Origin of the sequence: Bacillus sp. RCC_6_1, from assembly GCF_041360755.1 — a bacterium.
In the GTDB taxonomy this organism is placed as follows: domain Bacteria; phylum Bacillota; class Bacilli; order Bacillales; family Bacillaceae_G; genus Bacillus_A; species Bacillus_A cereus.
Genome location: NZ_JBFUPV010000025.1, coordinates 1 through 41,774, shown reverse-complemented (window position 1 = coordinate 41,774; position 41,774 = coordinate 1). Strand labels below are relative to the sequence as shown.

The window sequence follows — 41,774 nt, the reverse complement described above, 5'->3', positions numbered from 1 at the left end:
AATCGTTCGTTCTATAAACCTAAGTTTGAAACCTATCGTGACAAGTGACTTTAGCGTATTGTTAAAGTTACTTGCCCACAATTTGCCCACGAGATTTTAAAAACTCGTCATATTGGTTTACGGCAGTTTCCTCTATAGATTTTGTTATGTGAAGATACACATTTGCAGTCATGTCTATAGAGGAATGCCCTAAACGTTCTGAAACATATTTAAGGTTTGCCCCACTTTGTAATAAGTGAACGGCATGTGTATGTCTAAATCCGTGTAAGGTAATGTATTTTAAATTTCCTTTCTTACAAGCTTGCTGTAAGAATTTCAGGGTTGCTGGGTGTAGCATACAAGAATTATCTTCATGTGTAAATACAAAATTATACTCTTTATAATATTTACCGTTCTTCAAAGTGTTTTTATTTTGCTCTATTTTCATTTTTCTTAAATGAGATATGGTAGAAGAATCTAAAGAGATAGTTCGTTTACTGCTTCTATTTTTAGGTGGACCGAATAAGATTTTTTCATTTCTCTTGGTAGTGATTAATGTTTTGTTGATGAATAATTTTTGTTCTTCAAAATCAATATCTTCCCATTGAAGGGCTAAGCATTCACCAATGCGGAGACCTGTGCGAGATAGAAACATGAATAAAGAATAGTATTTAAAGCCTCCTTTCTCATTAAGGATGTAAGTTAAGAATTGATGTAGTTCATCTATATCGTAGCATTTTATATCATCATTTTTTGAGGAAACACGAGTTGTTCTTAATTTAATTTTTGTAGTTGGGTTTTTTTCTAAAATCCCAAGTTCGTTAACAGCTGTATCTAACGCATGGTGCATTGTGACATTAATTGTTTCTACCGTTTTTTTACTGTACTTTTCTAATAGGTTATTTATAAATTTTTGATATTTAATTCTTGTTAAATCTTTTAACTTTAATTCTCCAAACACAGGTAAGATGTGAAGTCTAATGTTTTTTTCGTAGACCATGTAAGTTCTTGGAGCTACATTTCCTTTTTTGAAGACGTTTAACCATTCGTAAAGATATTCATTAAAAGTTATTTTACCGTCCTGTATATTGCTCCCATTTACTAATTTTTCTTCTATTTTAGCAGCAGCTAATTGAGCTTCTTTTTTTGTTTTAAATCCACCTTTGGAGGTTTCTTTGTATTTCCCCATTTCCTTATACCTGATCCGATATTCCCATTTATCATTACGTTTTCTAAAACTAGCCATTTTAATCACTCCATTCTATATATAATGAGAATGTTTGTTCTGTTTTCATGTAAAAATATATAATAGATTTTAAATAAATCTATCCATTTGTTTGGGGATTCCATAATGCTGTAATAATTCTTGCTTTGTTTGTATGTAGTAATCATGATGACTTCCATCGATAAGAAATCTCGTTGCAAAATAGTTTGCTTCAGCTTCTATACGAATTTCAGAACAAAGAGACACCTTGGATAATTTAGGTGTATTTTCATCTGGATGAAATAAAGCATGACCTAATTCATGAAAACAAGTGAAGATTTGATTTTGATATGAAAGTCGTTCGTTAATATGTATAAAAGGGATACGGGACACTTTGTGGTAGTATCCGTAAATATCCCCCAAGGCTTCTGTGATAACGACTATACCTTTTGCTTCAGCGATAAGGAAAGGATCTCTGGTGTTATATCGTCTAAGTAGTTCGTCTATTTTTAAATTGATTTGTTGTTTTGAAACCAACTAGATCCACTCCAATCACTCTTCGTTTCTGTATTTTTTTGGTGTAAATTTCTTTTTAGCCATTTGTTTTCCTAATCTAAGAGAGTTTTCTAATGAGACAATTAATAATTGTTTAGTTTCCTCTGACATAGGTTCAGAGTCTTTAGAAAAAGCAAGAGCATCAGCTTTACTCATATCTTCTATTAACTCTTCTAACTTTTTTTGTATATCTTTTTCATCTTTCTCTGTAAGTTCCCAGTACTCTTTGTTAGTTCTACCTAATAGGTAATCAACACTTACATCAAAATAATCTGCTACCAGCTGCAGCTTATCAACAGCAGGTTTTTGTGTTTTCCACTTATATAGAGAATTTTCCCCCATGTTTAGTTGTTTTGCTAAATCAGATAACGATATTCCTTTCTTATCCGCAAGACTTTTAATTATGTTGAATGTAGACATTTGAGCCACCCTTAATAAAGCTAAGAACATTTTTTATCTGAATGGATAGAAAAGTTGTTGACTTTTATCCGTTCGGATATTAAACTATGTTCATAAGCTAATTATTTAGCCGCAAAACCATTACAAATTAAACCTATATAGCACGTCCCTCAACGTTTAAAAGGTAATTTAATTTGGTTTATTTAGCTATGCTTCAATTTTATCTAATTGGATAGAAATAGTCAATAGAAAGCTAAAAAATTAGCTAAATGTATAGAAGGAGGTGTGGATATGGATAAAAGGTTTGGTAAGAAAGTGAAAATGTGGCTATTTGTTAATGGTATGAAGCAAGGAGAATTAGCAAAAATGCTTAACGTTTCTGGTCCATATCTCTCTGATATTTTACACGGTAAAAGAGAAGGTAAAAAAGTGAAAGAAAAAATAAATCGAATATTGGAAAGTGAGGAGATCTAGTAATGACGGCAACAGTGCAAGTCATTATCGATGATAACTACTTGCAAAAAGAAGTTTCTCGTCAAGTTAATGAACGTTTAGGAGATATGGGAATTGGTACTTGGTGGGATATGAAAAGACTTCAATATGAAACAAGTAGAAGTTATGACTGGTTAATGGAATATGTTGTTTGTGATCCTAGAGTACAAATCTTTGCTAAACAAAAAAATAATCGTTGGTTATTTAAAGCGAAGGAAATGAAAGAATTTCTTAATAAGTATTTTGATGAACTATAAGGAGGTTAGTATTAATGAAAAATGGTAAAAAGCCAACAAAAAAAGAAAAAATGCATATTAAATTATACAATCTAAATCCCGATAATTGGTTGATTTTTAAAAAAGTAAATCATGAATTGCATTTGGTACATCGTAATACGAATAAAATTAAGATTATTCCGAGTTTGTAGAGGAGGAAAGTAACATGAATCAATTAACAGCAGCAAACGAACAAGCATTAGTATTTGAAAACAACGGAAAAGTAGTAACAGATAGTTTAATGATTGCTGAAATGTTTGAAAAAACACATGACAATGTATTGAAAGATATTAGAAAACAAATTGAATATGCGGGACCTGAATTTTCACTCGTAAATTTTCACGAGTCAAATTATGAAAATGAGCGTGGGCGAAAATACCTTAAGTACAACTTAACAGAAGAAGCTTTCACGCTAGTTGCAATGAGTTACAACACAAAAGAAGCTGTTCAAATGAAAATTAAGTTTATTGAAGAGTTTAAACGAATGAAACAACACATACAAAACCAGCAACAACTTCCTAAAGATCCGATGAGTATTCTGAAACTCACATTTGATGTTTTAGAAGGTCAAAAACAAGAAATTCAAGATATTAAATCAGATGTGAAGGATTTACAAGAAAACGCCCCTTTATATGCTATCGAATGTGATGAAGTATCAAAGGTTGTAAGAAAGTTAGGTGTTCTTCTATTAGGTGGTAAGGAATCTAATGCTTATAGGGATGTTAGCCTTAGAAAAAAAGTGTATAGCGATATTTATAGTCAATTACATAGAGAGTTCGGAATTAGTAGTTATAAAGCTATTAAACGTCATCATTTAGATAGAGCGATTCAAATCATTAATGAAGAATATTCACTTCCAATCATTTTAGAAGAAGAAATTACAGCTACAAATGCACAAATAAATATGGCGGAAGTTCAGTAGGAGGAGCAATCATGCAACAAAAGATTTTAGTGATTACTAGTAATTTCGCAGGTTTTCCAGGTATCAGTGAATTTCACACAAAAGAAGCTGCAAAAGAAGAAGTTAAAAAGTTGATTCAAAAAGGTGTAAGTCCAAAATCAATTCGTGTAACGCAAGAAATACCTATGAACATCGATATTCAAGTGGATGTTGAATTTTAATAAGAAAGGTTTAGGTGAGAAAAGTAATGGAAGTCATGATTGATTTAAATACATTTGCTGATGGAGCACTTGCTGAAAGATTTCATCAAGAGTTTGAGCGCGTAATGGAAAATATGGCAGATTTAAATACTGATCCTAAAAAAGCAAGAAAGATTGTTTTAACACTTTCGTTTGCTGGTGATAAAAAGCGTGATGTATGGAATTGTCAGGTTCAAGCCACTTCGAAACTAGCACCAACAGAAGCGGTAGAGTCTAAGATTCTATTAGATATGGACCAAAACGGAAATTTAGTTGGACAAGAATTAGCTTCTGGAATTCAAGGACAGTTTTATATGGATCTACAGGGTGATGTGAAAACAGATGTTGGACAATCTGTAGAAGAAGTAGAAGAGAAAGAACAAAATCAGGCTGCTGATAAGCAAACAGTAGTAATCGATTATTTGAAAACTAAATCTAATTAAGAAAAGGGGAAATAAAAATGACTATGACAAGAGAAGCAATTGAAAAGGTATTAGAGATTGGAACAATTGAAACACATAAAATCGGGGAACAGACATATTCCACGCAACGATTACATCTTGTGCAAGAGCCAACACCTGCGGAAGTTGTAGTACGTAGTTTATCTGGTTTAGTAAGTTATGTGAAATCAGAATTTGATACTGCAGAGCCTTTAATGATTCATATTGAAAATCCAACAACGGTAAGTTGCTTTACTGCAGTTAATGGAGATAAGGCTAGAAGTACATATATCCAAGCGAAAGCATCTATTCCACGTTTTAACTTTGATAGTTTTTATGACAGAGAAGAACTTAATATCGCATTACAGTCAGGATTTGTAGAAAATGATCATCGTGGCATTATTTTAAAGGTGATAGGAAATGTTGTAGATGAAATGGTAAAAGGAATTGAAGATGATGGTGTATCGCAAGCTGTAACTGTAAAAACAGGAACTGCTACAAGAGGGCAGGCGAAAGTTCCTAACCCAGTTGAGTTAATGCCATATAGAACATTTGTAGAAGTAGAACAACCAGAAAGTAGGTTTGTATTCAGAATGCGTGAAGGTGCTCGTTGTGGTTTGTTTGAAGCCGATGGTGGAGCTTGGAAGCTAGAAGCGATGAATAACATTAAAGAGTACTTAAATGAAGCATTGTCACAAGAAATAGAGTCTAAAAAGGTGTTTGTTTTAGCCTAATGGACATTATAACAGTAGAAAGTACAACGAATGTCTGTATCTTTGGATTAGGGATAGCGGTACTTGCGTATGGAGTTTATAAAGGCGGTACTTTCATTGAACGAAAGTTTGATGAAAGTGATCGTTTAGAAAAGGAGCGTTTAAACAATGGGAACCGAAAGCAGGGTGCTTCCAGAACATTTGATGATGGCATCAGAATTAGAAAAAGAGCGTAAGGAATGTATACAAAACCGACAACTTTTATATAAACAAATGGAGCAAGCCAATAGAAACGGCGACAAAATTGCTTATGTTGAACTTCACGATTTATATCAAAAGCAAAATAGCAGAGATTTAGAAATATCAAAGGAGTTATCAGCTATGTACTTCAAGAAAATAAAAAATGATTCTTCTAAAGAAAGAAAACAGGTTTTAGAAGTAGCAGATCGTTTGGAAGAAGTGGGAGGAAGAAAAGAAGTTGTCGATAATATTCGACGGAATTCATAAAAAAGAACCCGCTGCAACGGGTCCTCTAAGAAAAACATTTCATGTTAATTATAACACCGATTAAAGAATTTGTGAGGTAGGTATTATGGGGATTATAAGAGTAGAAAAAAACAGAAATTATTCTGTCATAAATAATACCGGTTTAAGGGATGAAAGGCTGTCGTGGAAAGCTAAAGGAATTTTAGCTTATATACTCACACTTCCTGATGATTGGGTGTTTTATAGGGAAGAATTAGCTACACACGCAAAAGATGGGATAGATAGTTTAAAAAGCGGTATGAAAGAATTGAAAGAATATGGATATGTGAAACGTAATCCTATCAGAAATGATAAAAATAAAATTGTTAGTTGGGAAACTGTAATACATGAAGTTCCACAACAAGAGGAGCCACTGGCGGATTTTCCACCAGTGGAGAATCCACCGGTGGAAATCCCTCCGGTGGGAAATCCTCCGGTGGAAAATCCACTGCTACTAAATACTAATATACTAAGTACTAATAAATTAAATACTAATATACAAAATACTAATTATTATCATGATGATAATAAAGAATCGAAATCACATGTATTAGTCGATGAAGAATTTAAAGTCAGTTATAACTTTTTAAAAGGTGAAGGAATTCCGTTAAGTGAAATTGCCATTACGGAATTAGGAGAGTTTTGTGATTCGTTTGGTAGCGAATTAATTAAACATGCTGCTCACAAAGCTATTGATGAAAACAAGCCAAAATGGAATTACATTAAGGCCATTTTGAAAAGCTGGGAAAAGCAAAAAGTAAAAACATTAGATGATGTTGCTGCATTAGATAGACGCTTTGAAATGAGTAAGAACAAGCGATTGAATGGTTCGGGACCAGGTCGTTCAAATAGAAAAGAAATTGTTCCAGATTGGTTACGTGAAGATTTCGAGCCAACTAAAAAAGAAATCGAAAAGCAAAACTCGCAATCTATTGATGAAGAGCGTGAGAGATTGCAAGAAGTGCTAAACAAATATAAATCATAGGAGCGATTTACATGCTAAATCCATTTGAAGATGTAATTGGAGAAGAATGTTACGAATGCGAAAATCCTTTTCCTGAGTCTGATATGAGTAAAATATATATTTCTGGTTTGGAGAGGATTTTATGCAAGCAGTGTAGAGAGCAGCTTGAACAGAAAGTAAAAGTGTTAGATTTTCGTGTCATTTATGACGTGCTAAAGGAATTAATAAAAGGATTCGGCCGCGAGAAAGTCCGTCAATTTGATTTAGTAACTGCAAAAAGATACGTGATTGATAATGAAGTAGCTCTAACGATTGAAAAACGAGGTGGCAAGTTCAATCAAGAACCTTTAGGTGAATTTGTTTACTTATCTATCGAAGAGTTAATTATAGTCATCGAATTTTTAATGAGAAAAATGAATCCTAATCTATGGATGAATGCTGTGATAGGGAATGTTTTAGATCAACAAATGATTATTACACTTTCACCGATAGAGGGTGAATCAAATGACTGAACAAATCACAATAGATCATGATTTTATTTATGAGCCACTAATAGACACATACATGGTGGATATTGTTACAGAATCAGGATTCAAATTAGAATTTTGTGAAGCTGAAACGAAAGAAGAAGCTGCATTAAAAATCCGTGAAAAATATCGTAAGAATTATAGTTTTAAGATTCGTAGTATTGAAGTTTCGAATAGGTCGTTAAAAGAAATTCAAGAACTTAACTAACAATTGAATAGGAGAAGATACTCATGCGGAATCCATATGATTATTATATAACTCCAGAAGAATATGACATCGCAGAGAGGAACGGGATTTGTAGAAGAACTTTAGAATATAGAATTCGTGATGCGATGTGGAAAAGAGAGGTAGCCATTACTAAAAAGCCTCAAAAAATAGCAGAATGGCACAAGATAAAAGAAATCGCTTTACAAAATAATATTTCTAGAAACACATTTGAGGATCGAAGAAAAAGAGGATGGAATTTAGTAGATGCAATGACTAAGCCTCCAATGAGTCGAGAGGAATCCTTAAAACGCGCAAATCAATTTAATAAAAATAATCGTGTACTGACAGATGAACAAATACAGCAAGCTAGAATGAATGGTTTAAAACGAAGTACGGCATATTACCGTTTTAAGAAATTGAAATGGGATATTGAAAAAGCGATAACTTATCCAATTTTATCAGCATCAGAACGTGGGCGTAAAGGAAAAAAAGCATCACCGTGGTCTAAGATGGTAATTCCATCAAGAGAAGAAAGAATGAAGCGCAGGAAGTTAACTTATATAGCAAATTAGTTTGAATTCATAAATCTTGAATTAAGGAGAGATAGGGAATGAATTTACAAATTGATGAAAAGAATGTAGCTGCTGGTCAATGGGTTGTATGCGAATTGAAGGATAACAAAGTTATTACACAAGTGAAACGAGTGATTAAAGATACATTTAACAATAAAGTGGAATTATGGGGATCGTGGGGATGTGAAGGAGCAATACATGGTGATTGGGGCTACAATCATGCAAATAAATGTAGATATGCAACAGTAGAAGAAATCAACAAAGAAAGTGTAAGACGTGTATTTGCTCAAAAGGGACGTAAGCCGAATGAGTATCGCTCTGGTGATGTTGTAACTGATGATGTGTATGCATCTCGCGTTTTACACGTAATAGATGATAGAGCAACTGTACAAATCATGAATTCACATCAAACGTATGAGGTTGCAGTAGAAAATTTAGAGATTCTATTCTTTGCTGAGGATATGGCTGGTTAAATCATGGAGTCTATAGTTTCAATATTCTGTGTATTGGTAATTATGATTGTTTTTAGATCAGCAGATAAGGTTAACAAAAGAAATCGTTGAGATAAATAAATTTCAAGAGTAGGAGAGAAATCACATGAAAAATCGATTTATTGATTTAACGGAACTGTTCCAAATGCAAAGGGTTTTAGATAAGGATATTATAGCGAAGCATAAAGAAAACTATGCTCGCTATGACATGCTGTATAACAAGGTTTACGCGCTGAAAAATGAAGTGAATGAAGCCTGGAATGCAACAAATTCTTTTAAAATGTGGTCCACAAAATTTGAGCAACCTAAAGATACATTTTTAGAAGAAATGGTTGATATTTTGCATTTTTGGTTATCGGTTGCTATGGACTTTAAAATCAAAAATCTGCTTCGAACAATTTATATTACAGAAACTAAAATAAACGGTTTTAATAAAGCGTTCTTCCATATGGACAAGAACGTAAATCATCTTATTGGAAAAGTCGAATACAAGGACTCTATTGGCGCGAAAAGACCTTTAATAATGATGATGGATTTATTCTACAAAATTATTGAATTTGCAGGTTTTACATGGGATGACGTTGTGAAAGTTTATAAAGAAAAAAATCAAGAAAACTTTAATCGTCTTGTCAGTGGATATTAATTAAACAAGGAGTAACGCTATGTATTCTCTATTTGTTGGTTTTATAGCAGTAATGATTTTTATATCAGCGGCGTGGGTCGTTGCAGGTAAATTAGGAGTTTTTGAGTGTATTGGAAACGTAGTATTAAAAATTAAAAACATGTTCAAGGAGGAAAAATAAAATGAATACAAAGAAAATCGTAGGTGCAGCAGTAGTAGGTTTCAGTCTTTTAACAGGTGGAATTTTAACAGCAATGAGCGTGAAGGTGATTGATCAGGGACATGCAGGTGTTGTTTATAACAGAAGTACAGGAATTGAAAAGGAGACTTTAGGACAAGGATGGCACTTAGTTTCGCCATTTAAACGTGTAACAGCTTATCCTATTTCAACAGAAACGGTTAAAGTGGATAAATTTAGCGTACAAACCAAAGATGGTAAGCCGTTAACAGTGAGTCTATCTTATGATTACATGAATGATGCAGAGAAACTTCCTAAGATTTATAACAAGTTCAAGGGACAAGCTCCAGATGTGATTGAGAACGGTTGGTTACAGACTCGACTTAAGAAAGCTACATTAAACGTTTTCTCTAACTATTCAGTTCTAGAGGTATTCCAACATCAAGGGGAAATTAATGGAGCAATAGAAAAGGAATTTAGAAAAATGGTAGATACTACTGGATTCTTAGTAGATTCTGTTACGTTAGAAGCACCTAAACCAGACGCGAATACAGCGAAAGCAATTCAAGGAGTGGTAGATGCTCAACAAAACCTTGAAAAAGCAGAGATTGAGAAAAAGCAAGCTACAATTAATGCAGAGAAAGCTATTGAGGAAGCAAGAGGGAAAGCTGAAGCGAATGAGATTATTAAGAAGTCTTTAACTCCAGAAATTGTAGAAATTAAAAAAATTGAAAAATGGGATGGTAAGTTACCACAAGTAAGTGGAGAAGCTAATCCGATGATTCAAGTTAAATAAATTATATTCCCAGGACTTTCTGGAATGAGGGAGTCCTGGAATGTTATCAAATTTGAATTTTATTAAAAAGGGAGATATTGAGATGAATAGTGAATTAAGAGCGCAAATTCTTAAAAGGCTGAGAGAAATTGCCGATAATACGGAGGATGTAGTGACAAAGGAAGAGTTGGATAATGTGATCGCTACGATTATAGAAGAATCTTAAGTGAAATATCGCTTTAATAAAAGCGATATTTCACAAAAAAAGAGGGCGAAAATATGAGTGGATATGTAATCTATCTATCAAGTAATAATTCAAAAGGTGAAGTGCATGAATCCTATGGTTATTGGAGAGGTAAAACATATCGAATGTATGGAGAAACATTTCCGCTAACTGATTCAGAGGTTACGTCTGATACGAAAGTGTATAAGTCCAAGAAAAGAGCAGAGAATTCAGCAAAAAAAGTATCTGATAAGTGTGGCTATGTTGTATCTTGGTTTGTTGAAGAAAACTAAACAAAAGCGTTATTTGAATAGAAAAGGGGAGGACAGGAATGGAGCTAAATAAAGTTTATCCAGGACATTGTTTAGACGTACTAAAAACTTTTCCAGATAATTTTGTGAGTACCGTGGTCACGAGTCCTCCATATTGGGGATTACGTGATTACGGGGTAGATGGTCAGATTGGATTAGAGGAAACGGTAGAAGAGTATGTATCGAATCTTGTATCTGTATTTAGAGAAGTAAAGCGTGTACTAAGGGATGACGGAACAATTTGGCTAAATCTAGGTGATGCATATGCTGGAAGTGGACGTGGAAGAAATGCGGATGGGAAAGGGAATCCAGGTAACAATCATTTTCAAAGTGTTGGCCAAGTTACTGGAATTGTTTCAATCACAAAATCAGTAGATGGATTAAAACCAAAGGATCTGATTGGTTTGCCTTGGCGAGTAGCTTTCGCATTACAGCAAGATGGTTGGTATTTAAGACAAGATATTGTTTGGAACAAGCCCAATGCAATGCCAGAGAGTGTAAGGGATAGACCTACCAAGTCACATGAATATATTTTCTTGTTAAGTAAGTCACCTAAATACTATTACGATCACGAAAGTATTAAGGAGCCAGCGGTTTATGGCCAACAAGATGTTAGAGGTTCGGAAGGTGCATTTGGACCACCACAAAGAGCCAAAAGAACAAGTAAAGAAAAAGGTTCTTTTAACGGTAAGTATGGACATGAAGCATTTAGAGCAATTCGGGATAAAAGAAATAAAAGGTCGGTTTGGACAGTATCAACAAAACCATTAAAAGAAGCACACTTTGCTACATTTCCGGAAGCATTAATTGAACCGTGTATATTAGCTGGAGCGCCAGCTGAAGGAATTGTTATGGATCCATTCTTCGGTTCTGGAACAGTTGGTCGTGTCGCTGCAAAGCATAACAGAAATTTTATTGGTATTGAATTGAATCCTGGTTATATAGAGATATCTGATAGATTACTAAGTAATGTTCAGTTGGAATTAATAAATCATTTTTAAACAAAATAGTTATTTGAATAGAAAGGGAGAAAATATGGAACCTTCAATAGAATCAATTAGGGCTAAATGTGATGAAGCTGTTGAAAATGCATTTACTAGTAATCCTTTAGTGATGTTAGAAGTAGATGCAATTTATTGGCTAATTGAAAAGGCACAAGAAAAGGGAGAATGAGAGATGAAATTTTGGGCGATTGCTTACCAATTTGAGGAAGATTCATTTTATGACTTCAAACAGCAAGAAGATACGATGGATTTAACTGAAACTTGCTTATTACCAACAAAAGAAATGGCAGAGCAATTTATTGAAGACGAGCTGTCAATACAATATGTTCCTGTAGAAATTGAATTAGAAACATTACAGAGTAATGGCATTTGGTCTTGGTCACGAGGTAGAGTTGAACGTTGGGATGAGGATGTTGAATAAAGCTTTATTAAACGAAAGGAGAATAAGAGATGAAATTCTACAAAATGTGGCGATCAGGATATAAAAGTTATCCTGGCCAATAGCAAATATGAGGCTGCCGGATATTACTTAATGCAGTGTCACAACGGATGCGGGTATATGGATGACATAGTGTTAGAAACAATGCATCCAGATGAAAAAATTGAAGTTTCTTGTGTTGGGTTTCCAGTATATAAAACATTAGAAGAGCTGTACAAAGAAAAGGAATTCGGTGATACGCCATGCGTTATTATCGGATTAGCAAATTAGAAAACTAAACAAAATTCTTATTTGATCAGTATTAAAAAAGAGCACCTGACCAGGGTGCTCCGCCCAAAATTATGAACAACAATCCATAACAATATATGTGACTTTTGCCTAGTGGTGATAATTTTTAATGAAAAATCTAAGAAATTGACGTTGAAATAATTACAAAAAGAATGCTGTATACCAAAGAGACAGTAATATAAGCCATCCAATTGTCAGTGCTATGTATTTTAAAATTTTCATGATTACTCCTTTTAGGTATAGAGTGCACCACGATGGAGAATTTAATTAATTTTTTAACAAAATCCTTATTTAAACATAAAAAGAGCGTCTTGGGAGAAAGACGCTCCATGACCAAGAATTAATTGAAAAGGTGACCACGATTATATCGTATGTATGTTTTTAGTGTATGTGCAAGAATCAAATCTTTATCTGCAGGAAGAGGAGAATGAAAATGAAAGAAATTAAGTTCAAGGCTCATGATGGAGAAAAGTGGATTTATAGTGAATGTGTATCAAGAGATAAAGAAGACGGTTGGTGGATTTTAGATAACGAAAATGATTGCTGGAATATGTGTTCTGAACCTAAACAGTGCACAGGTTTAATGGATAAGAACGGAAACGATATTTATCTTGGTGATGCTGTAAGGTGGACAAGGGTTATATATACGGATTGTAGTCGAGAAGAAATTGAAAGTACAGAAGTAATTGAAGGCGCTATTGGTTGGTTATACTCCACTTTAACAATTAAGACTGAAGAATTTTCTAGATTATTGTTACCGCATTTAGTTGAAGATCAGAATGAGTTTGAAGTGATTGGAAATGGTTATGACAATCCAGTCGTATTAAAAAACTAAACAAGATATTTTTGTAAAACAAGCCCCCTTTTAAAAGGCCTGTTGTGAGGGTAGGCCTTTTAAAAAAATTAAGGATAAAGTTTTACATGGAGATAAATTATATATTACTAGATTTAATTCATAAATCCTGTATGTTGAAGGTTGAAATAATTTTTATGTATTTAACAAAATCTTTATTTTAAAACGAAAGGGAGGACACTGGATTTGGATAAGTACCGCAAATTACATTTACTACTTAAAGATGCAAATCAAAAGGTATTGGTGTATAGCCAGGAAAGCTTTGATTCAATTATGGATTATTTGAATGAAGATAAATTTATTATGTTATTCGAGTTAGAAAATAATTTGTATCTTCCTTGCGCAATAAATACAGAAGATATTATTGCTATTTCAAGAGTTGAAGATTAAAACAAAATCGTTATTTGAATAGAGGTGAAAAGTATGAGATATGCTCGCGGGAAGCAATTAGCTTTATATGTATGTAAAGGATCAAACGAAAGTTATAAACATTTCAAGAAAATGCGCGGTGCGATGGGGAATCTAACTATTACAGAAAACTTAACGTTAAAACCTTATTGCGATGTCATTGATCCTACATTCAAATGGATTCGTTGCTATAACATGCCATCTTTTGCGATTTTTACTGGTGGAGAAGTTCCATCACGAAAGGGAAATATTAAAGGTAATAGATACCATAATAGAAATGTATCAGGATGGATAGAGATTGATAATGAAAGAGGATGGCCAATTAAAATAAATTTTTGAACAGAAACGCTATTTTATTAGATAACGCAAAAAAGGACCCCGAAAAGGGGTAGGGGGTCCTTTTTTAATGGAACAATATAACTTTATGGGATTACCAATACCTTACCATAAAAGGTAATTAATTTCCAATATTTGATGTTGAGAAAACTATATTTTAATAGAAAAGGAGAATGAAAATGGGAACATTAGTTGTTAATTGTGGAGAATATGAATTTACTAGATTTGAAAGTGCTGTACGAACTTTGGAACAAGAATATGGTTATGAAGGCGAAGCTTGGGAAATGGTTGTGGCAAGTGGTGATTTAGAGATATTAAGTGAATTCTTAAATGCTGATGGTTTGAATGCCGAAATGGAATAAAAACTTCATTTTAAACAACAAAGCAGCTAGCCAAAATAGCTAACTGCTCGGTTGTACAATTTTAGAAGTTCACTGGATACAGATATATGTTGTAACAAAAAGTTACAACTATAGTATAAACAAATATCAAAATATTATGCATGAAAACTAAATAAAAATTTCATTTTGTAGCAAAGGGGAACGAGGAAATGGATGAATTTGAAGCGTTATTTACAAAAGTGGCTCAAGTGCAGGGTGATCAAGAATTAACATGTAGTTGCACTGAGTGTTACTGGAATATGTATTTTCCTAATCGTTCTAATTCAAAGGAATGCGTATCAGAAAGCTTAGCAGACTTCAAAATGACACCTAATTCAACTGAATGTAAAGGATATTGGGATTATACAGAAGCGTGTGGCTATCCAAAACGATAAAAGAGCAGCTAGCAAAAGCTAACTGCTCTCAAGAAAAGCATTAAGAAGGAAGTTCAGAACTCAAGTGCATTTATAGTATGGACAAGATTTAGAAATTTATTCGAGGAGGAATGGATATGCGTAAGGTTAAAGAGTTTACAGGAAAAGTCGGTGCGGAATTTATGAGCTTTCTTCTTGAAGACGATACATTACACAGTGCTTATTATTCGCATGTTGAGGTTGTTATGGATAATGGCAAGAAGAAAATGTTGTGCATTAAGGATGACACTGGATTAAAAGGCATAGCTGAAGGTCAAACAAGAGCAGAGGCTATTAAGAAAGCGAAAGCATTTTTAAAGAGACAGGAAGAAAAACAAAAAGCAGCTAGCAAAAGCTAACTGCCCGGCCCCAATATTAAAAAATGATGCTAAGTGTAAGGTTGATTCGTGACGAATGGAGCCTATGTCTATTATTAACGAAACACTAAATTTTATTCAAGGAGGAACGGATATGAAATACTTTGAGTTTAATAAGCATGAATATTATGCGTTAATTGCAGTGGATGGAGATGCAGATAAAGCAATTGAAGTATATGTAGAAAATGTTGCAGGTGATAGTGTAGAACAAGTTAAAGAAGAAGGACTTCCTTCAGAAATCGCTAGAGAACAAGCTCTTGAGATATTTATAAACACACTAAATGCAATATGTTCAATTGAGAAAAAACATAAATGGGAAGAAGAATTTAATGAATATAAAGATGCTCCGATTATAATTGACGGTTCATTAATGTAAAAGAGCAGCTAGCAAAAGCTAACTGCTCACCCAAGAAAAACAGAGGAAAGATAACCATGTGTCTATAGTATTTACGGAATATTGAGTTTTATTCAAGGGAGGAAGAGAAATGAAGGATATAAAATTAACTCACTCTGGAGTAATGACAATTGTAGAGGTAGATGGCAATTACCTTACGTATAACAATCCAGAATCAAAGCATGTTGTTGAAAGTTTATTACTTATGTTAGATGATGCGGAAGTTATAAATTTAGAAATTGAAAACTCAACAAAATAATCCTTTTGTATGGAAGTGAGGTTAACGAAAATGGCATACAGTGGAGATCATGGGGCTGCGTTTGAGAATTTAATCAATTGGTCAAATGATATGTACAGAAGAAAGAACATAGCATTAATTACAAAACGTGCTACACCTGTAGTTGTCACAAAACTATTTAAAGACGGAAGAATTAAAGAAGGCTATTTTGAAAAGAAATCAACAGTTGATTATGATGGCATATATAAAGGCAGAATGTTGGCGTTTGAAGCAAAAGCGACGACTAATAAAACAAGTTTCGCTTTAAAGAATATATCATCACATCAAATTGAATATTTAGAGCAGGCTGAAAAGCTAGGGGCAATTTGTTTCTTCTTAATTGAATTTAGTATAGAACATTCGGTTTTCTTAGTTCCCTTTGAAGTAATTAAAGAGTATATTCATGCTGCAAAATTAGGTGGGAGAAAATCAATTCCGCGCTCTGTATTTGATAATAGAACTTATCTAGTAAAGTCAACAGATAGAGCGTTAGTGGATTACCTGCACCATGTAGATAAGTTGGAGTGGTCTGGAATATGAATAAAAAAGAAGCTCGTATTCAAATTTTAGATTTACAAGAGCAACACTGCTTAGGGTGTACTTATAGATATAGTAGGGATGTAGCGCATTGTTGGACAGAGTGTGAAGCGGGGATAAAAATTAATGAATTAGGGGTTCTATTAGGTGGTCGTATTGGTACTGAGCAGAAGAAGCCAAGAACAACTAAAGAATGGAATAGAATATGTAAGAATGCAGTAACGCTTAGTAAACAAGGACTAACATATGTTGAAATCGCAAAAAAATATAGTGTTACTACAGGTAACTTACATATACAAATGAAAAAGAGAGAATTAAAATAAATAATTTCACATACCGAAATAAGTATTAAAAATAAAAAGAAAATAGTCCACATTCAAGGACGTTGATTAACTGTAAGAAAGAATATTTCTTATAACTAATCAGCGTCCTTTTTTTATTCTAAGGAGGACAAACTGCATGATAGACTTAATCAAACAATACAAAGAGACGTTGAATCAATTATTAGTTGCAAAAGAAAAAGCAAATGCCCAAGAAAATGAAAGAGATAAGAAAATTATAAATGGAATGATAAGTGATATTGAAGACTCTCTAAAGTGGATGCGTACAGGAAAAGAACCTGGATTAAAACGGGGGATCGAAAGGAGAGCTTCTTATCAAAGAGAAGTAAAAGTAAATCCATTGTTAATCCAACGATATTTAAGAAGTAAGGAAACAGAGTATGAATGGGATAAAGAGCAAAAAGAGAATGCAATTACAACCTGGGAAAAGATACAGTTAGATGATGCTCTGTCTACCTTGACTAAAACAGAAAAGGAAATATTTGTAATGTATAAAGCGGGGATGTTTACACAGGAAGAAATTGCTAAAATGAGATGTGTTACAAGGTCTACAGTTCAGCAAAATTTACGTAGAGCAGATAAAAAAATTGCACAACAAGTAAAAGAAAGTCTCTTCTGTATGAATTGAAGGGACTTTCTTTTTTAAAACGATTAATTTTGTCATCATAATGCCACCTATATATGAAAGCCGAAACCAGTTTCTATGGTAAATGATTGAATGAGCGTTGTTTTTCACCTCAGTGGTTCAATTGGCAACCATTAGAAAGAAATCCGTTTGTATAAGATGTTACGAACCTTATGCAAATAAAATGTTCTTGATTTCTTAATTCGTAATTACTAGATTATTAGTCTAAACGGTCTAGGAGAGCTTTTGCTCTTCTTTGAGCTGATACGTGCCTATCTATAGTGTCGGTTCAAAGAAGAATAAAAAATGAATATGAGTAACAAATAGCTTATATAAAAAAGAGGACGCTCATGGCGTCCTTTATGGTGTATTCTTTTTATCTTTAATGCCCAAATGCATTTCCAAACCTTCTACAAGGATCTCGGAAAAATTAACGCCTTTATGAGTTGCGTATTCTTCTAACCAAGAAGGAAGAGTTACATTTTTTCTTTTATAAGTTGTTTTGTCTTTATTTCTAAGTGGTGGCATCCAAACATCAATTAAAAAAGAATTTTCGTCTTTATCTAATTCTAATTTATCAATTGGTGTCGGTTCGGGAATTGATTCATTATCCTTTTCCATACCATATAAGTGAAGTCCTAATGCTTCTCTACCTTCCTTTAAAGCATCTTCTTGTGTATCTGCATGAGAAACGCAACCAGGAAGGTCTGGAAAGTAAATACCGTAACCATCTGAAGACTTTTCAAGGATAGCGGGATAAACGTAATAGTCTTTTTTCATAATTTGTTTTTATAACGATTTCTTGTATAATTAGGGAAAGCAAGGGGCGGTTTATAACCAACCCGCTTGCTTGTAGATTGAGCGAAGTGTACCTTTTGGAATATCCTTGCATGGATGTTTCACGGTTACTTTGCCAACCTTAGAAGGATGTTTGAACTGATGGTGGCTGCCTTCAATGTTCGCTATAAACCATCCTTCTTTTTTTAACCTCTTAATTACTTCCCTACTAGAAATCGTTATTACCTCCTTTCAACTTTCTATATTTATTATAACACGCATTGAGATGCGCATCAAGTGTGAAGTGCGAATTTCTTTGTTTTTTTATATTTTTTTTAATGAATATCAGTATGTTGAGCACCCAAGTTGGGTGCTTTTTATTATGTAAAAATTACATAGGTGGTGTTTAGTAAATGACACGACATTATTTAATCGGTACATTAGTTAATTGGCGTGAAAGTATAGAAAGTTTTCATTACAATGAATCATTACAGTGCTTAAAAAAAGAGTTTCAATTAAGCGATGAAGAGGCAAAAGAAATGTATGAAGATACAATAAAAGCATTTTGGTTATCTTTCTATAAGTGGTACGAATACAGGCATCCGAAGTTACGTGAGTTATTAGGAGAATGGTAAGGAGTGAGGGCATATGCAATTAACTAAACTTGAGAAGATAGGTATTGTTAGTTCAATCCTTATAGCTGTAGGTGAGGATGTGCTTGCTAAACATGTCGACTTACAACTATTAGAAGAATTTGGACCGATAGTAAACAGTGCAACAGAGAAAGAGTGTGGAGAAGCAACATTAAGTGTACTAAATAAAATGATTGCTAGTTTATTAGAAGATAAGGGGTGAGGATAATTGGACAGCGTTTTAAATGGTAAGATTGCTGCGCTTGGTCTTATGCTCATTGATAAGAAAGCATATATCAAATACCTTAAGCCTCTTGAAAAAGCGCATAAAAAAGCTGGAATAGATGTTAAGTATTACAAGCTGTATGGCGGGAAACCTATGTTTTATTCCGTGGAATACCTGGAACAAACATCAATAAAAGAATTATTAGAAAGAGACAGATGGAGAAAGGATTTAAGTGTAAGGGGTGAGGATAGGTGCAATTAACTAAACTTGAGAAAGCAATTGCGATTAGTACGCTTATACATTCGGTTGGGGTAGATGATATTGAAGAGTATGTAGATGTAGAGAAGTTGCCAATCTTAATTGAAGTAATAGAAGGATTTCATAACAATCTAACACCAGCAGCAAAGAGAGAAGCCGATATAAGTTTAATGAACAAACTAATAGACAATCTATTAAGAAGTAAAAGGGTACAAAAGATTGTACAGTTTAGATGTAAAGCATGTGGATATACGGAACAGTATAGTGAACGAATAGCAAAATCAAAGGATGGATTACGCTGTAAGTGGTGTGCAGATGGTGGTGTAATGTGTAATGAAGGAATACAAAACCAAACAGCAGAAGCGTAAGTTCTATGACAGTGGTGAGTGGAAGAGTATACGAGAACAAGTAAAGAAGCGTGACAACTATGAGTGCCAGGAATGTAAACGTAATGGCCGAGTACAAACAGACACGAATGAATACAGTGAGAGTGCAAAGCGTAAGAAGATTCAACTCGTTGTCCATCATATAAAAGAACTCGAACATCATCCAGCTCTTGCATTAGAAATAGATAATCTCGAAACAGTCTGTGTGGATTGTCATAATAAAGAACACGGTAGAACATTCAAAAAGAAACAGAATAAATGGGAACATGATGAGAAGTGGTAAAAATGATTCGGTAATAACACCCCCCTTAAAATATTTCATCAAAAATTGCTCTAAGGGGCACCGGAGGAGGGGGTCGATTTTTCAAATTTATAAGCAAATTCGCGCGTTATATCAAATTGGAAAACGATGTAAATCAGAAGGGAGGGATATTGTGGCTAGAGTGAAGCGTGAAACAATGAGAAAAAGGATTGAAAAGGATCTAACAAATCAATTGAAAGAAAAAAAGATTGTAGGTAATCATTATACTGACTTAATTCAAGACTATTTATCGTTGTGGGATTTAAAGTGTATTCTTGTTGATGATATTGAAGAAACAGGAATAAAAGTATCTGGCATGCATGGTCCGAAATCCAATCCTTCTATTAATGATTTACACAAAACAAATGATCGAATGATAAAGATTTTAGATGCACTTGGATTAGAAGCATCGGCAGAAGAAAAGAAAGTTCCTTCAAAACCTGTGCGCTCAGTTAAAGATTTAACATGATTCAAAATAAATATGTCACTGAATATATTGAAATGTATCGCGCAGGGAAAATTAAGCTGAATAAAGAGCGCATAATGCTAATTGAGTACCTGGAGAAATACATCTTAATACGCGATGATTTGTATTTCGATAATGAAATGCATGAGGACTATATAAAATTCACCGAGAAATGGTACTTTGAATTGCAAGCATTCCAAAAGTTCCTAACAGCATTTGTTTTTCTTTTCTATAAAGAAGATGATTCTGTTTTTTATGAGCAATTTTTAATTATGATGGCTCGTGGTGGTGGTAAAAATGGTTTAATTTCATCACTATGCCATTTCTTTATTAGTCCGCTGCACGGAATAGATCGATACAATGTTTCAATTGTGGCGAACAACGAGAAACAAGCTAAAGTTTCTTTTCGTGAAGTCTATGATGCTATTAAAGGAAAAGAAATACTAGAAGATATGTTTTATCGAACTAAGGTAGAGATACTGAGTAATGATACGCAAAGCATTATGCAATATCATACATCTAATGCTGGTTCTAAGGATGGACTTCGTGACGGTTGTGTTATTTACGATGAAATACATCGATATGAAAACTTTGATGTAGTAAATGTATTCTCTAGTGGACTTGGAAAAGTACCAAATGCTAGAGAATTTTTTATTGGTACAGATGGCTTTGTTCGCGACGGATTCCTGGACAAAACAAAAGAGCGAGCGATGAACATTCTAAAGGGAAAAGATTTAGAAGATCCATTGTTTCCTTTCATTTGCAAGATAGACAATCCAGAAGAAATTGATAATCCTGATGTATGGGAAAAAGCGAATCCAATGTTTAGTGAGCCGAGAAGTTCTTATGCTAAACAATTATTTAAAAAAGTATTAACTCAATATAAACAATTAGAAAATAATCCTTCAAACCGTGAAGAATTCATAACAAAACGTATGAATTACCCTGAAACAGATTTAACAAAATCTGTAGCTTCATGGGAAGAAATCATGCGTACTGGTTTTGAAGAAGATGGAGAAACGCTCAGAGAAGTTCCAGATTTAAAACATAAAGTAGCTGTAGGCGGTCTCGACTTTGCCAGCATCAAAGACTTCGCGGCAGTCGGCTTGCTATTTAAACATGGTGAAGATTATATATGGAAAGGTCATTCTTTTGTACGTAAAGGATTCTTGGATAAAGTGAAACTGAAAGCGCCTATTTATGAATGGGCTGAAAAGGGTTTGTTAACTATTGTGGATGAACCTGTAATTAATATCACTCACATTGTAGATTGGTTTGTGAAAATGCGTGAGATATACGGTGTTAATACGATTGTGGCTGATACATTCCGTCTTGATCTTGTTAAAACGGCACTTGAAGCTGAAGGATTTATATTGTTGTATATTCGTAACCCAAAAGCGATACATTCTCTTTTAGCCCCAAGAGTTGAAACGTTATTTGCAAACAATCGTATCATTTTTGGAGATAATCCATTAATGCGTTGGTACACCAACAACGTCTACGTCCACATAAAAAAAGACGGCAACAAAGAATACTTGAAAAAAGATGAATTTAAGCGCAAAACGGATGGATTCCAAGCTTTTATTCACGCATTATGGCAAGCAGATAACATTCTTGTGGATGAATTCGACTTTATGCTAGATGGTATTAAATTCTAATAAAAGGGGGTGATAACCATTGGTTGGTTAGGAGCGGTATTCAAAAAAAATAGTGAAGTAGGGTTTATGTTTGATGTGGAAATGTTTATTGAAAAAGCAAACAGGGTTCACATGAAAAGATTAGCAATTGATACCTGTATATCCTTTTTAGGTAGAACGATTAGTCAGTCAGAATTTAGAGTGAAAAACGGTGAAGAATTTGAAAAGGATGAGCTTTACTACCGATTAAATGTTAGGCCTAATAAGAATATGACAGCAAGTACCTTTTGGGAGAGTTTCATTTACAAACTTATTTATGATAATGAAGCTTTGATTATTCAAGCGGATGATGGTGATCTACTTATTGCTGATGACTTTGAACATAACGAATATGCTGTGTTTGAAGATACTTTTACAAATGTCACTGTAAAAGATTATCAGTTTAAGAGAAGTTTTAAACAAAGTGAAGTCATTCATTTAAGATACAGGAATGATAAGTTATCACCTCTTATCGATGGTTTGTTTGCTGATTATGGTGATTTATTCGGTAGAATATTAAGTTCTCAAAAACGTAAGAATCAAATTCGCGGAACAGTTGATATGGACATGCTCGCTGCAAAGAGTGAAAAACATCAAGCCAAACTTCAAGAATTCATTGATAACATGTATAAAGCAATTGGAGAAAAAGACGTTGCTATCATTCCGCAACAACCAGGTTTTAAATATGCTGAAACGTCAGGTGGAGCAAATTCTGGGCAGAGTGTGGAGGAAATTAATAAAGTAACAAATGGCTTCTTAAATCAAGTAGCAATGGCTTTTGGTATTCCAACTGCTTTGATATATGGCGAAATGGCTGATGTTGAGAAGCAAACGAAAAATTATATGCTTTTTACAGTGAAACCTTTATTAAAAAAGATGTGTGATGAAGCAAACGTTAAATTTTTTGAAGAAGAAGAGTATCTTTCAGGTCAAAAAATTGAAATTAAAGCTGTTTCTTATCAAAGTATATTTGATCTTGCGACAAGCATTGATAAGCTCATTTCTTCAAGTGCATTTACAGGGAATGAGATTCGATTAGAAGTAGGATATGAAGTTTCTGATGATCCTAACTTAAATACACATCATATTACGAAAAACTATACGAAATTAACTGAATCTGAAGGAGGTGAGAATACAAATGACGGTGAAAATTGACGTTAAAGGGCCAATTATTTCAAATGATGAAGCTTGGATTTATGATTGGTTTGAAATGGATGCGACAAGCCCAGGTAAGATTACAAAACAACTTGATAATGCAAATAGTGAGGATTTAATTGTGTCAATCAATAGTCCTGGTGGTTATGTAGATGAGGGTTCGGAAATTTACACAGCTTTAAAAAATTATCCTGGTCATGTAGAAGTTCAAATTGTTGGTTTAGCAGCAAGTGCAGCTTCTGTAATTGCGATGGCAGGTGATAAAGTTCGCATTTCTCCAACAGCAAAAATCATGATTCACAACGCCGCTAAATGGCATGGTGGAGATCATCGTGACATGGAAAAGGCAGCCGAGATGTTAAAAATAACAGATCGAGCAATTGTAAATGCCTATGTCATTAAAAGTGGTAAATCTGAGGAAGAACTACTTAACATGATGGCTGAAGAAACTTGGATGGGTCCGCAGCAAGCGTTAGAAAACAATTTTGCGGATGAAATCATGTTTATGGAAAATCCAGTTAAAACGACAGCTTCAACAGCTACTGCTGCCATGCTTCCGCAGAAAGTAATCGATGGCTTTAGAAATGGAACCATGAACAAAGGCCAAGGAATCACAAAAGAAGATTTAAATGCAGCATTATCAGGATTAAAAAATGAAATCCTGAATGATTTACAAAACAATATAGAAGAACAACCAAAGGAGCCAAATCCTAAAGCTGTAAAAAACAGTGGGATTAAAGGGCTCCTTTTAAAATTATAAAAAAACGGAGGAAACACACAATGGTAATTAAATTTAATAAATCTGAAGCATTTAATAAAGCGAAAGCGAAATTAACGGATGCCTTAACTAATGCAGAAAGTACAGAACAAGAACAAACGGCAGCATTTGAAGGTTTCTTTGATGCAATGCAAACGGATGTAATTAATACAGTCCGTAATCAAGTAAATGATGAAATGTTAGATCGTTCTATTCTTCAACAACGCGGTCAAAATGTATTAACTGCATCAGAAACAAAATTCTTCAATGCTGTTGTACAAGATGGTGGTTTTAAGGATGGCTCGATTTTGCCAGTAACTACACAAGAACGTGTATTTGAGGATTTAGTTAAAGAGCATCCATTACTTGATGCTTTAGGGTTACAAGATCTAGGGGCAGTTACAAAGTTCATTTATTCTGATGCAACAAAAGCATATGCATGGGGCGAATTATTTGGGGAAATTCGAGGACAAGTAAATGCAGCGTTCCGAGAAGAAAAAATTGGTCAACTTAAATTAACTGCATTCGCAGCTATTCCAAATGATATGTTAGATCTTGGCCCTGAATGGGTTGAACGTTATGTTCGAACTCTATTAGTAGAATCTTATTCAGTAGGTTTAGAGTTTGGCTTTGTAAATGGTGGCGGATCAGTAGCACAACAACCTGTAGGTTTAATGAAAGATGTAAATGCAACTACAGGCGCGGTTACTGATAAGAAATCATCCGGTACATTAACATTTGCTCCTTCTCAATTTGGTGAAGTTGTTGCTGGAGAATTATATGAAGTAGTAAAAGCTTTATCAACTGATGCGAAAGGGAAATCACGAAAAGTCCTAAATAACATCGTAATGGTTGTAAATCCTGTAGATTCAATTGGTGTACAAGCTCGCAATACAATTCAAACCTCAACAGGTCAATGGGTAATGGCATTACCTTATAACATTCAAACTGTAGAATCTGAAGAAGTGCCAGTTGGTAAAGCATTATTCTTTGTAAAAGGTCAATATCTTGCAGCGATTGCAGGTGGATACAAACTTAAAAAGTTTGACCAAACATTAGCAATTGAAGATGCTATGCTTTATACAATTAAACAGTTTGCTAATGGTAAACCAAAAGATAATAAAGCAGCTCTTGTTTATGATTTGAAAATTTCTTTTACACCACCAACTCCACCAGCAACTAAATAAGGAATGATGTGAATGGATACAGTGATTTCAACTGAAATATTACAAGAATTTAAAGATAGGATGCACTTGGGTGATGATGAAGATGATAACCTAAAACGCATCCTTTCTACGTCTAACAAGGCATTACTTAGGGTTTGTGGAAATTACGATTTAAATAAAGACGAGGAGTTCAAAGAATTAGTCTTTGAACGTTCTCGTTATGTTTATAACGATGCATTAGAGTATTTTGACAAGAATTTTTTAAGTCAGATTAATAGTTTAGGTATCGATAAAGCATTAGAAGAAATTAAATTAGACGGTGATTAATATGCGTCCTTTTCAGTACAAGAAACCACTGAATACAGGTGATTGTAGAAATCGAATTATCATTGAGCAACCTGAAGTAATAAAAGATGATTTGAATCAAGAAGTTGAAACAGGTAATTGGCAAGAAGTAAAAAAAGCATGGGCAATGATAAAAACGGTAAAAGGTTCAGAGTACATTGAAGCTTCGGCTTCACAGTCTACACGAGTTTATCGGTTTGTAATTCCTTATACAACAGGAATTACAGAATTAATGCGAATTAAAATGAAGAATCGTATCTTTGATATTATCGAACCGCCAATGAATGATGATGAAATGTATCAAACGTTGACTATTATCGCAAAGGAGCATACTTGATATGAATGATTTTGCGAGTGAACTTGCTAGAGAATTACAAAGATATTCAAATGTTGTGGAAGAAGAGTTAATGATAGCAGAAGAAGAAGTAGCTGATGTTGCTGTAGAAAAATTAAGGCAAGGCAGCCCTAAAAAAACAGGTGCTTACCGTAAAGGGTGGCGTAAGAAAAAAGAAGGTAATGGTTTTGTCGTTCACAATACAAAAGGACAATTAACACATCTTTTAGAAAAGGGACATGCGAAAGCTGGGGGTGGCCGTGTGCCGGCACAAGTTCATATCCTTCCAGTTGAACAGTATGTAATTGATGAGTTGCCAAGACGTATTGAAAGGGCGATTCAACAATGACGTTAGGTGAATTAACAAAAATCCTTGAGGCTACAGGTTATCCTGTGGCTTATTCGCATTTCACAGCAACACCGACCAAGCCAGTTCCAGCGCCACCTTATATATGTTTCCTTGTGGATGGATCAGCAAATTTAATGGCTGATAACAAGGTTTATCACAAAATAAATGATTTAAATATAGAGCTTTATACAACTAAAAAAGATTTAGTCGCAGAAGCAAAACTTGAAAAGGTCCTAGATGATCACGAGATTCCTTATGACTCGTACGGGACTTTTATTGAATCTGAAAAAATGTATCAAAAAAACTATGAAACGAGGTTGATGTAGGTGAATAAAGAAAATAAAGTTACGTTTGGTCTGAAGAATGTACATTATGTTCCATATGATGTTCAAGACTTTTTAGTGAAATTTGGTACACCAATTCCACTACCCGGTGGAGTTGAATTAACTTTTGAACCACGCGGTGATTTAATTGAATTTTATGCTGATGACATGCTTTATTACGCAGCAAGTAATAACCAAGGTTATGATGGAACGCTATCTATTGCAACTATTCCGGAACAATTTGCTATCGATGCATTAGGTGAGCAATTAGATGAAACAGACGGTGTATTAAATGAGTTAGCTGATGCCAAAGGAAAATCATTTGCATTACTCTTTGAATTCGATGGCGATGTGAACGCAACTAGACACGTTATGTATAACTGTGCAGCGAGTCGTCCGACAATCGCTTCTAAAACAAAAACAAATTCAGCCGAACCAAATACAAATGAATTAAAGTTTGTTTCTAGTCCAATTGTTTTAGTGCCTGGCGGAAGACCAATGGTTAAAACAAAAACAACTTCTAAAACGACTCAAGCAATTTACGATAACTGGTACAAAGAAGTGTACGTTAAAAAACCAGCAGCACCAAAGGGAGCGTAAGTAAATGGAAAAGACAATTACAATCGATGGAAAACAAGTCAAATTAAAAGCTACAGCAGCTACGGTTAAGCGGTATAAAGCGCAATTCAGACGTAATTTATTTGCAGATTTGATGGGGTTAGGGGCAATTAATGCTTTAGCTTCATCAAATGGGGCAGAACAACCTATTGATATGTCTAATGTCGATATGAGTAAAGTAGATTTTGAACTTATTTATGACTTAACGTGGTTATACGCTAAAACGGCTGATCCTAATATTCCTGATCCTATGACGTGGCTAGATGAATTTGAAGAATTCCCAATTGAAGAAATTATGCCTGCGGTCATGGAATTAGTTCAGGTTACTATGGGAGCAAAAAAAAAATAAAGAAAAATAATGGAGAGCAAGGGACATTCAGTGATGAGGAATTTACTACTGAACTGTTTCTTGCTCTTTGTTATAAAGCGAAATTAACAAGCTGGGATTTAGAAGATATGACAATCGGTGATTGCTTTGATTACATTGCTGAATTTGCTGAGCTAGAGAATCCAGATAAAGAAAAAGTTAGAAAAGCAAATCAAAAAGACTTCGATTCATTCTAAGAAAGGGGTGAGAAAATGGCAGGGAGAATTAAAGGGATTACGATAGAAATTGGTGGTAATACTCAGCCGTTACAAAATGCTTTAAAAGATGTAAATAAACAAAGTAATGATGTAGCTAAAGAGTTAAAGGATATTGAGCGCCTTTTAAAATTTGACCCTGGGAATATTGAGGCACTTTCTCAAAAACAAAAATTACTTACACAACAAATAGAAAATACAACGCAAAAACTGGATAAATTGAAGGCAGCGGAACAACAAGTACAAGCTCAATTTCAAAACGGTAAAATTTCTGAAGAACAATATCGTGCATTCAGGCGTGAGATTGAATTTACAGAAGGGTCACTTAATGGTCTTAAAAATAAACTAGGAAACATGAAAGCTGAGCAAGAGAATGTAGCGAGTTCCACAAGACAATTAGAAACATTGTTTAGAGCTACAGGAAAAAGCGTTGATGATTTTGCAGGAGCATTAGGGAATCGTCTTGTGAATGCAATTCGAAATGGAACAGCTACAAGTCGTCAGTTAGAGCAAGCGATTGGAATTATTGGTCGTGAGGCATTAGGTACAGAAGCTGATATTGAAAAATTACAAAGAGCTCTTCGATCTGTGGATGCTGGAAACTCCATACGGCAAGTACAAAATGAGTTAAGAGAATTACAACAAGAAGCGGGTAGAACCGAGAAGAAGTTTGAAGGACTACAAGTAGGATTAGAAAACGTTATTGGTGGATTAGCAGCTGGTGGCGGAATTGCAACAGCTATTGAAAAAGCGATGGATATGTCAAAGTTAAAAACAAAGATTGATATTACTTTTGAGGTCCCAGAGTCTTCGAAAAAATCAGTAGAAGAAGCTGTAAGAGGAATTACGGCATATGGTGTGGATGGAGAAGCGGCTTTAGAAGGTGTTAGAAGACAATGGGCTTTAAATAAAGATATAAGTGACCAAGCAAATGCATCAATGGCAAAAAGTGCAGCAGTTATAGCTCAATCTTATGAAGGGATTGATTTTACTGAATTAATTCAAGAAACCTATGAAATAGGTAATGAATTAGGAATATCTCAAGAACACGCTTTATCTATGACGGATGCATTGTTAAAAATGGGATTTCCACCAGAGCAATTAGATATCATTGCCGAATACGGGAGTCAGTTGACTCGTGCAGGCTTTAAAGCTGAAGAAGTCCAAGCAATTATGGAAGCTGGCGTTGAAACCGGTAGTTGGAATATCGACAATCTTTTAGACGGACTGAAAGAAGGTAGGATTCAATTAAATGAATTCGCACAAGGAGCTGACAAAGCTTTAAAAGAAGCACTTGATGGTTCTGGTATTGCAACTGAACAAATAGAAAAATGGGGGGCAGCAGTCGCTAAAGGTGGAAGTGATGGTTCAAAAGCAATGGTAGAAGTAGCTAAAGCAATAGAAGGAATAGAAGATCCTGTTAAAAAGAATCAAGTAGGGGTTAAAGTTCTAGCCACTATGTTTGAGGACCAAGGGCAAAATCTAACTAATACTTTAATAAGAGCTTCAGAAAAAACCGTAGACTTCCAAAAGAATCAGGAGAAATTGAATGAATCCATAAAAAAAATGGATGCAAATCCAGCAGTTAAGTTTCAAAAGGCAATGGAAGATTTAAAAATGGCTCTTGAACCTATACTAGGAGTGATTGCTGATGTTGTTGCTAGTATTGCTGATTGGATTTCTAATAATCCAGAATTAGCAGCGACATTAGCAGCAGTTGCAACGGCTATTGGGGTAATTTCAGGGGCACTTATGGCAATTGCACCAATAGTTATAGCTGTCATGGGTGTATTTGAAATCGGAGCCGCCGCCGCACTAGGCATAGTTGCTATTGTCCCTATTATTATCGCAGCTATAGTAGCTCTAGGAATTGCTATTTATCAAAATTGGGATTCTATAAAACAGTGGACTATAGATATGTGGAATTCTATTAAGGAATACTTGATAGAGCTTTGGGACGGTATCGTTCAATCATCTAGTGATGCATGGAATTCATTTTTAGAAACAATGCATTCATTCTTTGATCCAATAGGTCAATTTTTCAGTGATTTGTGGACAAGTATAGGTGAAATATGTAGTACTACCTGGAATTCTATTGTTGAATTCTTTTCTGGAGCTTGGGCCTCATTCACTGAAATGATGCATAGTTTCTTTGATCCGATAGGTGAATTCTTTAGTAGTTTATGGTCCGGAATTGTGGAAACAGCTTCCTCTTGGTGGTCTTCTTTAGTTGAAACAGCGTCTGAATTGTGGGGAACACTAACGCAGGCGTGGCAAGAAACATGGGATACAATTCTTACTGTTTTAGATCCAATTATTTCAGCAGTTTCTACCGTTTTAGAAGCTGGTTGGTTGTTAATACAGGCAGGTGCACAAATTGCATGGGCAGCAATCTGTCAATACATTATCCAGCCAATCCAGGAAGCTTACGACTGGGTAAGTACACAAATCAGTGAAATGGTCACTTGGCTTGGTACACAATGGGAAATTGCAAAAGCTATGGCGCAAATTGCTTGGGGACTATTTAAGCAATATATTATTCAACCTGTCATAGATACTTGGAACTTAGTAAAAGAAAAGTTTGGCGATTTAGTTTCTTGGCTAAATTCGAAATGGGAAACAGTTAAATCATATACTTCTGCAGCATGGAATTTAGTAAAACAATATGTCATTCAGCCTGTTCAGGAATTGTGGAACACAACAAAAGAAAAGTTAAATGATTTATCCAATTGGATGTTAGGAATTTGGGCGAAAATAAAAGGGTATACACTTGAAGCTTGGAAGATGGTTTACACATACATCGTCGAACCGATTATTTCAGCTTATAATTCTGCAAAAGAGAAATTCAATGATATGTACAACACAGCGCGGGAAAAATTTGATTCTGTAAAGAATGCAGCTCAAGAAAAATTTGAAGCAGCTAAACGTTTTATTATTGATCCAATTAAAGATGCAGTTGACAGTGTAGAAAAATTTATTGGGAAGATCAAGAGCTTCTTTAGTGACTTGAAGTTAAAAATTCCTAAACCTGAAATGCCACCTCTTCCACACTTTAGCTTGCAAACTAGTACGAAAAATATTTTAGGGAAGGATATTACATTCCCTTCTGGACTCAATATAGATTGGCGCGCAAAAGGTGGTATCTTCACTAAACCGACTATATTTGGAATGAATGGTGGCAATCTACAAGGTGCAGGAGAAGCCGGCAAAGAAGCGGTTTTACCATTGAATAAAAAGACACTCGGAGATATTGGCGCAGGAATCGTAGCAGCCATGCCACGACAACAATTTGCTATACCGGGGGAAATAAATCAACTAATGAGCGATATGAGCCGTATGATGGCTAATTCTGCAAACCAATTAGTAGGATTAAAAACGGTTATGAGTGGTGTGTATGGGAATATGTCAAACAGCAGACAAGCTATGACAAACAGTGTATCAAATCAAGTCATTAATAACTCTTTTGGTTCATCAGGTGGTGGAGTAATTCCAATGCTTGGTGGTGATTTAATTGTGGAAGTACCTGTTAGTTTAGAAGGAAGAGACGTTGCACGCGGTACGTATCGTTATACAACCGAGTATCAAGATAGAGAAGCAAAAAGAAACTCAGACTTTTAGGTTTGGGTTTCTTTTATTTTATAAAGAAATGGGGTGACAGTATGAGTTCTTTTACATTTAACAACATACGCAAAGATTTTGTTCAAATAGAAAAGGGATGGAAAAGACCAGCGTGGGCACCGGTGAAAAGGAATTTTCTAAGTGTCCCAGGATATACAGGATCAAGACTATTAAACACCCAAACGGAAATGCGTGTTTTATCTATTCCTGTAGGAATTATAGTCCCTGAGGGTTCAGATTTGGAAACTATGAAAGAAGAAATTGCAGAATGGTTAATCACAGACCAACCAGCAGAACTTATTTTTGATGTAGAACCAAATAGAACATATTTAGCAGTTGTGGAAGATAGCTTTGATCCAGATGAATTTGTAACACTTGGAATAGGAACAATTAAGTTCATTTGTCCAATGCCATATAAATTAGGACCTACTCGAACAGTAGATTTTCAAACAGGTACAAGCGGGTTAATAGCAAATGTTCAAAACAAAGGAAGTGTAGAATCTAATCCAATTATAGAGGTTGAAGTGACGAAGCCTTCCACGTTTCTTGATGTATGGAATGAAACGAATTATTTTCGCATTGGATATCCATTAAAAGCAGACCAAGTTCCAGTTGAAAGAAATCAACGTGTGTTATGGGACGAGATGGGAACAACCATAGGATGGACGGATGTACCTAAAACTGAGGACATGACTGGTGGAGGAAAGTTTAAATCAGATGGATACCGTTTTATGGCCGAGTATCTAGGTGAACCTACAGTAAAAGGATGGCATGGTTGCATAGCCAAAAAGAATATTCCACAAGGACCATTACAGGATTTTATCATGCAAGCTTATGTACACATTAATAGTTATCATTGGGATCAAATGGGGCGTGTGGAAATCGGTCTTCTTGATGAAAATAGCGATTATGTAGCCCGTATATCAATGAGTGATGTCCAATGGGAAGCGGAGCAAAACAGTGGATTTGCTAGTGTGGGTAACAGTAAGAAACCTGGTGGGCAAGTTTTAATTAATGAACATGGAGATCATCCAGATACTTGGTCTAATTTTAGAGGGCGATTATGGCTCGCCAGGACCGGTAATAGATGGGAAGCATATATTTCTAAGTTTATATTAGGCACTGAAATCGATGATGCTGAAAGGTTCGTTGTTTGGTTTGATGAAAATAACGTGAATATGAATCAAGTCACTCAAGTACAAATCAGCATTTCTCAGTTCTCTAACAACATGTTTTGTTCCCAAATGTCTATTGACGATTTGAAAATTTGGAAGGTTAACATGAATACACAAAATAATCCTTCTTATATCTTTGATGTTGGTGACAAAGTAGTTATTGATACTGAGCGAAGTCTTGTAACGATAAATGGTAAAAGTGCTATTAATCTAAAAGATATATTTAGTGATTATCCTGTTATTCATAAGGGTTCGAATAAACTAGAAATCATGCCTTCAACTGTTGGAACAGCCAAAGTAACATATAGGGAGCGATTTAGATGAGGACACCAAGTGGAATCTTACATGTTGTTGATTTTAAAACGAGTCAAATTGTTTCCAATATACAACCAAAAGATTATTGGGACGATAAACGACATTGGGAGATAAAAAATAACATTGATACATTAGAGTTTAAAGTGTTTGATAATACAGATCATGCAGTGACACTCATGCAGCAAAATTTAGTTTTAAAAGAAGTTCGTGATGGTCGCATTGTTCCATATGTAATTACTGAAGCTGAAAAAGATTCAGATGATAGATCAGTCATTGCTTATGCATCTGGTGAATGGATTCAACTCGCGAAAGCTGGCATTATCAATCCACAGAAGATTGTAGGTAAAACAGTCAATGAGTTTATCGATATAGCTCTTGTGGGTACGAAGTGGAAAAGGGGGAAAACAGAATACGCTGGCTTCCACACTATGACGATTGATGAATTCATAGATCCACTGAAATTTTTAAAAGACATTGCTTCCTTATTCGATTTAGAAATTCAATATCGCGCGGAAGTTGTAGGGTCTCAAATTGTTGGTCGTTATGTAGATATGGTGAAAAAACGAGGACATGATACAGGCAAAGAAGTAACTCTTGGTAAAGATTTGATGGGTATCAAACGAATTGAGAATTCCCAAAACATCTGTACAGCCCTATTAGGTTTTGTAAAAAAAGAAGGTGGAGACTTTATAACCATCTCTAGTATTAATAATGGAATTCCTTATCTTGTAGACAATGATGCATTCCAGCGATGGAATGAACGAGGACAACATAAATTTGGATTCTATACACCAGAGACAGAGCAAGATATAACACCACAACGTTTAATGACTCTTATGAAAACAGAGATAAAGAAACGCGTTAATTCATCTGTTTCTTATGAAGTAAATGCACAAAGTATCGGTCGTGTATTTGGACTAGCTCATGAGCTGATTAATGAAGGGGATATAATCCGAATAAAAGATACAGGATTTACACCGAAACTTTATTTAGAAGCACGGGCAATCGCTGGTGATGAATCATTTACAGACCCTTCACAAGATAAATATATATTTGGTGACTATCGTGAAATTACCGATCCGAATGAAGAAATGCGAAAATTATACAATAGAGTGCTTGCTTCTTTAGGTAATAAAGCCAATAAAGAATTATTAGAACAACTAGAAAAGTTAGCAGAAGAAGCGAAAGGGACAGCTGAACAAGCTCAAAAAGAATCTCAAACAGCCAAGGAACTTGCTGAAAAGGTCCAGGAAAATCTAAAAAATAATACGGTGAATATTATTGAAGCTAAAAATCCACCGACCGATAATCTTATAGTAGGTAAAACATTATGGCGAGATATTAGCAATGGTAAACCTGGTATTTTAAAAGTGTGGAACGGTAAAGATTGGGAGCTCCTTATTCCTGATGTGGAAGCAATTAAGAAAGATACGTTGGAGCAGGTGACAAAAGAGATTAATGCTAGTGCAGAAAAGCTAGATGCTAGGGTTAAAGAAGCTGAAACGAAAGCGGACAATCTACAAAAAGACTTCAATGCTGTTAAAGGGGAACAAGAAAGAGTCAGTCAGGTAACTAAGACGCTTGAAGAAAGTGACGAGGCAACTAAAGAAACTCTCACACGTATACAAGGTACTCAAGAAGATATGAACAAAACGATCATTGAGACTACAAAAGGCGTTGAAGGGCTACAAAGTACTGTATCCGATATCAAAAAAGATCAAAACGGTATTACAGATCGTGTAGTAAAGACAGAACAAAATATTAATGGTATTTCCAGTTCTATTGAACAAATCAACAAAACGTCATCACAAACAATTCAAAAGTTAAATCAAGTGGAACAAGATGCAAATGGAACAAAGCAAACCATCGAACGAATCGAAAAAAATGTAAATAACCTTGATGGTGATGTTATCAACCTTGTAAGAGGAACTAAGACGTTAACAACTAACGAAGAGTTATCTTTAAAAGGTGGGCGCCTTTCTGTCATCAAAGACACGTACAACGGAAATGCTATAGCGCAAACAGATACAGAATGGCAAGGTATCGCCGTTAAACCCAGTGAATTAATTAAGCAAGGGAAAATAAAAATTGGCGACACTGTAACATTTTCTGTAACAGCTAGAATGATAGGCGGGGAATCTACACAAGTATTCTTTCCTAACAGTGCTGGTAAAACAACAGTTAATGGAGAATGGAAAAGGGTTTCGGTAACAATTCCAGTCGGCTCTGATGCCACTGATCCAAATGTTGTATATAGATTCGAAGCTGAATCAATACCTAAAGGTGCTTTATACCAACAAACTTCACCTATGCTATCGCTAACTAAAAAAGTTTATCCGTGGAGACCTGCACCTGAAGACCAGGCAGACAGTAACGAATTTATCAAAGTTACAACTGAAATTAAAACAGAAGCTGGACGTACCAAAGAACGAATGGAACAAATTAATAGTAAAGTTGAGAATATTGATGTTGGAGTTAACAACCTTGTTATCAATTCATCTTGTGACAATGAAAAACCTCGAATGTTTGACCAGTCAGGAGAAAGTCAAGTTGGTGGTGTTGATGATATTCGATACTACGAAAAACATCTTGCTATTAAATGTAACAGACACACAGATGCATTTTACCAAATTGGCGGTTACGAGAAATCATTACACGGTTTAGAACCTGGTAAAGAAGTAACTATCTCTGCTGATATCAATTGTGAGTCAGTCGATTATCACTTTGAAATGTTCTACGCAATGAATGCCGAGGGTAACGACTGGCGAGCACTTGTTGGTGAAATTTACAAAGAATTGAAGACTTGGAAGAGAAGAAGTTTCACATTCAAAATCCCTAATGACACAACTTCTATTATGTTTCGTATTTATTTCGGACGCGTAGTAACGTCAAATGGCACATGGCTTAACTTCAAAAACGTGCAGATAGAAAGAGGTAATATCGCGACAGGATACAAACGAGCTTACCAAGATCAAGTTACATCCGATGAATTCACTAAGAAAACCACCGAGATTGAAAAAAGTGTGGATGGTATTAAAGAAAGTATTAAAACTGTAGAAAAAACACAAACCTCTTTTAATGAACGTGTTAACACTGTAGAAAAGAATGCAGAAGGAACAACTGCAAGTGTTAAGAAATTACAGGAAACACAAACTGAGCAAGGAAAAACATTAACTCAGGCTACTACAACGATACAGCAACACTCTGAAGAATTGAAACTAGCAATGAAAAAGAAAGATGTTGAGGATTATGTAGGTGGTTTAGGTACTGTTAACGAGTTGCGTGATGCGGACTTTAAGTTAGGACAGAAATATTGGTTTTGGAATAGTGGTAGTGGGGCTACTGGCTCTGTTGATACCAACTTAAAATACAAAGGTATGAATACATTTTCAATTACCGTTACTGGCCAGACTCAAGATCGTTGGTGGGGACTTACAAGTCAATTCATTGAGTGCCAGGTTAACGAAGATTTTGTTGCATCAGGTTATTTCAATACTGATGGGAAAACACCTATTGATAGTGGTGGTGCATTTATTGAAATTGAATGGTGGACGGCTGACAAAAAAACTCGTGTTAAAACAGCTAGAACGAATATCAAGGTTGTAAATAATACGTGGGTTCGTGCTGTATGTACAGATAAAGCACCTGCCAATGCAGCGTTTGTGAGATGGCGTTATTACGTTACAAGAAATGGACGTTTATGGTGTGCTGCACCTATGTTACAACGTGGCACTATAGCTACAGAATTTTGGTTACATCCGAAAGATCAAACTGATGTTGATAAAATGATGGAAGATATCGCTAATAAAGTAGCTACCGAAAAATACAATCAAAAAGTTACTGAATTAGAAAGAAGTATTAGTGCTACTGAAAAAGGCGTTTCAATTATCTCTGGAAAACAAGAAACGTTTATAAATGAGACTTATAATGCCTATGTAAAGAAAACGGAATCTAAGTTACAGGTATTAGATGACGGAATCCTTGCACAGATTTTAAAGGATGGTATCGTTACTGCAATCAATATGTCTCCTGGGAAAATTACAATCAATGCTGCAAAACTGGACATTAATGCCGATACAATGGTGAAATGGTTAACTGCAAAGGGTATTGATACGAATATCATCAAAGTTAATGGCGATAAAATTACCATCGATAAAAACGGCGTTACTATTAAAATGTTAGACTTCCTTTTTGAAGATGAATGGGGAACGAAAACAACCGTTATGCCAAAACGAAATTTAATAGCCGATCATGATTTTTCTAGTGTTCCAAAATTGAACATAGGTAACCCAAATTATCAGGGGTTTGGTGCTGGATATGGCCTACCTTGGAAAGTACAAGGAAACGGTGTAGTGATAGAAAATAACACTTTTATATTTAACTATGAACAAATGGTAAATGCAGTCCGTGTCGACACGTATAATTATCCAGAAACAAAGGTTCAAAACGGGATTCATCCAGGAAACTCTTATACATTGTCAGCACATTATAGAACCGCACAGATTAACGGTGTGCGTACAACTGCAAAACCACGATTGCAGGTATGTTTTGTTACACCATTGGATGAAGTGAGTTATAAAATTTGGCACGAAATATATAAAGATTTTCCAGAGCCATCTACATTTTATGGTGAAATTAGAAGGTATAATTTCACGTTTACTGTTCCTAACAATTACAATCCACAAGAACACATGATTGTAGTTAAAATTACAGCTGCAAATGCGCAAGTTTCTGCTGGTAAAGCTGTTTGTGTTTCAGGGATAACATTGGTTAGTGGTAACTATGCTTGCATGTATAACTGGGATCGAGCAGCTGCAGAAAGAGCCGATGGTCTTCAACCGTTTAATCAAATTGCTATAGGCAGCGTAAATAATAACATAGGACCAGCTGCTCATGGGCAGACCTTTGATATAAGTACTGAAAAGGATGTATTCGTAAATCAACCTATTCTAACGCAGGGAATAAATTTAGGGCGTAATAAAATGGGCCAAGCTGGATCCATTCGTTTCTTTGATGGCGGTCAAGGCTATGGGTTTTATTTTATGGGAATGGGAGGACAATGGTACAAGCTACCTAACGTTTAGGAGGAAAATGTATGGATGATTACAAGGATTTACAAGGTTATCCCTTACAAGCGGGGCAAGGTGCTCCGTTTGCTGGTAGGTTAGTAGATTCAGAAAGAAACGAAAACGGAGTATTTGTGCGAATTCCTTTTGATATGCTAAACAATGCCGGTTTATATGGCGCTAATAAAGTAGAGGTGTGGGGGGAAACGGATGGAACGATATATTTCCGTATTGCAACAAGATGCGAAATATGTAAACGTGGAGCTCGTCTGTACGCACTGGATATGGGGTTTGCGAAAAAGAATATTTGTTTAGAGTGTTATACATCACTTACAGGGAATTATCCATCTCAAGAACCGCCAACACCAACTAATGAAAATAACACACAAACAGAGCAGGAGCAGCAATAGCTGGTCTTTTTTATTTTGAAAAGGAGGAAAGAATGTGGATCGTATTGATGTACTATTAAAAACTTTTATTGCCACTTTTGGTGGCTTCTGTGGGTATTTTTGGGGAGGATGGGATGCAACATTGAAAATCTTATTGACGATGGCAGTTATTGATTATTTAACTGGCATGATTGCAGCAGGATATAACGGAGAATTAAAAAGTAAAGTTGGTTTCAAAGGCATCGCCAAAAAGGTGGTGCTTTTTCTTTTGGTCGGAGCGGCCGCTCAACTAGATTCAGCACTGGGAAGTAACAGCGCAATTCGTGAAGCGACTATTTTCTTCTTCATGGGTAATGAGTTACTTTCACTTTTAGAAAACGCTGGTCGTATGGGAATCCCCTTACCTTCAGCATTAACAAATGCAGTTGAAGTTTTAGGTGGAAAACAAAAACAAGAAGAGAAAAAGGGAGATGTTCAATAATGGAAATTAGAAAAAAATTAGTTGACCCAAGTAAATATGGTACAAAGTGTCCGTATACAATGAATCCAGAATTCATTACAGTTCACAATACGTACAACGACGCTACAGCAGAAAATGAAGTATCTTATATGATTCGCAATGATAATCAAGTATCGTTTCATATCGCGGTAGATGATAAGGAGGCTGTACAAGGAATTCCTTTAGAGCGTAACGCCTGGCATACTGGCGACGGTAACGGGAATGGTAATCGTAAATCTATTGGGGTTGAAATTTGCTACTCTTTAAGCGGTGGAGATAGATATTATAAAGCGGAAGACAATGCAGCTATCGTTGTAGCTCAACTAATGAAACAGTACAATATTCCAATTAGTAAAGTTCGCACACACCAATCATGGAGTGGAAAGTATTGTCCTCATCGTATGCTTGATGAAGGACGATGGAATAGCTTCATTGAAAGAGTACAAAATGCATATAACGGTGGAGGTAATAATATGAAATGGACAATGAAATCAGGCGGATTAGGAGTTAATTTAGCTCAAGAAATTATGGATAAACTCGCTGAATTCAAAGTGAAGGGTAACTTAGTTTATGAAGCAGATGGTATTTTCTATCTACAGTGTGAACCAGTTGATGACCGTAATAAATTAGGCGCTATCACATGGTATTTCAAAGACTATAAAGGATGGTATTGCGAAGTATATCAAGTGCAAGCTTAAGATAACAAAAGAATAGTTTTGCAAACAAAAAGAGCCGTCCTGTTGGACGGCTTTTCTATTTCTACGCAATTAAAATTTACTTTTAGATAATGCTTTTAATATAGGATTAATGATTTTACTAAGTAAACGAAAAGCATTGAAGATTGAACGAGTAATTGTCATAAATTTAGAATTCTTTTTCATTTAATATGTACCGTCCTTAAAATCCAATTATAGATCAGAAATTTTTCTAACTTCTTTTTCCTTCGCTTTAAATTCCTTTTTATATTGCTTGTAATCTTGTTTGCTAACTCTAAATTTTTCACCAGTAGCCAAATTTTTCACTAAATATGTTTTAGTTATTGAGAAATAATAGATTAAAAATAATATGCAAGATATCGAGAAAGTCGGAATACCTAAGATAAACGCTATAATAAACAACATTATGTCTAATCCCGTAAACATTCGTTGCAAGACAATTCTCTTTCCAGCGGCAGCCTCCGATTGCTGTAATTGTTGCATGCGTTGTAGTGATGCAATAGTATCATAACTCATTAAAAAACCTCCTATGAAATTATACCTAAATCATACCAATTTCATGCAACAACTGTAAATGTGCGTTTGTAATTTATTGACGAAAAAGAACGTTTGTTCTATAATTTATACAAACAAATGTTCTTTTGGAGGTCATCTTATGAATCATTTACTTAAATGCTCGTTCAATCAAAAACTACCAATTGAATTAATTTATTTAAACGGTTCAGGAGATTTCTCTCAAAGAACTGTGATTGTTAGAAAGATATATGAAGATCGTGTATTAGTGTATTGCATGCAAAAACAACAAGTTAGAATGCTGAAAGTAGCTAATATACTTTCTGTTGATAAAGTAAGAAATAACTATCAATATGCTTAAAAATAAATAATGAGGTGAGGTCATTTGTCAACAGCAATTCCAAAACCACCAAAGAAAAAGGCTACTAAAAAAGAACCTAGACCATACATGGATGAATTCGAACAACAAGAGGCTGCTGAATTAATTCAATTGGCAGTACAAGATGATACAGAATTAGTATTTACTGTGTATCGAAAATATAAAGAACCAGATGTTATCCAAGGTAAAATAATCAAACTGGAACAACAACTGAATAGAATTGTAGTGAGTGATGGACCGAATGCAATACATAAAATTCAATTCATGGATATTTTGAAAATCGAAACGCCTAGTTAATTTAGCTAGGTGTTTTTTTATATGGCCATAAATTCTTTATCGAAGTAGAACTTGTCCATTAAGTTGTTTACAATCCCGTTGAAATAAGCGAATTTACCCTTTTTCATTTTTACTCCGGATTTAATTTTCATAACAAATTCTTTAATAGCTTTTAAGCCAATAGTTAACTCTTGTTCTTTAGTAAATGCTGTATCACCTGTTGTATGGTTAACAATTTTATTACACTGTCTTACGACCTTCCACAGTTCTTGAATTGTTTTAGATTCACTGTAAAAAGAGTTAACTAAAGAAATAAAACGTTCTGGCACCCAATGTGCTACGAAATTAGCGTCTTTAATGTTTTCCTTCGGTGTAGTGTTATTCTCATTACTATTACGTTTGTTTATATCTTTAATTTTTTGTTTTAAGGAAACAGGTTTTGTTTTAATGGTAGGACACTTTGTAGGACTTTCACCTTGTGTCTTGTCGGACACTTCTTCCACGAAAGGTTGAATAATAATAGCGTTAGAAGTTTGAAGCATATCTTTTTTACGTTTCATTGCTACCTGTTTAATCATCTCTAGATCCACAAGTTTCTTCATTAAACGTTGGATAGTTTTATATGAAACTTCCATTTTTTCAGCTATTCTGTTTTTGCACAGGAAACTAACACCTACATATTTGCAACTGTGGCGTTTTAGAATTTCAAGTAATGTAATGAGTTTAGATTGTACATCGGTACGCTTAATAAGCATACGGATAGAGTCTCTGTACGCACGTACAGTTTTGTTTAGTTCTTCTAATTCTATAAATGGTGATAAATTATGAAATGACTCTTTACTTGCTATAACATCAATACGGTTTTTCATTATAACGGCTCCTTTGATGAACAAAAAAGCAACGTCACCAATTTGGCAAACGTTGCTTAAGAAACCCTACATGATGTACAATATGTCATGAGAGTATAGCAAGTGTTTACCTGGCCTAATCAGGTGGACGGTATATATAGTGTTGGTAGCACTGTATATACACGCTGTGCTCTTTTGTCGTATTTATTATTTTTGCCCACATTTCGCCCACAAATTTTTCTTTTTCTAACGGTTTTTATCAATAAAGAAAAAATACGAACGAAACGTAAAGCTTGCTGTTTAAACGTTTTAATCTTTTTATCGTTTATTATCTGGAACTAGATTAAAATCGTTCGTTCTATAA

The 41,774-nt window shown here is 34.8% G+C and carries 65 protein-coding genes; 58 read left to right on the top strand and 7 right to left on the bottom strand.

The features are described 5' to 3' along the window. Positions 1–67: 67 nt before the first annotated feature. The 3 genes from AB6801_RS30740 to AB6801_RS30730 form a co-directional block, all read right to left on the bottom strand. Positions 68–1,225: a site-specific integrase gene (locus AB6801_RS30740; protein WP_000135925.1), complete on the bottom strand. Its 1,158-nt coding sequence runs from the start codon at positions 1,223–1,225 to the stop codon at positions 68–70. A gap of 69 nt (positions 1,226–1,294) precedes the next feature. Continuing rightward, positions 1,295–1,720 (bottom strand): ImmA/IrrE family metallo-endopeptidase, encoded by a 426-nt coding sequence (locus AB6801_RS30735; RefSeq protein ID WP_000253874.1) that lies wholly within the window; start codon positions 1,718–1,720, stop codon positions 1,295–1,297. A gap of 15 nt (positions 1,721–1,735) precedes the next feature. Further along, positions 1,736–2,158, bottom strand: coding sequence for a helix-turn-helix domain-containing protein (locus tag AB6801_RS30730; RefSeq protein ID WP_000102962.1), 423 nt, complete (start codon positions 2,156–2,158; stop codon positions 1,736–1,738). 270 nt (positions 2,159–2,428) lie between these two features. On the opposite strand from AB6801_RS30730, the gene AB6801_RS30725 reads away from it, so the two are divergent. The 34 genes from AB6801_RS30725 to AB6801_RS30560 all read left to right on the top strand — a co-directional run bounded on the left by AB6801_RS30725 (position 2,429) and on the right by AB6801_RS30560 (position 17,268). Further along, a complete protein-coding gene (locus AB6801_RS30725) occupies positions 2,429–2,611 on the top strand; it encodes a helix-turn-helix domain-containing protein (protein WP_000361154.1) in 183 nt (60 codons plus the stop codon). A 2-nt stretch (positions 2,612–2,613) separates the two neighbouring features. Further along, on the top strand, positions 2,614–2,886 hold the full coding sequence (locus AB6801_RS30720; RefSeq protein WP_000127563.1) for a DUF771 domain-containing protein: 273 nt from the start codon (positions 2,614–2,616) through the stop codon (positions 2,884–2,886). 14 nt (positions 2,887–2,900) lie between these two features. Next, on the top strand, positions 2,901–3,056 hold the full coding sequence (locus tag AB6801_RS30715) for a DUF6906 family protein (protein WP_000788387.1): 156 nt from the start codon (positions 2,901–2,903) through the stop codon (positions 3,054–3,056). A gap of 14 nt (positions 3,057–3,070) precedes the next feature. Next, entirely contained in the window at positions 3,071–3,826 is a 756-nt protein-coding gene (locus tag AB6801_RS30710; RefSeq protein WP_370941393.1) for a Rha family transcriptional regulator, read from the top strand. Between the two features lie 11 nt (positions 3,827–3,837). Next, complete coding sequence (locus AB6801_RS30705; protein WP_001186272.1) at positions 3,838–4,026, top strand: hypothetical protein; 189 nt, start codon at positions 3,838–3,840, stop codon at positions 4,024–4,026. Positions 4,027–4,052: 26 nt separating this feature from the next. After that, positions 4,053–4,487: a replication terminator protein gene (locus AB6801_RS30700; RefSeq protein WP_370941392.1), complete on the top strand. Its 435-nt coding sequence runs from the start codon at positions 4,053–4,055 to the stop codon at positions 4,485–4,487. Positions 4,488–4,504: 17 nt separating this feature from the next. After that, positions 4,505–5,218: a hypothetical protein gene (locus AB6801_RS30695; protein WP_000178949.1), complete on the top strand. Its 714-nt coding sequence runs from the start codon at positions 4,505–4,507 to the stop codon at positions 5,216–5,218. Further along, positions 5,218–5,433, top strand: a complete 216-nt coding sequence (locus AB6801_RS30690) for a hypothetical protein (RefSeq protein ID WP_063675056.1) — start codon at positions 5,218–5,220, stop codon at positions 5,431–5,433. The genes AB6801_RS30695 and AB6801_RS30690 overlap by 1 nt, the downstream gene beginning before the upstream one ends. Continuing rightward, complete coding sequence (locus AB6801_RS30685) at positions 5,366–5,704, top strand: hypothetical protein (protein WP_063675057.1); 339 nt, start codon at positions 5,366–5,368, stop codon at positions 5,702–5,704. Before AB6801_RS30690 ends, AB6801_RS30685 begins: the two co-directional genes overlap by 68 nt. A gap of 85 nt (positions 5,705–5,789) precedes the next feature. Then, positions 5,790–6,707, top strand: coding sequence for a DnaD domain protein (locus AB6801_RS30680; RefSeq protein ID WP_370941391.1), 918 nt, complete (start codon positions 5,790–5,792; stop codon positions 6,705–6,707). An 11-nt stretch (positions 6,708–6,718) separates the two neighbouring features. Then, positions 6,719–7,198 (top strand): hypothetical protein, encoded by a 480-nt coding sequence (locus tag AB6801_RS30675; protein WP_370941390.1) that lies wholly within the window; start codon positions 6,719–6,721, stop codon positions 7,196–7,198. Beyond that, a complete protein-coding gene (locus AB6801_RS30670) occupies positions 7,191–7,421 on the top strand; it encodes a hypothetical protein (RefSeq protein WP_000139235.1) in 231 nt (76 codons plus the stop codon). The genes AB6801_RS30675 and AB6801_RS30670 overlap by 8 nt, the downstream gene beginning before the upstream one ends. Before the next feature lie 23 nt (positions 7,422–7,444). Further along, a complete protein-coding gene (locus AB6801_RS30665; RefSeq protein ID WP_086388094.1) occupies positions 7,445–7,993 on the top strand; it encodes a hypothetical protein in 549 nt (182 codons plus the stop codon). A gap of 38 nt (positions 7,994–8,031) precedes the next feature. Next, positions 8,032–8,466 (top strand): hypothetical protein, encoded by a 435-nt coding sequence (locus tag AB6801_RS30660; RefSeq protein ID WP_370941389.1) that lies wholly within the window; start codon positions 8,032–8,034, stop codon positions 8,464–8,466. A gap of 124 nt (positions 8,467–8,590) precedes the next feature. Next, positions 8,591–9,127, top strand: a complete 537-nt coding sequence (locus tag AB6801_RS30655; protein ID WP_370941388.1) for a dUTP diphosphatase — start codon at positions 8,591–8,593, stop codon at positions 9,125–9,127. A 19-nt stretch (positions 9,128–9,146) separates the two neighbouring features. Further along, the gene (locus tag AB6801_RS30650) at positions 9,147–9,287 is read left to right on the top strand and encodes a hypothetical protein (protein WP_172797014.1); all 141 of its coding nucleotides are present in this window, start codon (positions 9,147–9,149) and stop codon (positions 9,285–9,287) included. Position 9,288: 1 nt separating this feature from the next. After that, positions 9,289–10,080, top strand: coding sequence for a prohibitin family protein (locus AB6801_RS30645; RefSeq protein ID WP_050062567.1), 792 nt, complete (start codon positions 9,289–9,291; stop codon positions 10,078–10,080). 40 nt (positions 10,081–10,120) lie between these two features. Then, positions 10,121–10,285 carry a hypothetical protein gene (locus AB6801_RS30640; protein ID WP_370941387.1) on the top strand — a complete coding sequence of 55 codons (165 nt, stop codon included), beginning with the start codon at positions 10,121–10,123 and terminating at the stop codon, positions 10,283–10,285. Between the two features lie 53 nt (positions 10,286–10,338). Continuing rightward, on the top strand, positions 10,339–10,575 hold the full coding sequence (locus AB6801_RS30635; protein ID WP_074625026.1) for a hypothetical protein: 237 nt from the start codon (positions 10,339–10,341) through the stop codon (positions 10,573–10,575). Between the two features lie 38 nt (positions 10,576–10,613). After that, entirely contained in the window at positions 10,614–11,594 is a 981-nt protein-coding gene (locus AB6801_RS30630; RefSeq protein ID WP_370941385.1) for a DNA-methyltransferase, read from the top strand. A gap of 34 nt (positions 11,595–11,628) precedes the next feature. After that, entirely contained in the window at positions 11,629–11,766 is a 138-nt protein-coding gene (locus AB6801_RS30625) for a hypothetical protein (protein ID WP_370941383.1), read from the top strand. 3 nt (positions 11,767–11,769) lie between these two features. Continuing rightward, a complete protein-coding gene (locus AB6801_RS30620; RefSeq protein WP_370941382.1) occupies positions 11,770–12,018 on the top strand; it encodes a hypothetical protein in 249 nt (82 codons plus the stop codon). 138 nt (positions 12,019–12,156) lie between these two features. Further along, on the top strand, positions 12,157–12,306 hold the full coding sequence (locus AB6801_RS30615) for a hypothetical protein (RefSeq protein ID WP_370941380.1): 150 nt from the start codon (positions 12,157–12,159) through the stop codon (positions 12,304–12,306). Positions 12,307–12,757: 451 nt separating this feature from the next. After that, the gene (locus tag AB6801_RS30610) at positions 12,758–13,159 is read left to right on the top strand and encodes a YopX family protein (protein ID WP_370941379.1); all 402 of its coding nucleotides are present in this window, start codon (positions 12,758–12,760) and stop codon (positions 13,157–13,159) included. 204 nt (positions 13,160–13,363) lie between these two features. Beyond that, on the top strand, positions 13,364–13,567 hold the full coding sequence (locus AB6801_RS30605; protein WP_370941377.1) for a hypothetical protein: 204 nt from the start codon (positions 13,364–13,366) through the stop codon (positions 13,565–13,567). Positions 13,568–13,600: 33 nt separating this feature from the next. Beyond that, a complete protein-coding gene (locus AB6801_RS30600) occupies positions 13,601–13,924 on the top strand; it encodes a hypothetical protein (RefSeq protein WP_370941376.1) in 324 nt (107 codons plus the stop codon). Between the two features lie 176 nt (positions 13,925–14,100). Next, positions 14,101–14,283 (top strand): hypothetical protein, encoded by a 183-nt coding sequence (locus AB6801_RS30595; RefSeq protein WP_370941375.1) that lies wholly within the window; start codon positions 14,101–14,103, stop codon positions 14,281–14,283. Positions 14,284–14,471: 188 nt separating this feature from the next. Beyond that, a complete protein-coding gene (locus AB6801_RS30590) occupies positions 14,472–14,696 on the top strand; it encodes a hypothetical protein (protein ID WP_370941373.1) in 225 nt (74 codons plus the stop codon). 110 nt (positions 14,697–14,806) lie between these two features. After that, a complete protein-coding gene (locus AB6801_RS30585; RefSeq protein ID WP_370941372.1) occupies positions 14,807–15,073 on the top strand; it encodes a hypothetical protein in 267 nt (88 codons plus the stop codon). Between the two features lie 112 nt (positions 15,074–15,185). Further along, positions 15,186–15,467: a hypothetical protein gene (locus tag AB6801_RS30580; RefSeq protein ID WP_098625396.1), complete on the top strand. Its 282-nt coding sequence runs from the start codon at positions 15,186–15,188 to the stop codon at positions 15,465–15,467. Positions 15,468–15,576: 109 nt separating this feature from the next. Beyond that, positions 15,577–15,744: a hypothetical protein gene (locus tag AB6801_RS30575; protein ID WP_176520097.1), complete on the top strand. Its 168-nt coding sequence runs from the start codon at positions 15,577–15,579 to the stop codon at positions 15,742–15,744. Positions 15,745–15,774: 30 nt separating this feature from the next. After that, positions 15,775–16,302 (top strand): Holliday junction resolvase RecU, encoded by a 528-nt coding sequence (locus AB6801_RS30570; protein WP_061663622.1) that lies wholly within the window; start codon positions 15,775–15,777, stop codon positions 16,300–16,302. Then, entirely contained in the window at positions 16,299–16,622 is a 324-nt protein-coding gene (locus AB6801_RS30565) for a zinc-finger domain-containing protein (RefSeq protein ID WP_097846137.1), read from the top strand. The genes AB6801_RS30570 and AB6801_RS30565 overlap by 4 nt, the downstream gene beginning before the upstream one ends. Positions 16,623–16,758: 136 nt before the next feature. Further along, complete coding sequence (locus tag AB6801_RS30560) at positions 16,759–17,268, top strand: sigma-70 family RNA polymerase sigma factor (RefSeq protein WP_370941369.1); 510 nt, start codon at positions 16,759–16,761, stop codon at positions 17,266–17,268. Between the two features lie 357 nt (positions 17,269–17,625). Here the strand turns inward: AB6801_RS30560 and AB6801_RS30555 are convergent, their stop codons facing one another. Together AB6801_RS30555 and AB6801_RS30550 are read right to left on the bottom strand one after the other, a co-directional pair. Then, positions 17,626–18,045, bottom strand: coding sequence for a type II toxin-antitoxin system HicB family antitoxin (locus tag AB6801_RS30555; protein WP_000711194.1), 420 nt, complete (start codon positions 18,043–18,045; stop codon positions 17,626–17,628). Between the two features lie 51 nt (positions 18,046–18,096). Further along, entirely contained in the window at positions 18,097–18,261 is a 165-nt protein-coding gene (locus tag AB6801_RS30550) for a type II toxin-antitoxin system HicA family toxin (RefSeq protein ID WP_370941395.1), read from the bottom strand. A gap of 194 nt (positions 18,262–18,455) precedes the next feature. Between AB6801_RS30550 and AB6801_RS30545 the strand changes: the two genes are divergently transcribed. The 22 genes from AB6801_RS30545 (at position 18,456) to AB6801_RS30440 (ending at position 39,376) form a co-directional block, all read left to right on the top strand. Continuing rightward, on the top strand, positions 18,456–18,677 hold the full coding sequence (locus AB6801_RS30545; protein ID WP_086402600.1) for a hypothetical protein: 222 nt from the start codon (positions 18,456–18,458) through the stop codon (positions 18,675–18,677). Between the two features lie 13 nt (positions 18,678–18,690). Continuing rightward, entirely contained in the window at positions 18,691–18,897 is a 207-nt protein-coding gene (locus AB6801_RS30540) for a hypothetical protein (RefSeq protein WP_370941368.1), read from the top strand. A 6-nt stretch (positions 18,898–18,903) separates the two neighbouring features. Next, on the top strand, positions 18,904–19,161 hold the full coding sequence (locus tag AB6801_RS30535; protein ID WP_086402598.1) for a hydrolase: 258 nt from the start codon (positions 18,904–18,906) through the stop codon (positions 19,159–19,161). After that, positions 19,152–19,526 (top strand): hypothetical protein, encoded by a 375-nt coding sequence (locus tag AB6801_RS30530; RefSeq protein WP_370941367.1) that lies wholly within the window; start codon positions 19,152–19,154, stop codon positions 19,524–19,526. The genes AB6801_RS30535 and AB6801_RS30530 overlap by 10 nt, the downstream gene beginning before the upstream one ends. After that, positions 19,492–19,827 (top strand): HNH endonuclease, encoded by a 336-nt coding sequence (locus AB6801_RS30525; RefSeq protein WP_000666399.1) that lies wholly within the window; start codon positions 19,492–19,494, stop codon positions 19,825–19,827. Before AB6801_RS30530 ends, AB6801_RS30525 begins: the two co-directional genes overlap by 35 nt. A 151-nt stretch (positions 19,828–19,978) precedes the next feature. Continuing rightward, a complete protein-coding gene (locus AB6801_RS30520; protein ID WP_000124846.1) occupies positions 19,979–20,314 on the top strand; it encodes a P27 family phage terminase small subunit in 336 nt (111 codons plus the stop codon). Beyond that, complete coding sequence (locus AB6801_RS30515; protein WP_000615658.1) at positions 20,311–21,969, top strand: terminase TerL endonuclease subunit; 1,659 nt, start codon at positions 20,311–20,313, stop codon at positions 21,967–21,969. Before AB6801_RS30520 ends, AB6801_RS30515 begins: the two co-directional genes overlap by 4 nt. A 9-nt stretch (positions 21,970–21,978) precedes the next feature. Further along, positions 21,979–23,142 (top strand): phage portal protein, encoded by a 1,164-nt coding sequence (locus tag AB6801_RS30510; protein ID WP_483299423.1) that lies wholly within the window; start codon positions 21,979–21,981, stop codon positions 23,140–23,142. After that, positions 23,126–23,902, top strand: coding sequence for a head maturation protease, ClpP-related (locus tag AB6801_RS30505; protein ID WP_050822073.1), 777 nt, complete (start codon positions 23,126–23,128; stop codon positions 23,900–23,902). Before AB6801_RS30510 ends, AB6801_RS30505 begins: the two co-directional genes overlap by 17 nt. Before the next feature lie 20 nt (positions 23,903–23,922). Then, positions 23,923–25,086 (top strand): phage major capsid protein, encoded by a 1,164-nt coding sequence (locus tag AB6801_RS30500; protein ID WP_370941364.1) that lies wholly within the window; start codon positions 23,923–23,925, stop codon positions 25,084–25,086. Positions 25,087–25,098: 12 nt separating this feature from the next. Continuing rightward, complete coding sequence (locus AB6801_RS30495; protein WP_050822071.1) at positions 25,099–25,392, top strand: hypothetical protein; 294 nt, start codon at positions 25,099–25,101, stop codon at positions 25,390–25,392. A 1-nt stretch (position 25,393) separates the two neighbouring features. Further along, positions 25,394–25,747, top strand: coding sequence for a phage head closure protein (locus tag AB6801_RS30490; protein WP_370941363.1), 354 nt, complete (start codon positions 25,394–25,396; stop codon positions 25,745–25,747). 1 nt (position 25,748) lies between these two features. Next, on the top strand, positions 25,749–26,093 hold the full coding sequence (locus tag AB6801_RS30485; protein ID WP_370941362.1) for an HK97 gp10 family phage protein: 345 nt from the start codon (positions 25,749–25,751) through the stop codon (positions 26,091–26,093). Beyond that, on the top strand, positions 26,090–26,419 hold the full coding sequence (locus AB6801_RS30480) for a hypothetical protein (protein ID WP_326275969.1): 330 nt from the start codon (positions 26,090–26,092) through the stop codon (positions 26,417–26,419). The genes AB6801_RS30485 and AB6801_RS30480 overlap by 4 nt, the downstream gene beginning before the upstream one ends. Then, the gene (locus AB6801_RS30475; RefSeq protein WP_001031291.1) at positions 26,420–27,016 is read left to right on the top strand and encodes a major tail protein; all 597 of its coding nucleotides are present in this window, start codon (positions 26,420–26,422) and stop codon (positions 27,014–27,016) included. Positions 27,017–27,020: 4 nt separating this feature from the next. After that, positions 27,021–27,383: a hypothetical protein gene (locus AB6801_RS30470; RefSeq protein ID WP_098279945.1), complete on the top strand. Its 363-nt coding sequence runs from the start codon at positions 27,021–27,023 to the stop codon at positions 27,381–27,383. 230 nt (positions 27,384–27,613) lie between these two features. Next, positions 27,614–31,234, top strand: coding sequence for a DUF2207 domain-containing protein (locus AB6801_RS30465; RefSeq protein WP_370941361.1), 3,621 nt, complete (start codon positions 27,614–27,616; stop codon positions 31,232–31,234). A gap of 41 nt (positions 31,235–31,275) precedes the next feature. Beyond that, complete coding sequence (locus AB6801_RS30460) at positions 31,276–32,733, top strand: distal tail protein Dit (protein ID WP_370941360.1); 1,458 nt, start codon at positions 31,276–31,278, stop codon at positions 32,731–32,733. Then, complete coding sequence (locus AB6801_RS30455) at positions 32,730–37,808, top strand: phage tail spike protein (RefSeq protein ID WP_370941359.1); 5,079 nt, start codon at positions 32,730–32,732, stop codon at positions 37,806–37,808. Before AB6801_RS30460 ends, AB6801_RS30455 begins: the two co-directional genes overlap by 4 nt. A gap of 11 nt (positions 37,809–37,819) precedes the next feature. Beyond that, positions 37,820–38,200, top strand: coding sequence for a hypothetical protein (locus tag AB6801_RS30450; RefSeq protein WP_086385679.1), 381 nt, complete (start codon positions 37,820–37,822; stop codon positions 38,198–38,200). Between the two features lie 34 nt (positions 38,201–38,234). Further along, positions 38,235–38,660 carry a phage holin family protein gene (locus AB6801_RS30445; RefSeq protein ID WP_370941357.1) on the top strand — a complete coding sequence of 142 codons (426 nt, stop codon included), beginning with the start codon at positions 38,235–38,237 and terminating at the stop codon, positions 38,658–38,660. Continuing rightward, entirely contained in the window at positions 38,660–39,376 is a 717-nt protein-coding gene (locus AB6801_RS30440) for a peptidoglycan recognition protein family protein (protein ID WP_097919524.1), read from the top strand. The genes AB6801_RS30445 and AB6801_RS30440 overlap by 1 nt, the downstream gene beginning before the upstream one ends. A 210-nt stretch (positions 39,377–39,586) precedes the next feature. On the opposite strand, the gene AB6801_RS30435 is transcribed toward AB6801_RS30440, so the two are convergent. Beyond that, positions 39,587–39,910: a hypothetical protein gene (locus tag AB6801_RS30435; protein WP_370941356.1), complete on the bottom strand. Its 324-nt coding sequence runs from the start codon at positions 39,908–39,910 to the stop codon at positions 39,587–39,589. Between the two features lie 139 nt (positions 39,911–40,049). On the opposite strand from AB6801_RS30435, the gene AB6801_RS30430 reads away from it, so the two are divergent. Both AB6801_RS30430 and AB6801_RS30425 read left to right on the top strand, forming a co-directional pair. Then, positions 40,050–40,268 carry a hypothetical protein gene (locus AB6801_RS30430; protein ID WP_242300672.1) on the top strand — a complete coding sequence of 73 codons (219 nt, stop codon included), beginning with the start codon at positions 40,050–40,052 and terminating at the stop codon, positions 40,266–40,268. 24 nt (positions 40,269–40,292) lie between these two features. Continuing rightward, complete coding sequence (locus tag AB6801_RS30425; RefSeq protein WP_000100788.1) at positions 40,293–40,583, top strand: YolD-like family protein; 291 nt, start codon at positions 40,293–40,295, stop codon at positions 40,581–40,583. A 17-nt stretch (positions 40,584–40,600) separates the two neighbouring features. On the opposite strand, the gene AB6801_RS30420 is transcribed toward AB6801_RS30425, so the two are convergent. Further along, positions 40,601–41,431, bottom strand: coding sequence for a helix-turn-helix domain-containing protein (locus AB6801_RS30420; RefSeq protein WP_370941355.1), 831 nt, complete (start codon positions 41,429–41,431; stop codon positions 40,601–40,603). Between the last annotated feature and the right edge of the window lie 343 nt (positions 41,432–41,774).

Bases quoted from the DNA above. Each gene is read 5' to 3' on its own strand.
- AB6801_RS30740 (WP_000135925.1), bottom strand. From the start codon at position 1,225: ATGGCTAGTTTTAGAAAACGTAATGATAAATGGGAATATCGGATCAGG.
- AB6801_RS30730 (WP_000102962.1), bottom strand. From the start codon at position 2,158: ATGTCTACATTCAACATAATTAAAAGTCTTGCGGATAAGAAAGGAATA.
- AB6801_RS30725 (WP_000361154.1), top strand. From the start codon at position 2,429: ATGGATAAAAGGTTTGGTAAGAAAGTGAAAATGTGGCTATTTGTTAAT.
- AB6801_RS30720 (WP_000127563.1), top strand. From the start codon at position 2,614: ATGACGGCAACAGTGCAAGTCATTATCGATGATAACTACTTGCAAAAA.
- AB6801_RS30715 (WP_000788387.1), top strand. From the start codon at position 2,901: ATGAAAAATGGTAAAAAGCCAACAAAAAAAGAAAAAATGCATATTAAA.
- AB6801_RS30710 (WP_370941393.1), top strand. From the start codon at position 3,071: ATGAATCAATTAACAGCAGCAAACGAACAAGCATTAGTATTTGAAAAC.
- AB6801_RS30705 (WP_001186272.1), top strand. From the start codon at position 3,838: ATGCAACAAAAGATTTTAGTGATTACTAGTAATTTCGCAGGTTTTCCA.
- AB6801_RS30700 (WP_370941392.1), top strand. From the start codon at position 4,053: ATGGAAGTCATGATTGATTTAAATACATTTGCTGATGGAGCACTTGCT.
- AB6801_RS30695 (WP_000178949.1), top strand. From the start codon at position 4,505: ATGACTATGACAAGAGAAGCAATTGAAAAGGTATTAGAGATTGGAACA.
- AB6801_RS30690 (WP_063675056.1), top strand. From the start codon at position 5,218: ATGGACATTATAACAGTAGAAAGTACAACGAATGTCTGTATCTTTGGA.
- AB6801_RS30685 (WP_063675057.1), top strand. From the start codon at position 5,366: ATGGGAACCGAAAGCAGGGTGCTTCCAGAACATTTGATGATGGCATCA.
- AB6801_RS30680 (WP_370941391.1), top strand. From the start codon at position 5,790: ATGGGGATTATAAGAGTAGAAAAAAACAGAAATTATTCTGTCATAAAT.
- AB6801_RS30675 (WP_370941390.1), top strand. From the start codon at position 6,719: ATGCTAAATCCATTTGAAGATGTAATTGGAGAAGAATGTTACGAATGC.
- AB6801_RS30670 (WP_000139235.1), top strand. From the start codon at position 7,191: ATGACTGAACAAATCACAATAGATCATGATTTTATTTATGAGCCACTA.
- AB6801_RS30665 (WP_086388094.1), top strand. From the start codon at position 7,445: ATGCGGAATCCATATGATTATTATATAACTCCAGAAGAATATGACATC.
- AB6801_RS30660 (WP_370941389.1), top strand. From the start codon at position 8,032: ATGAATTTACAAATTGATGAAAAGAATGTAGCTGCTGGTCAATGGGTT.
- AB6801_RS30655 (WP_370941388.1), top strand. From the start codon at position 8,591: ATGAAAAATCGATTTATTGATTTAACGGAACTGTTCCAAATGCAAAGG.
- AB6801_RS30650 (WP_172797014.1), top strand. From the start codon at position 9,147: ATGTATTCTCTATTTGTTGGTTTTATAGCAGTAATGATTTTTATATCA.
- AB6801_RS30645 (WP_050062567.1), top strand. From the start codon at position 9,289: ATGAATACAAAGAAAATCGTAGGTGCAGCAGTAGTAGGTTTCAGTCTT.
- AB6801_RS30640 (WP_370941387.1), top strand. From the start codon at position 10,121: ATGTTATCAAATTTGAATTTTATTAAAAAGGGAGATATTGAGATGAAT.
- AB6801_RS30635 (WP_074625026.1), top strand. From the start codon at position 10,339: ATGAGTGGATATGTAATCTATCTATCAAGTAATAATTCAAAAGGTGAA.
- AB6801_RS30630 (WP_370941385.1), top strand. From the start codon at position 10,614: ATGGAGCTAAATAAAGTTTATCCAGGACATTGTTTAGACGTACTAAAA.
- AB6801_RS30625 (WP_370941383.1), top strand. From the start codon at position 11,629: ATGGAACCTTCAATAGAATCAATTAGGGCTAAATGTGATGAAGCTGTT.
- AB6801_RS30620 (WP_370941382.1), top strand. From the start codon at position 11,770: ATGAAATTTTGGGCGATTGCTTACCAATTTGAGGAAGATTCATTTTAT.
- AB6801_RS30615 (WP_370941380.1), top strand. From the start codon at position 12,157: ATGGATGACATAGTGTTAGAAACAATGCATCCAGATGAAAAAATTGAA.
- AB6801_RS30610 (WP_370941379.1), top strand. From the start codon at position 12,758: ATGAAAGAAATTAAGTTCAAGGCTCATGATGGAGAAAAGTGGATTTAT.
- AB6801_RS30600 (WP_370941376.1), top strand. From the start codon at position 13,601: ATGAGATATGCTCGCGGGAAGCAATTAGCTTTATATGTATGTAAAGGA.
- AB6801_RS30595 (WP_370941375.1), top strand. From the start codon at position 14,101: ATGGGAACATTAGTTGTTAATTGTGGAGAATATGAATTTACTAGATTT.
- AB6801_RS30590 (WP_370941373.1), top strand. From the start codon at position 14,472: ATGGATGAATTTGAAGCGTTATTTACAAAAGTGGCTCAAGTGCAGGGT.
- AB6801_RS30585 (WP_370941372.1), top strand. From the start codon at position 14,807: ATGGATATGCGTAAGGTTAAAGAGTTTACAGGAAAAGTCGGTGCGGAA.
- AB6801_RS30580 (WP_098625396.1), top strand. From the start codon at position 15,186: ATGAAATACTTTGAGTTTAATAAGCATGAATATTATGCGTTAATTGCA.
- AB6801_RS30575 (WP_176520097.1), top strand. From the start codon at position 15,577: ATGAAGGATATAAAATTAACTCACTCTGGAGTAATGACAATTGTAGAG.
- AB6801_RS30570 (WP_061663622.1), top strand. From the start codon at position 15,775: ATGGCATACAGTGGAGATCATGGGGCTGCGTTTGAGAATTTAATCAAT.
- AB6801_RS30565 (WP_097846137.1), top strand. From the start codon at position 16,299: ATGAATAAAAAAGAAGCTCGTATTCAAATTTTAGATTTACAAGAGCAA.
- AB6801_RS30560 (WP_370941369.1), top strand. From the start codon at position 16,759: ATGATAGACTTAATCAAACAATACAAAGAGACGTTGAATCAATTATTA.
- AB6801_RS30555 (WP_000711194.1), bottom strand. From the start codon at position 18,045: ATGAAAAAAGACTATTACGTTTATCCCGCTATCCTTGAAAAGTCTTCA.
- AB6801_RS30545 (WP_086402600.1), top strand. From the start codon at position 18,456: ATGACACGACATTATTTAATCGGTACATTAGTTAATTGGCGTGAAAGT.
- AB6801_RS30540 (WP_370941368.1), top strand. From the start codon at position 18,691: ATGCAATTAACTAAACTTGAGAAGATAGGTATTGTTAGTTCAATCCTT.
- AB6801_RS30525 (WP_000666399.1), top strand. From the start codon at position 19,492: ATGAAGGAATACAAAACCAAACAGCAGAAGCGTAAGTTCTATGACAGT.
- AB6801_RS30515 (WP_000615658.1), top strand. From the start codon at position 20,311: ATGATTCAAAATAAATATGTCACTGAATATATTGAAATGTATCGCGCA.
- AB6801_RS30505 (WP_050822073.1), top strand. From the start codon at position 23,126: ATGACGGTGAAAATTGACGTTAAAGGGCCAATTATTTCAAATGATGAA.
- AB6801_RS30500 (WP_370941364.1), top strand. From the start codon at position 23,923: ATGGTAATTAAATTTAATAAATCTGAAGCATTTAATAAAGCGAAAGCG.
- AB6801_RS30495 (WP_050822071.1), top strand. From the start codon at position 25,099: ATGGATACAGTGATTTCAACTGAAATATTACAAGAATTTAAAGATAGG.
- AB6801_RS30490 (WP_370941363.1), top strand. From the start codon at position 25,394: ATGCGTCCTTTTCAGTACAAGAAACCACTGAATACAGGTGATTGTAGA.
- AB6801_RS30485 (WP_370941362.1), top strand. From the start codon at position 25,749: ATGAATGATTTTGCGAGTGAACTTGCTAGAGAATTACAAAGATATTCA.
- AB6801_RS30480 (WP_326275969.1), top strand. From the start codon at position 26,090: ATGACGTTAGGTGAATTAACAAAAATCCTTGAGGCTACAGGTTATCCT.
- AB6801_RS30470 (WP_098279945.1), top strand. From the start codon at position 27,021: ATGGAAAAGACAATTACAATCGATGGAAAACAAGTCAAATTAAAAGCT.
- AB6801_RS30465 (WP_370941361.1), top strand. From the start codon at position 27,614: ATGGCAGGGAGAATTAAAGGGATTACGATAGAAATTGGTGGTAATACT.
- AB6801_RS30460 (WP_370941360.1), top strand. From the start codon at position 31,276: ATGAGTTCTTTTACATTTAACAACATACGCAAAGATTTTGTTCAAATA.
- AB6801_RS30455 (WP_370941359.1), top strand. From the start codon at position 32,730: ATGAGGACACCAAGTGGAATCTTACATGTTGTTGATTTTAAAACGAGT.
- AB6801_RS30450 (WP_086385679.1), top strand. From the start codon at position 37,820: ATGGATGATTACAAGGATTTACAAGGTTATCCCTTACAAGCGGGGCAA.
- AB6801_RS30440 (WP_097919524.1), top strand. From the start codon at position 38,660: ATGGAAATTAGAAAAAAATTAGTTGACCCAAGTAAATATGGTACAAAG.
- AB6801_RS30435 (WP_370941356.1), bottom strand. From the start codon at position 39,910: ATGAGTTATGATACTATTGCATCACTACAACGCATGCAACAATTACAG.
- AB6801_RS30430 (WP_242300672.1), top strand. From the start codon at position 40,050: ATGAATCATTTACTTAAATGCTCGTTCAATCAAAAACTACCAATTGAA.
- AB6801_RS30420 (WP_370941355.1), bottom strand. From the start codon at position 41,431: ATGAAAAACCGTATTGATGTTATAGCAAGTAAAGAGTCATTTCATAAT.